This is a genomic window from Nonomuraea sp. K271 (assembly GCF_009908215.1).
In the GTDB taxonomy this organism is placed as follows: Bacteria; Actinomycetota; Actinomycetes; order Streptosporangiales; family Streptosporangiaceae; genus Nonomuraea; species Nonomuraea longispora.
This window is the reverse complement of record NZ_JAAAHR010000015.1, coordinates 1-56,023: the sequence shown is the minus strand read 5'-3', so window position 1 is coordinate 56,023 and position 56,023 is coordinate 1. Positions and strand designations below refer to the sequence as shown.

The window sequence follows — 56,023 nt, the reverse complement described above, 5'->3', positions numbered from 1 at the left end:
CCGCCGGTGAGCGCCGCGTGCAGGGCGTCGACCTTGTGGTCGCCCGACACGGCGCAGATCCGGTGCTTGATCTGCCGGAACTGGTCGAGGTCGGGCCCGCTCGTCCTGGCGTTGAACCTGACGCGGTCGTGCGTCCCGTCCAGCCGGTAGAACGAGGTGGCGATGTCGCCGACGGCGCCGTCCTCCGCCAGCGAGGCGAAGTCGCCCTCGTCGAGGAAATAGCCGCTCAGGTAGGGGCTGCTGGGTATCCCGTCGGTCACGGTGCCCACGCTGAACAGCGCCGCGTCGGCGCTCTGCTGCAGCTCGACGACCCAGCGCACGCTGCGCTCGCGCAGCAGCAGCTCCTTGGTCCGCGGTGAGTCGAAGAACAGCGGTACGGGGAACTGCTGCACGTAAGCGCCGAACGCCGCCCCGAAGGCGGACAACATGGAGCCCGCGTAGTGCATGCCCGTCGTACGGGCGTTGCCGAGGCCGTTGAGCTGCACGATCTGGCAGTTGGTGGTCTCCTTGGGCACCAGGCAGCGGCTGATGGCGTTGACCATCGTGCCCCATGACACGCCGATGATCATGTCGGAGTCGAACACCGAGGTGAGCAGCCGTGCCGTGTAGACGGCGCACCGTTCCAGCCGCTCCACCGTCGAGGCGGTCGTCGGCACCGGCACCACGTGCGCGTGCACGGCGTACCGTCCGGCGAGCTCGGCCTCACTCCGCGTCGACCGGGTGCGGGGCGGCATCACGCGGATCTCGACCAGGCCGACGTCACGCGCGTAGGCGAGCAGCCTGGACACGGTCGAGCGTGAGGCGCCGAGCTCCCTGGCGATCGTGTCCATCGTGACGCCGTGCAGGTAGTACTTCCTCGCCGCCCACAGCGCGTCCTCCACGCGGTGGTCGACGGCCGGGCGTTCACCTTCGACGGACATACGGCCTTCCTACAGCGGCAGGCGGCCGATCAGCAAGCGTCGTCCCAGGTGGGAGCCCGCCAAGAGGAGCCGGGTGAACCCGCCGCTGGACACCAGGCGGCGCCCCCGCCACCCTGGTCTTCGAGCTCTCGCAGGGTCGCCATGAGCGGCACAGTAGCGGCAGGACATCGCGGGGACCAGCCGATGTGCCTGCCTGCGCAGACACCCTCAGGGCGGCGTGGGGAAGCCCTCACTCTCCCGCGCCGCCGAGGCCCAGGCCGCGGCGTGCTTCGCCGCGCACGCGGTAGCGGTGGCGGAGCGGCGATGCCCCACCTCCCGCTTGAACGCGGTGCTGAACGCGCTCTTCGACGCGTAGCCCAGCTCGGCGTCCGCCCGGCCGATCACCGACTGCTCGCGACATGACAGTGAACACCGATACGGGCGCAGCGGTATCGTTGCATCCATGCGGACAAGGGCGGACACCTCGCCGGGCTCCACACCGGAGGGCGGAGGACGCGAGCTGACCCGCCGGCGGGTGGTCGAGGCCGCGGCCGGCCTTCTGGCACGCGAGGGACGCGAGGCGGTCACCACCCGCGCGGTCGCCGCCGCGGCCGGCGTGCAGCCCCCCGCGATCTACCGCCACTTCGACGACATGGACGGCCTGCTCGACGCGGTGGCCGAGCACGGCTACACCCGGTTCATCGAGACCAAGCGCGCCGTCCCCATCCCCGACGACCCGGTCGACGACCTGCGGGCGGGCTGGGACCTCGCCGTCGAGTTCGGGCTCGCCAACCCGGCGCTCTACGCGATGTTGTACGGCGAGCCGAGGCGCGGCACGGACTCACCCGCGCACAGGGCCGGCATGGAGATGCTCCACGGGCGCATCCGCCGCATCGCCGCGGCGGGCAGGCTCCGCGTCGACGAACCGCTCGCCGCCGCCATCATCCACGCCACCGCCCGCGGCGCCGTGCTCACCTGGCTGTCACTCCCCGAGGACGGGCGCGACCCGGCCCTGCTGACCGCCATGCGCGAGTCCATGGTCACCGCCGTCACCACGGATGAACCAGCCGTGCAGGACCCCGGCCCCGCAGGCGCGGCCAGGGCACTGCGCGCCGCGCTGCCGCAGCAGAGCACGCTCAGCGAGGCGGAGCAGCACCTGCTCGGCGAGTGGCTCGACCGCCTGGCCGCCGACGTGTAGTCCTCGGAAGCCGGCGGCCCTCAGACGGTGGCCAGGTCCTTGCGTACGACGGCGCTCAGCGGGGTGGGTGCGTGGCCGAGCAAAGTGGCCAGGGTCGGGTCCACGGTGGCGAACTCGCCGGCGCGGGCGGCGGCGAACATGCCGAGCAGGTGGCCCGCGTACTCGTCTGGCACGCCGTGCTCGGTCAGCTGCCGCCGGAAGGCGTCGTCGGGCGCGACGACCCTGGTGACGGTGCGTCCGGTGACCTCGCCGGCGATGCGGGCGACGTCGTCGAAGGTCAGTGCCTCGGCGGCGGTGAGCGGAGGAGTGGGGCCGTCGAAGCGGCCCTCGCCGGCCAGGACGGCGGCGGCCGCGTCGGCGAGGTCCTCGTGTGAGGTCCAGCTGACCGGCCCGTCCGCGGGGATCACGAGGTGGTCGGACCGCATGGCCTGGGCGAGGAGCCGCACCGCGTTGGCGGCGTAGAAGCCGTTGCGCAGCGAGGTGAACGGCACGCCGCACTTCCGCAGCGCCTCCTCGGTCGCGGCGTGGTCGCGGCAGGCCTGGAAGTGCGAGGAGGCGCCGGCCGCCATGTGGCTGGTGTAGAGGACGCGGCGGGCGCCCGCCGCGACGGCCGCGTCGATCGCGGCGCGGTGTCGCCGTACGGCCTCCTCACCCAGCGCGTCGATCGAGACGATGAGCACCTGCGTGGCGCCCTCGAAGGCGTGGGCCAGGGTGGCGGCCTCGGCGAAGTCGCCGCGCCGCACGCGCACGCCCTGGTCGGCGAAGGCCTGTGCCTTGCCGGGGTCGCGGACGCTGACGCCCACCTGGCCCGCGGGCACGCGGGTGAGCAGCCGCTCGACGATCTGGCGCCCGAGCAGTCCGGTGGCGCCGGTCACGATGATCATGTCGTACTCCCGTGGGTGTGTTCCGATGGAAACACGACCATCGTATCACTGATAATATCAGTGGAAGCAATGATGCGTATCACTGATAACTGCAGGGGGCGTGACGGTGGTGTCGCGGGCCCCATGCCGGCGTCGACGGGAATCGTCTCCGGATGGCCGTTCACCTGGTCTCTGCGGAGGGCGTCGCGGGGGCGGCCAGGCCGCTCAGCAGCCGGATCGCGTCGGCGGTGGCCGAGCCGGGCTCGACGTTGTAGACGCACAACGTCTGGTCGGGGTCGCCGGAGGACTGGAAGGACTCGTACGAGAAGTGCAGCTCCCCGACCGCCGGGTGGTGATAGCACTTCGTGCCGTGGGTGCGGCGCAGCACGCGGTGGTCGTTCCACCAGGTGGTGAACTCGGGGCAGCGCAGGGTGAGCTCGCCGACGAGCTCGGCCAGCGTCGGGAGCGCAGGAAATAGGCGAGTTCGCTCCGTCTGTCCATCAGATCCTCCCGAGGGGACCGTCGTCGCCTGCAGGCGATCAGCGAGAAGCCGCGCCCTTCAGGGAGCGGAGGATTCACAACACCATTGTCGTCCCGTCGGGAAGAGAGCACCGGCGGCCGGGTGGCCCTGTCAGTACCTGCCTTCTCGGTACCTGCCCGCGAAGGGCCTGCTCAGAGCCCTTGCCGAGGGCTGTGGCGTGGTGTCCTGGGTATGGGCCCGGTGCGGACCGGTTCCGCCACAACACAGTCTCCTCCCTAAGGGGTTCACCATGTCCACGCACACTTCCGCCAAGCCGCTGACCGTACGAGCCGCTCAGGTCACCGAACCCGGCGGCGCGTTCGACGTGGTCGAGCGCGAGCTGCCCGAGCCGCGGCGCGGTCACGTCAGGCTGACAGTCGAGGCGTGCGGCGTCTGCCGTTCCGACGCCGCGTTCGTCAACGCCGCCTTTCCCGACGTGCCGTTCCCTCTGGTGACCGGCCACGAGATCGCCGGACGCGTCGAAGCCGCGGGCGAGGACGTCGAGGACTGGAACGTCGGCGACCGGGTGGCCGTCGGCTGGTTCGGCGGCAACTGCGGCACGTGCCCCGCCTGCCGCCGCGGCGACTTCATCCACTGCGCGCGCATGCAGGTGCCCGGCTGGGCCTACCCCGGCGGGTACGCCGAGGCCGTGGTCGTACCCGTGTCCGCGCTGGCCCGCATCCCCGACGAGCTCAGCGCCGCCGAGGCCGCGCCCATGGGATGCGCCGGCGTGACCACGTTCAACGCGCTGCGCCACAGCGCGGCCGGTCCTGGCGACCTCGTCGCCGTGCTCGGCGTCGGCGGGCTCGGCCACCTGGGCGTGCAGTTCGCGAACAAGCTCGGCTTCGAGACCGTGGCCGTCGCGCGGGGCGCCGACAAGGCCGACGCGGCCAAGCGCTTCGGCGCCCACCACTACATCGACAGCACCGCGGGTGACGTGGCCGGTCAGCTGCAGGCCCTGGGTGGGGCGAAGGTCGTCCTCGCCACCGCGGCCAGCTCCGCCGCCATGGGCGCCGCCATCGACGGGCTGGGCGACAACGGCGAGCTCATCGTGCTCGGCGCCACGCCCGAGCCCATCCAGGTCAGCCCCTTCCAGCTCATCTCGTCGAGCAGGACCGTGCACGGCCACCCGTCCGGCACCGCACGCGACGTCGAGGAGACTTTGCGCTTCGCCGCCCTGACCGGCATCCGGCCCATGACCGAGACCCGCCCGCTGGACGACGTCGCGGCGGCCTACGACCGCATGATGTCCGGCGACGCCCGCTACCGCATGGTCCTCACCACCGGCAGGTGACCGGTGGTCGGATCCGCAGGGTGTGACGCAATGCCCGGGAATGAGCAACGCCGCTCCCATCGCCTGGTGGTCGGCGGCGGGAGCGGTTCGAGAATCGTGGCCCTTCGGACTCCTTGGCCACGGAGGGCTGATCAGGACTTGCCGAAATTGATCGAACCCAGGACATCGCCGGTCTCCAGCCGTTGCTGGACGCGGCCGAAGAGGCGGCGGCGGAAGAAGAGCGCGGCGGCGAGCCGCGGTCCGCGGGGCAGGCGGCGATGGAGGAAGCGCTGAAAGAGTCGGGCCGGACGGCCGAGGACCTCACCGCCCCCGACACGGAGGACGGCGACAGCGCCGGTTGACGTCGCGGCGCGTGCCGGAACCCCGGCGACGGCGGCGATTCCCTGGAATGGGCCACCTCCTGCCCGCCGCCGCGGCACAGCTTCACGTCCATGCCGCGCATCCGCTCAGAACGGCCCGCGTTCGACCTGCACTACCCGCACGACCGCGCCGGGATCGAGGAGGACGGGAGCACCCGACTGATCCTGGCTCAACGGGTGTAGGCCTTCTCGCGCGGCAGCGGGGCGCTGCCGGAACGGCGTCCGGGTTCGGCCGCCGCGTGGCGCTGACCGGGCCCTGGGCCGCCGCGCGCGGCGAGGGCGTCGGCGACGGCGCCGGTGACGAAGCCGTAGACCGACTTGTGCAGCACGTCCACGGCCAGTTCCCGCCTCGGCCACGTGGGAGGCGGGGCGCCGACGCCGGTGGCGTTCTCCAGGATCTGGTCGGTGGTCAGCCGGACGGCGGTGAACATCAGCGAGGACCATCCTCCACGCAGCCCCGCCAGCGCCATCGTCGAGCGCAGCACTCCGACGAGTGCGCCCTGGCCGACGTGCATGCCCAGATTCACCACCTGCGACGCCCGTCCCCGGTGCTCCCGCATGCCGGTCAGCCGTTCCAGCACGCGGGCGGGGACGTGGGAGTCGGGGCGGGAGGTGAGGCGCTGCTCGGCCTTCTCGGCGAGGGTCATCGCGACCGCGCCCGCCGTACCGGCGACCAGCCCCTGCCACAGAGCGCGTCTCATCATGACGCCCGACTACCCTGGCCGCCCCCCGGCACACCGCAGGCGCCTGCCCCGGCCTCGACGCATGCCCGCGCCGCGGGCGGGTAGCTGGGCCCGGCTGGGATGACGCCGGGTGGACGTGGGGTGCATTGCGCGCACTGATTGTGGAGACGGGCTTCAGCAGGGGAGCGCTTGCCGCGGTCCGCTCCCTCGCCGGCGCGGGCTGGCAGGTCGGCGTCGGCCATCCGAAGGCCGCCGGGCTGGCGTCGTCGTCGCGCTTCTGCCGCTGGAAGCACCGCGTGCCCGCGGCCCACGAGAGTCACGACGCCTTCATGGCCGCCGTCGGGGTCGCGGTCCGCCGCCACGGGTACGACGTGGTCTTCGGCGCCGGCGAGGCGGAGGTCCTCGCGCTGTCCATGGCCAGGGACGAGGTGCCGTCGATCGTCCCGTACGCCGGCCACCGGCACGTCGTCCGCGCCATCGACAAGCAGGAGTTGTGCGACGTCGCCGAGTCGGTGGGCTTGCGCACGGCCAGGATCCTCGACCCGCGCGTCCTCACCGCCGAGCACCGGCCCGTCGTGGTCAAGGCCCGCCTGCACGCCCGGCCGGAACAACCGGGAGCGCCGCCCAGGATCGACACGCTCGTCGTGCACGGCGCCGACGCCGCGCGCCGCCGGGCCGACGAGGTGCGCGAACTCGGCGGCGAGCCGCGGGTCGAGGAGTTCCACGAGGGCCGGCTGATGGCCTACTCCGCCGTGTCCGCGCTCGGAGGCCGGGTGGTGGCCGACTGCATGCAGGTGGCCTCGCGCATCTGGCCGCCGCAGGCCGGCGCGAGCTGCCGCGCCGAGACCGTGCGCGTGGACGCCGGCATCAGCGGCCCGGCGAGCCGGCTGCTGGCGAGCCTCGGCTGGTTCGGGCTGGCGCAGCTGCAGTTCGTGGTGCCCGAGGATGGAACGCCCCGGCTCATCGACCTGAACGGCCGTTTCTACGGCTCGATGGCCCTGGCCACCGCCGCCGGCGCCAACCTGCCCGCGGCGTGGGCCGACCTCTCGATCGGGCGGGAGGTGCCGTCCGTGCGGGCCCGGCCCGGCGTGCGGTACCAGTGGCTGGAGGGAGACCTGCGGCGGGCCGTCGTGGAACGCCGCTCCGGCCTGGTCGCGGACCTGGTCGGCACCGTGCGCTTCGCCGGGGGAGCCGCGCACAGCACCCTGTCCCTGCACGACCCGCTCCCCGCCTTGGCGGGCGTCTTCAGGCGGGTGCTGCGGTGAGAGGGCCGGCGGCCGCTCCGGCGGCGCCGAACGCCGCGTGGCCGCCACCGGTCAGGACGTCTACGCCGTCAGCGCGCCGCTCGCGGTGGAGGCGGTCGACCCCGGCCTCACCGGCCGGGCCAAGGCGACGGGCGTGGTCTTCGCGGGCGCGGCCTTCGACGCGCCCGACTTCCTCAACGCCCTGTCACCGCACGTCCCGCTCGGCTCACGCGACTGACCGGCGGTGACCAGGAGCCGGCGTTCCCGTCGCCCGCAGGATCCGGGCTGTGTACGGGTTGAGCTGGACCGGCAGGTCCTCGCCCACGACCACCGTGCCGCCGAGGTGCACCATGCGGCGCCCGAAGGCGTAGTTGGGCTCCAGGACGAAGGTCATGCCGGGTTGGAGCACCATGTCGGCGAAGAGGGTGCCGCCCTCCGGCACGGACGGGTAGTCCTCGGCGCCGGGGAGCTCGCCGACGTCGGTGCGGATGGCGCCCAGCGCGAGGCCCGGGTTGAGCGAGTGCACCGCGATGCTGTACACCGAACCGTCGGCCGCCAGGATCGGCTTGTGCACCGCGTCGACGAGCTCGCCGAACGTCCGCCCCGGGCGCAGCGCTTCGAGGCCCGCGTCGTAGGCGGCGCGGGCGACGTCGCCGGCCCGGTGGAAGTCCTCGTGCACGTCGCCGACGGCGATCGTCACCTGGTGCTGGGTGTGGCGTCCGCCGAAGGCGCAGAACACCTCCGCGTAGATCACGTCGCCCTCCCGCAGGACGCGCGGAGCCTTGGGCCGGTAGCCCCACTCCGGCAGGCCGGAGGCGACCTGGTCAGGGCCTGACCAGAAGTGCATGGCCGCGGGGAGCGTGCCCCGCCGGTATCCCTCGTACATGCCGGCCGCGTACACCTCGCTCTCGGAGACGCCGGGAGCGGCGGTCTCGACCATGGCGCGCACCATGGCGTCGCCGATGGCCGCGGAGTGGCGTACGAGGTCGAGCTCCTCCGGGCTCAGCCGGCTGACGAGCTGCGCGAACGCCACGTCGACCGGCGTGAACTCGGCCTCCGGGAAGCGTGACAGGACGGTGTCCCAGAGCCGGAAGGGCAGGATGCCCTCGGGGTGCCACGGCAGGTGGGGGCCGAGTCCCACGACGCCGATCTTCCCCTTCGCCAGCCCCAGCCCGCCGAGCGTCTCGGCGATCGCCGCGGAGTGCCGGAAACCGCGCAGGTTCCCGGGCGGGAACCACATGTCGTCCCGGCGGGACGACTCCAGGTGGTCCGCGATGAACAGCGGGCCGGGGAACAGGCAGAGCGGATCGCCGGTCCGCGGGAAGACCACCGTCGTCCCCGGCCGGCCGTTGGTGAACCACGTGTCGTACGCCACCTGCGCCGGGCCGGCGTCCTCGTGCTCGCCGAAGACGAGCAGCGCGTCGAGCCCCTCGCGCTCCATGAACACGCGTGCCAGCTCCCACCGGCGGTCCCGCTCGGCCGTCGAAAGCGTCGGTACCGTCATGCCGTTCTCCCCGGGATTGCCGTGGACCCGGTCCGGGCGGTCAGGGCCAGGCCGTCGTCCCACAGCGCGTGGGCCGGCGTTGGGCAAGCGGGGTGCCGCTCGCCGAGCTGTTTCGTCGTAGTCATGCCACCAACGGTGCGCGCCGGTGAGCGGCTGGAGAAGGCTCAACCCACCCGGGGACACGGGATCCCTGGTTGACGGCGGGGGAGCGTCATGGCGACCACACGCCGGCGCGCGCGGTGGTTCGTGTCCAGTCGGCGAAGTCGCGTGGCTCCCGGCCGAGGACCCGCCGCACGCCGTCGGAGAGGTAGCCGGAGCGGTGGTTGCGGATCACCGCCAACAGGTCGCGCAGGGCCTCGGCCTCGACCTGCGATGCGCCCTGGCCGACCATTTCGGTGACGTGCTCCTCGGGTTCGAGTGCGACGTAGCGGATCTGCCGGCCGGTCGCGGCGGACAGTTCGGTCGCGACCTCGTCCAGGGTGAGGGCGCGGGGGCCGGACAGCGAGTACGTCTCGCCCGTGTGGCTCTCGTCCAGCAGCGCGGCCACCATCACGTCGGCGACGTCCTCGGTGTCGATCCATGGTTCCGCGCCGTCGCCCGCGGGCAGCCGCAGTTCGCCGGCCAGTACCTGGGCGTGCATGAAGTCCGTGCTGAAGTTCTGCATGAACCAGGAGGGCCGGACGATGGTCCAGGCGGCGTCACTGTCCTTGACCGCGTTCTCCAGTTCGAGCTGGGCGTGGTAGACCTCGAAGTCGCGGCCGGGGCTGCCGACGCCGCGGCCGGACAGCAGCACCACCCGGCGCAGTCCGTTCGCCGCCGCGTGCTGGACGAACCGCCCGGCCAGCGCGAGCCCCGGCGGGTCGTACGGCGGGACCACGTAGGCCGTGTCGATCCCGGCCGTCGCCGGGAGCCAGGTGCTCCCGTCGTACCAGTCGAAGCGCTGCTCACTCGATCGCGAGGCGAGCCTGGTCGGGACGCCGCGCGCCCGCAGCCGCCCGGCGACGTGGCGGCCGGTCTTGCCCGCGCCGCCCAGGATGAGGATCGGTGTTGTCGTCATGTGCTGAGTCCACCGCGAAAGGGTGAGACAGGCCATGGCTGTTCAACGCATTTTCATGTCTGTGAATCTCACCTAGTCTGTGGCTATGGACGTGCTCGACGATTTGCTGGCCGGCACCAGAGCCCGTGGCGGCGTCTTCAACCTGACGATCATGGACCCGCCGTGGGCGCTGCACATCGCCGACGAGGCGCCGCTCTCGCTCGCGTCCCTCATCCGCGGCTCGGCCTGGATCGTACGCGACGGCCTCGCGCCCGTCCGGATGGAGGAACGCGACGTCGCCGTCCTGCGCGGAACGGAGCCGTACGTCGTGGGCGACGACCCCGCGACCGCGCCGCAACTGCGCATCCACCCGGGCGGACGCTGCGAACCTCTGCCGGGAGCCCCCGTCGATTACAGCGCGCGACTCGCGGTCCGTACGCACGGTGGGCGCCCCGAAGGCGCCGCCATGGTGGTCAGCGGCACCTACCAGCTGGAAGGAGACGTCAGCCGCCGCCTGCTCGCCGCCCTGCCGCCGGTGCTGGTGGTGCCGGCCGCCGACGTCGCCGGGCACGTCATGGACATGGTGCTCGGCGAGATCCAGCAGGATCAGCCCGGCCAGCAGAGCGTGCTCGACCGGTGGCTCGACCTGGCGCTGATCACCACGCTGCGCGCCTGGTTCGCCAGGCCGGAGTCGCAGGCGCCCGGCTGGTACCGCGCGCAGGGCGATCCCGTCGTCGGCCTGGCGCTGCGTCTCCTGCACGAGGATCCCGCGCACCCGTGGACCCTCGTCGGGCTGGCCGAACGCACCGGCGTCTCCCGCGCGAGCCTGTCGCGCCGTTTCACCGCCCTGGTCGGGGAGGCGCCGATCGCCTACCTGACGGGCTGGCGCATCACCCTGGCCGCCGACCTGCTGCGCACGACCGACGACACCGTCGAGACGATCGCCCGCCGGGTCGGCTACGCCAACGCCTTCGCCCTGTCCGTCGCCTTCAAACGGCTCCGCGGCATCAGCCCCACGGCCCACCGGCGCTCCCAGGCCGCCTGACGGTCCCTCAGCCGGGATCCGCTTCGGGGCGGGCGCGGCGGGCCAGGGCTTCACCGGCGGGCAGGCCGCCGACGAACGCTCTGAGAAAACCGAGGACCTGCTCGACGTCGCGGCCCTCGGCCGCGGCGTCGATGGACTGATGCAGCCGTTCCTCGATCTCGGCGATCCGCCGTACGAGATCGTCGCCTTCCGCGGTGAGCGACAGGTCGATGTGGCGGCGGTCGTGGGCCGCCACGTCCCGCCTGACCAGGCCGATGCCGACCAGCCGGTCCACGAGCCTGCTCGGGCTGTTGCCGCTCTCGCAGACCAGCAGTTCGCCGAGGCCGCTGAGCGTGAGAGGGCCGCGCTCACCCAGGACCCGGATCACCTCCGCCTGGGAGGGGGTGATGCCGAGCGGCCGAAGGGCCTGGCCGAGCAGCCGGTTGCCTTCCCGCTGCGCGGCCAGGATCAGGTATCTGAGCTCCTCAGCGGGCCGCATGGGCCGTCTCGTGATCGGCGGCCGTCTCGGCCAGGAACGTCTCGACGGCCTGGGCGTACGTCTCGGGGTGCGTGAAACGGAACATGTGCCCGGTCCTGTCCAGCACGACCTCGCGGGAGCCGGCGATTCCCGTACGCATGATCTCGGCTGCCTGCTCGCCGATCAGCTTGTCGTGCGACGGCGTGATGATCAGGGTGGGGACACGTACGCGATCGAGCCGGTCGACGTAGTCGGCGGTGAGCGCCGCGCCGACGCGGGCCCCGAAGGACGCCGCGGGGGTGTGGTCCAGGAACAACCTGCGGCTGTCCGCCTCGCTCCAGGGCACCTGGCCCTCACGGTCGTGCGGTGAGGCCAGCCGGTGGGCGTGCGCGCGCAGCGCCAGCTGGCGGTAGAGGCCGCCGCGCAGCCTGCCCATGAACCGCATGGCGCTCCTCCAGACGGGAGAGGTGACGGGGTTCGCCGCGAAGCCACCGGACATCACCAGGGCACGCAGCCCGGCCGGCCGGCGCACGGCCAGCGCGAGCGCGATGTTCGCCCCGAACGAGTCGCCCACGAGCACGTAGTCGTCCAGGTCGGCGACGTGCGCCGCGGCGGCGTCGGCGTAGGCCTCCATGTCGGCCACACCCTCGGGAAGCCTGAAGGTGCGCTGCGGGCGGTGGGCCAGCGGGGTGAGCCGCGTCAGATCCCACGGAGCGCCGGAGAAGCAGGGGATGAACACCAGCGTCGGTTGGTTCGTCATGTCATTAGATTACACGACATATATGTCGTGTCAACTATTCTGGGAACCCGGCGAGAGCCCGCGCGGCGGCCGGCGGAGCCGATCACCCGGCACCCGGCCAGGACGCGCCCTCAGGCCGGAAACCCGATTGATCGCTCCTGCGGTCGGTGCGACCATCCTGGGATGGAGGCAGAGGAGCTGCGAAAGATCGAGGCGAACGTCAACCTGGCCATCGAGCAACTCGCACCGCTCAGCGACGTGGACTTCGGCCTCAACGCGGAGTCCGTCGAGTGGGTGGATGGCTTCATCGAGCGCCAGCGTGCCCGCCCCGGCTCCGACCCGGAGCAGATCGACGGGCTGGTCGGCGTGCTCGGTTCGTTCCTGGGCGCCTGCCTGGTGGCCGCCACGGGCGGCCGCTGGCACGGGCCGGACGACGAAGCGTGGGGCGTGCTCCTTCCCGACGGCAGCACGGCCTTCCCTTTCACGAAAGTACGCAAGCAGTTCCGCGCCGGGATGGAAGGCGGCGAGTCGATCTCCGGCTTCTACCGGGTCGCGGTCGGCTACTTCGCCACGGGGAAGATGCGGGAAGCCCGTGAGGCAGGAGCCGGCCAGGACACGACGTCCGTTCAGCGCCGCCCAGGCCGTACTGAATGACCTGCTCCAGAGTCGACAACAGCAGCGTCGCCCATCGCTGGGCGCTCGACCACCCCGGGCAGGTCGAGCGGCTCACCGTGCTCGACGTGGTCACCCACGACTACCGCGCCCACGAGCAGGATCTCGCCCTGGACGACGAGGACGCCGCCGCAGGCCGCCGGCTCACGATGCCGGTCCTGGCCCTGTGGGGCTCCGTGGGGCTGCCCGCTCGGATGCCGACCCTGGAGATCTGGCGTGAGTACGCCGACGACGTGACAGGCGCCGAGATCCCCGAATGCGGCCATTTCATCCCCGAAGAGCGACCGGAGGCCCTGCTGGCCCACCTCCTCGACTTCCTCGGCTGAGACTGCCCGCCGCGCTGCTCACCGTCCCGGCTCGGGAGCGAGGGGAGGGCCGTCGGCGAGGTCGGCGGGGTCGCGCCAGGTGGCGAGGAACCCCTCCGCCAGGGCGCACGAGCCCGCGAACGGCCCGCCGGGATGCGCAAGCGCCAGCCCCGTGAACCGGCCGATCCGCTCCTCCACCAGGTCCCGCGCGGAGGCGGCGTCGGGCACCCGGCCGGCGCGTTCGGCCAGGTAGCCGATCGCCGCTCCGGCGCCGCAGACGAAGTCGGCCAGCGTCGTCACGTCGCGCTCCGTGAGGGTGCGCAGCCCGGCCCCGGTGTAGGGCACGTTCGCCGCCGGTGCGATCACGCGGGCACGCACGCCGGCGGCGCGCTCGGCGGTCAGCGTGCCGGTCCGCGCGCCGGGCACCAGCACGTCCGCGGTCACCTCGTACAGCGTCTCGGCGGGCCGTACCGGCAGGCCGAGCAGGTTCACGCAGGCGTCGCCGTGCTCGGCGCGCAGCTCCTCCAGCGCGGCGACGTCCAGCCCGGCCGGGTCGGCCACGCAGCCGTGCAGCGTCGAGAGGGCGACGAGCCGCGCGCCCCGCCGCGCGGCCTCACGTACGACGGCCCCGCCCACCTTGCCGAACCCCTCCACCGCGAACGTGCGCCCCGCCAGCCCGCCGAGCGCGGTCTCCGCGGCGACCACCACGCCGAGGCCCGTCACCATCGTGTCCACCAGCTCGCCGTCGACCTCCTGGTGCATCACCGAGTCGGTACGGTGACCGGGCAGCGAGGCGAAGTCCCGCGTATGCGTGCCCAGGTCCGAGGCCGTGACGAAACCGCCCTTCTCGACCAGCGGGGTGATCTCCTGGCAGTAGCGGTCCAGGACGGCAGCCCGGTCCTCGGGCCCCGCCCGCAGCACCGCCTTGGCCCCGCCGATCCGCTCGCCGAGCAGGGCCAGCTTGTACGTCATCGCCCGCGCCAGCAGCCCTGCCTCGCCACGGGTGGCGTCGGGGGCCAGCCGGGTGCCGCCCGCGCTCGTCGGGCAGTCGAGGTCGAAGGCGATGTATCCGTCCACCGAGGCCAGTTCCACGATCCTCATGCGCGCTCCTCACGTCGTCCGCTGCCGACCAATCTCGACGCGAATCGCACGCATGTCCACCTTCGTCAGCGGAAGCCGTCAGGGCAGAGGAAGGCCCGGATGCGGGCGGCCGGCGCTCGCGAGGAGCGCCTCGCGGTCGTCCATCGCCAGGGGCCGAAGCCGCCGGGGTCGCTCATCGTGGCTCCCGGTCGCCGGATCAACGCAGCAGCAGCGATCTTATTGAGCCGTGCGAACGCGGCCTGCTGTGGCGCCGATCACATCCGCTGTGTGGATTCGTCCACAGTTAATCCCTGCGAGTCTCCGTAGTGTCCCTTTCACCGGATCACACCGACACGGGGGAGGAACCCGAAATGCGTAAGACCTTCGCGATCGCCGCTCTTGCCGGTTCGATGGCCGTCACCGGCCTCGCCCTGAGCCCGGCCGCCGCCCAGGCGACCACGCACTCCACGACGACCTGGGGCAAGTTCTTCTCCAGCGACGGCAAGGCGTACACGTTCGGCAAGACGTGGAAGAGCCACGGCAAGGTCTTCACGAAGTGGTACGGAGTGGACAAGGTCGGCGGCAAGAAGGGGTGGGTCTGGTTCGAGGTGTACCAGAACGGCCACTGGACCAAGTTCAACAAGGCGTGGGACGGCAAGGTCACGGGCGCCTGGAGCGGCCGGGGGATCAAGAAGGTGTACACGTTCACCTGCTGGGCCGGGAAATTCGACAACTGCGGCAAGAAGTACCGCATCCACTGAGGGTGAGTCGCGGGGGAGGAAACCGGGCGCCATAGGAAATGCCTAGGGCGCCCGTTGGCATTTCGTCTTTGCCTCTCTTTCCGGACGTAGCGTGAAACAGCTCGACGAGGTGCGCGCCGCGATTACTTCTGGCAGTCGCGAGTCGTGTGCACCGGCTTTGGGTCAGGAAGATCAGATGCGATGTGCGGCGGTTCGGAATACGGCTGAAACGAGCCGAACGAGCTGACCATCCCTCCTCCTCAACGCTGTTGGCACTTCGGCCACCGGGCGGTTGAATGCCAACGACCGATGTGGCGGGTGCGCACGTCCGTGGAACTGCGTGGGCGGGCGGTCATGATGCGGGACCAGCCGCATGGCGTCGACGAAGGAGCCGGTGTCGCCGGCCAGGTGGTGATGCCGAGCATCCAGTCGCGATTGCCACGCCCGACCCCACACTGCCTTTTCTGGAAACAGAGAGGAAACGGCCGCTGTGGCCGAATAGTACGAACGTCGAATCCGGTGTGCCGCGGGACCTCTGGTCCGGCCAGGTGGCTCTCGTTCCCCGTGGAAGGAATCAACCAATGAATCGTGCGGCTGCGGCCCGTTCGGCCGGTCTCCTTTCAGGAACGTTGCTGATGAGTTCTCTCGTCGTCGCTACGCCCGTCTCGGCGGCCATCGGCGAGGTGGGGGGCGCGGCCAAGGCGCCTGCCATCGAGTGGCAGGAGTGCCCGGAATACTCCGACGAGGACCTGCGCCGGTTGGGCGTGTCGGAGGAGAAACTCGAGGAGTACAGGCAACTGCTCGGCCGTACCGAGTGCGGGACGATCAGCGTTCCCCTGGACTATGACGATCCGGCGGGCAAGCAGATCAGCATCGCCCTGACCAGGTTGAAGGCGGCTGATCAGAAACACCGTCGGGGCAGCCTGGCGTTCAACCCCGGGGGCCCCGGCGGGTCCGGCTATCTGATGCCCCACCGGATCGTCACGAATGGGGCGGAGCTGGACGAGCGCTACGACCTGATCGGAATCGACCCGCGAGGCGTCGGCTCCAGTACGAAAGTCGCGTGCCCCGAAGGTCAATGGAGCGAACGCCCGCCGGGCCCAGTCACCGAGGAACACGCCAGGAAGGCCTACGCCGAGACGGTCAAGATAAACCGGGAGTGCGCCCAGTCGAATCCCGAATTCCTCGAACAGGTCACGGCCGCGAACGTGGCCCGTGACATCGACAGGATCCGCGCCGCGCTGGGCGAGCCGAAGATCAGCTTCCTCGCCGGCTCCTGGGGCGCCTGGCTCGGCGCGGTGCTGGGCAGCCTCTTCCCCGGCAAGGTGGACCGGATGTGGCTGGACAGCGTCGCCCCTCCCGACCACAGGAGGGACACCGGGGTGGAGGCCGGGGCCAAGGCCGCTCACCGCAACTTCCAGCGGATGGCCGCGTGGATCGCGGCGCGCGACGACACCTACGGGTTCGGCACGACCACGAAGGACGTGGTGGCGGCGCTTGAGGACATGCAAAAGGCGTACGACGCCGATCCGCTGACATTCACCGACATCGGGCTCACCGTGGATGGGACGCTGATCGCCGAGGCCGCAGTCCGGCCCAGTACACAGTGGCCAAGGGCCGCCCAGGTGCTCAAGGAACTGGTCGACGCCGAGGGCCCGACCGCGCCGCCGGCGGTCAAGGAGATGTTCGGCCCCCAGCAGGACGGCAGGGAGCTCACGGCGAACCGAGCGTTCCAATGCAACGAGGAATTGGGCGAGCGCACGTTCGAGTCGTGGTGGAACGCCTATCTGAAGCGTGTGCAGCGTTACCCGGTGACCGGACGGACCGTGGCGGCGACCCCCTACGTCGCGCCGTGCGCGGGGTGGCCGTTGCCGGCGCAGAAGACGGACCTGCGGCCCTTCGGCGGCTCGCTGATGCTCTCCGGCCACCTCCACGAGAGCATGTCGCCGTACGAGTCCACGCCCGCCATGCGCGAGGCCATCGGCGGGACCGTGGTGACCATCGACGACGACGTGCACGGCTCCGCCTTCCAGGTGCCCGGCTGCATCGAGAAGCTGGTCGACTACTTCGAGACCGGGAAGCGCACCACCACATGCCCAGGGATGCCGCTGCCGGAGTCGGCCGAAACCCGCAACCGCGTCTGACCCCGCAACCGATCAAGGTACGCCCACAGGTGTCCACCGCGTCAGCTCCCATCGTGACCCCACGTGCCAGTACCCGGCGCGGCCCGGGTGGTGTGGTTGCGGGGTCACCACAGACAGCGCTCGACCACGCCAGGCAGGCGCTGCTGCTGTACGAGAAGGGCGGAGACCGGATGGGCCACGCCCGCGCGCTGAACAACTGCGACGGGCGGCATCCACAGGTTGCCGGTGAAGGCGCGGAGGATCGTACGGGAGCGTTCGCCCAGGCCGAGCAGGGTCAAGGTGGTCGTGCAGGCCACATGCAGCCAGCGGCGCCTGGCCCCGATCCGGGGCGCATTGCGGACAGGAGCAGGTGGACGCTCATCCCCGGGCCCGCTTGCGGCGCCGGTCCCTGCGGGGCGTGGACCCGAGGTCGGCCGTCTTGTACGTGACCAGCGGGATCGTGGTGGCGATGGGCGTGGCCAGGTCATGGTCGACGAGGTCGGCGATGACCTGCTCGATGCGCTTGTAGGCCGTGGGCGCCTCCTCGAAGAGGAGCTGGCGGTCGCCGCACACCACCAGAGACCCCATCGGCGTGCGGCGTAGCTCTTCGACGGTGTGCTTGGCCCGGCCCCGGCGCAGCGCGTCGGCCCGCGACATCTTGCGGCCCGCGCCGTGCGCCACGGAATGGCCGGCGTCCGGCCCGGCGTGGCCGGCCACGAGGTAGGAAGGAGTGCCTCGTGTGCCGGCGATGAGCACGTCGCGGCCGTCACCCGGCGCCGCCCCCTTGCGGTGCAGGTAGGTCCCGTCGCGGACCTCGACCAGGTTGTGGCACTGGTCGACGATCGGCTCGGCGGGCTCGGCCCCCAGCGCACGGGCGACCCGCGCGGCCAGCAGCCGCCGGTTGAGCGACCCCCACCGTACGGCCTCGTCGTGCATCGCGAGGTAGCCGGCGGGATCAGGGGCGGGACCCGCGCCGTGCACCTCGGTGTGCGCCCGCAGGATCCGTTCGCCCAGCCCTCGGGAGCCACTGTGGACGACGAGCACCAGGTCGCCGGCCTCCAGCCCGAGCCGGCTCGCGTGGCCGGGCTCGAAGACGGTCCCGATCCGGGCCAGCTCGACGAAGTGGTTGCCCCGTCCGACCGTCCCGAGGCCCTCGACATGACCGGCGGGAATGTCGCCCTTCAGCACGTCCCAGGCGGGATCGTCGGCATCCCGCTCGGGATGCAGCGCACGATCGAGGTCGGGAAAGCGGGCGGCGAGCTTCTCGGGTACGGCGCGCTTGAGCTTGACGGGGAACACGGCGATGCCGCAACCGATGTCGGAGCCCACCAGGAACGGGTAGACGAGGGACGCGGTCATCGCGGCGCCGATGGGGGCGCCCTTGCCGGGGTGCAGGTCCGGCATGGCGGCGACGTGCAGCATGCCGTCGAGGGCGGCCACCTGGTGGCACTGCGCGACGGCATCGGACTCGATCCAGCTCGTGGCGGAGGCGAACACCGTCACGGTGGCAGGAAGCTGTTCGGACAAAGACGCTCTCTTCGCTGAAAGGAATGGTGCGCGGACGGCAGCACGGCGCGAGTCGGCGCCGTGGCGTCCCGGGGGAGTGGGGTGCGATCTTTCAGAGCATCATGAGGACCACGTTTCCCGAGCCCGGCTGTGCGGGGCAACCGATTTTCGGCGTCGTGCCGTGACGTACAGGGGCCGAGCGGCCGGGACCGCGCTTCGGACGGCCGGCGCATGAGACCTCTTCAGTAGGTAGAACGTTCGGTATTGACAAGGTGGCATTGCGAGGAGCACGCTATGGGAGATAGAACATTCTGTCTTGTAAGCTGAAAAGGATCATCATGAGCTCCATCGCTGCTTCGCCCGGCATCTCCGGCACCGCGTTCACCCTCCGACGGCTGTACTTCGTCCGGTTCGCGTTCGCCGTCGTCTGGGCACTCGTGATGTTCACGACCGCCGCGAACCTGGGCCCGCTCGCGGCCACCCTGCTCGTGCTCTACCCGCTGTTCGACGTGGCCGCCGCCGTCATCGACGCCCGCGCGTCGCGCGCCACCGGATCACCGGTCCTGCTGTACGTGAACATCGCGGCCAGCCTGATCACCGCCGTCGGCGTGGCCATCGCCTGCACGTCCGGCATCCCGGCGGTGCTGCGCGTCTGGGGCGCCTGGGCGGTCGTGGCCGGGGCGGTCCAGCTGATCGTGGGCGTCACCCGCCGCAGGATGGGCGGCCAGTGGCCGATGATCATCAGTGGCGGCATCTCCGTACTCGCCGGCACGTCGTTCATCCTCGGCGCCTCCGCCCCCGACCCGACGCTGATCAACGCGGCCGGCTACGCCATCCCCGGCGGCATCTTCTTCCTCATCTCGGCCATCCGCCTCGGCCGCGCCGCGAAGGAAAACCCCACTGTGTGAGACATCACCGCACATCAGGTGTCCCGTGGCCGGTTGCGCTCGTACGAGGCCGTACCCGTTATGCGCGTCAGCGGCATTCGTGGTCTCATGTCGTGAGCATCAATCGATTGAAGGGACTTCTGTGCATACACGCAAGCTGGCGACCTTCCTGACCGGCGCGGCCGTCGCCGCCTCCGCCACGATGGCGATGGGCGCCGCCCCGGCAGGCGCGGCCGGACCCTGCGGCAGCAGCTACAACCGGGTCGGCGTCTACGCCATCAACCACAAGGTGGACGGGAGCCGCACGGGCACGCTGGAGGTGTACTACAGCTCCAGCACCGGCAAGAACTGCGCCCTGACCTACGGCTACGGCAAGTACGCCAACACCAAGAGCTGGAAGGGGGTCGCCATCTCGCGAGGCGACGGCAGCGGGAACGACTCGGACGCCGGCGAGTTCACGCACTACGCCGGCCCGGTGTACGTGTCCGCACCCAACCAGTGCATCGACGTTCAAGGGACCGTACCGGACTGGAATACGCGCAAGCTCAACAACGTGCACTGCGGCTGATCCCCGTCGCGACGGACGTGCGGGCGGACCTGCCGCGTTCGTACGCGGCAGGCCGCGCCTCCGATCTGCAGCTCTCCAACCGAATGCGTGAGAGAGCCGCTCCGTCCGCCGCCTCAGTACTGTGACTTCGCATGACCGACACCGAGATCGAGATCACCGCAGACCTGGTCCGCGCCCTGCTGCGGGAGCAACATCCGGACCTCGCAGGGCTGGCCATCCGTGAGGTGGCGGGCGGCTGGGGCAACCAGATGTGGCGCCTTGGGGACGAGCTGGCCGTGCGCATGCAGCGCATGGAAACCAGCCCTGAGCCCCAGCTCAGGGAGCGGCGGTGGCTGCCCGTGCTGGCCCCGCGCCTGCCGCTCCCCGTGCCGACCCCGGTGCGGTCCGGCGAACCGTCCGAGCGCTTCCCCAAGCACTGGACCGTGATGACGTGGGTTCCCGGCGAGCCGCTGGAATACGGCTCGATCAGCCGCGGCGTCCACGCGGCCGACACGCTGGCGGGCTTCCTCAGGGCCCTTCATGTGGAGGCGCCCGCCGATGCGCCGATCGCTACGGACCGCGGTGCCCATCCCAGGGACTGCACGGACGGTTTCGAGAGATTCTTCAAGGCCATTGCCCCCGACGACATCGCCGCCGACGTCCGGGCCGTCTGGGACGACGCCGTCGCGGCCGCCGAGTGGGAGGGCCCGCCGGTGTGGGTGCACGGCGATCTCCATCCCGCGAACGTGGTCGTCTCGGACGGAACGCTCTCGGGCATCGTCGACTTCGAAACCATGTTCGCCGGAGATCCGGCGTGGGACCTCGCCGCCGCATGGGTGCTGCTCCCCGCGGGTACGGCCGCACGGTTCTTCGACGCGTACGGGCACACGGACGAGGCGGCGATCCGGCGCGCCCGCGGGCTGGCCGCGATGAAGAGTCTCTTCCTGATGCTCATGGGGCAGAACGGGGACCGGGGCTTTGCCGGTGGCAAGCCGCACTGGGGACCTGCGGGACGGGCGGCACTTGATCGGGTTCTGAAGGGCGTTTGATCCCGGCCCTCCTCCCGGCCGACCCGAGTGCGACGGTTTAGGAATCTTTGACCCGGTTACGGTTCGGGGTTTACGCGACCGGCGGGGCACACCGTCGCGCCGGCCCGACCACAAGAGAGGAGCACACCATGCGTGCCGCGATCTTCGGGAGCGCCTTCGTTCTGGCAGGAGCCCTCGCTGGAGCCGGCGTCATGAACACTGCTCACGCCGATGCGGACGTCGCCCCAGCACGGGCCGCACACTCCGGCCACCCCAAGGCGGACGCCAGGATCCCCTGCTACGACATCCGGAGCAACGACGTCGGCTTCTACCGCAGCGTCACGATCAAGAGCAAGTGCGGGCAGACGAACCAGGTGAGGGCGCGGATCGCCTCGTGGCCCGACGGACCGTGCTGGACCATCAAACCCGGTCAGCACCGGACCCACTACTACAGGTCCCCCGGCACGTTCTACAACCTCAAGGCGTGCTGACCGGGCCCAGGGGTTCGAGCGGTCACCGTCACGGCTCCGTCGCGAACGGAGGCCGGAGGCGAGGCAGGCGGGGTACCAGCGCCCCTGACAGACCCCGCACTGTGCCGCCGCCCGCTCGGCGACCGCGCCGCGAGCTGACACGGGTACGGACATTTCCGACTAGGGCGATGCTCACGTCGCCGCGATAGCCGCCGCTTCCACGCCATCGCCGGATCACATCGCCCCAGCCGGTCGGGCCCTTCTTCCCCGGCTACGAAGCCGCCTGACGCCCGGCGGCCGTCGGCCGGTAGGCGTCGTTGACGTCCACAGGGGCCGCGCCGCCCGCGGTGCCGCCGCCTGGGATGTAGATCGTGCCTCCCACCGCGACGGCGGCGGTCCCGTGCCGGGGCACCGGCATCGGCGCCAGGCGCACCCAGCGGTCGCGCGCCGTGTCGTACGCCTCGGCCTCGGCGAAGACCGTGTTCGGGTTCGTCCCGTCGTGCCGCCCCTCGCCGCCGAACGTGTAGATCTTCCCGCCCACGGCCGCGGCGGCGATCCCGCCCCGGGCCGTCGGCATGGGCGCCCGCTCCGACCAGCGGCGCGAGCGCAGGTCGAGCGCGTACACGGTGTCGCGCACGTTGACCTGTCCCCGGTCGCGGCCGCCGAGCACGTAGAAGGTCCCTCCGACGATCGCGCCGCCGACGTGGTCGCGCGCCTGCGGCAGGCTCGGCAGGCTCTCCCACCGGCCGGTCACGACGTCGTACGACGACACGAGGTCCACCGTGTCCTGCAGGCCGCCGGGGCCGGGCGTCAGCGTGCGCATGCCGCCCGCGAGATAGATCTTCGTCCCGCGTACGCCCATCGCCGCGCTTCCCCGCTCCATGCCGGCGGGCATCGGCGGCAACGGCGTCCACCGGTCGGTACGCGGGTCGTACACGAAGCTGTCACGCACGGCCTGCCACGACGCGCCGCCGGACAGCCCGCCGAGCACGTAGATCCGGCCATTGACCGTCGCCACGTTGGGATGGTTCGTCACGACGGGCAGCGGGGCCGCCTCCGACCAGGTGTCGCGCCGGGTGTCGTAGACCTCCACCCGCCCGGTGGTGACGACACCGCCGGCCGGGTCGGGGACGATGCCGCCGAGGACGTAGACCCGGTGGCCGAGCGCGGCGACGCTGTGCTCCTGGCGGGGCCCGCCGCCGATCGCCGCCCGCGGCTTCCACCCCTTCCCGTAGGTCGGTTCGGCCGCCGCGGGCGTGGCGCCGGGTGTCGTGGGCGTCGGGTGGCTGGGGTGCGCGTGCGCGGGCACGCTGGGGCCGGCCGCCAGGACCGCGCCGAGAAGTAGGGCGATACCGCGTCTCATGATTCTCCTTGCCTTCGTTGGGCCCGTGGAGGTCGGGGTCCCGTTCACGCTCGCCCGGAACCGCCGGCCGGGCCAGGGCTGAGTTCACCCAGGGGTTGTCATCCCCTGGCTACGACCGGCCGCCAGGGTCACGATGGAGAGGTGAACCTCCGCGAACTCTCCGCGTTCCTGAAGACTCGCCGTGCCCGCGTCCGGCCGGCCGACGTCGGGCTGCCCGCAGGCCCCCGGCGCCGTGTGCCAGGGCTGCGCCGGGAGGAGGTCGCGCAGCTCGCGGGCTTGTCGGCGGACTACTACACCGAGCTGGAGCGCGGGCGCGGCGCCCAGCCGTCGGCCCAGACGCTGGCCGCTCTCGCCCGCGCGCTGCGGCTGGAGGGCGATGAGCGCGACCACCTGTTCCATCTCGCGGGCAGGCCTGTCCCGGCGGCGCACGGCCCGACCGCCCACGTCCAGCCGGCCATGCTGGCCATGCTGGACCGGCTGGCCACGACGCCCGCGATGATCATCACTGACCTGCACGAGACCCTCGTACAGAACGACCTGGCCGCCGCGCTGATCGGCCGGCACCCGATGAGGCACGGCTTGAAGGCCAGCTACATCTACCGCTGGTTCACCGACCCCGCCGCCCGCGCGCTCTACCCGCCCGACGAGCACCCGCACCATTCCCGCGTCTTCGTGTCCGACCTGCGGGCGGTCGCTGCCCGGCGCGGCCGCGACCCGCACGTGGTGCGCATGGTGGCCGCGCTGCGGCGGCGCAGCGCCGAGTTCGCCGCCCTGTGGGACGCCCATGGCGTGGCGCTGCGCCGGGCCGACCACAAGAGCCTGGTTCACCCGGCGCTGGGAATCATCGAGGTGGACTGCCACAGCCTGTTCAGCGAGGACGGCCGCCAGCGCCTGCTGTGGTTCACCGCGCCGCCCGGCAGCGAGGGCGCGGCCCAGCTGGAGTTGCTGTCCGTGATAGGCACCCAGGACATGAGTCTCGACGCGACGGAACCAAGCCTCAGCGGTCCCGATGTGGGCGCGGACGCGCCGACCGGATAAGCGGGCGGCCGCGTCCCCGGCGGGCCGTAAGCCCTACAGCGCCTGGTCGCCGACCACCCGTTCGCGAGTCGCTTGCCTTGGGACACGCGCTGGACGAACTGCCGCCACCTACCACTCCGTCGATCTCCCGTGCGAGGCGGGTGCGGTCAGGCATGCTTACCGTGACAACCTTCGCATAGCAGAGAACATCTAACTCGCCATGGAAGCGCTGAGCGCTGGGGATCCCCAGCGCGTCGGGAATTACTGGCTTGCCGGACGGCTCGGTTCGGGCGGGCAGGGCGTCGTGTACGACGCGTACGACGCCGACGGCAACCGGGTCGCGGTCAAGGTGCTGCACGCGGCCGACGATCGCGCGGTTCGCGACAGGTTCGCGAAGGAGACGACGGCCACGCGGCGGGTGTCGTCGTTCTGCACGGCGCGCGTGCTGGCCGCCGACCTGGACGGGCACAGGCCGTATCTCGTCTCCGAGTACGTGCCGGGGCCGAGCCTGGGTGCGGCCGTGCGCGACGGACGCCGGTTCACCGGTGACGACCTTTATCGGCTGGCCACCGCGGTGGCCACCGCGCTGACGGCGATCCATGACGCGGGAGTCGTGCACCGTGACCTCAAACCGGACAACGTGCTGCTCGGGCCCGACGGCCCAAGGGTGATCGACTTCGGCATCGCTCGCACGCCCGACATGTCGCTCACCGCGACCGGCGAGGTGTCGGGCACCCCGGCGTACATGGCGCCCGAGGTGTTCCTCGGGGAGCGGGCGGGTGCGCCGGCCGACGTGTTCGCGTGGGGCTCGATCATGGTGTTCGCCGCCACGGGGCGTGAGCCGTTCGCCGCCGACAACCTGGGCGCCGTCATGCACCGGGTGCTGACGCACCGGGCCGATCTCAGCGCCTTGTCGTCACGCCTGGCCTCGCTGGTCGAGGCGGCCCTGACCAAGGATCCGGCGGCCCGTCCCGATGCCCGTGACCTGCTGCTGGCCCTCGTCAGCGGGAGCGACGCCGATACCGAGAGACTGCTGGCGGCGGGCAGCAGGACCGCGCGGGGCGTGCACGGGCCGGCGGCGCAGGGCGATCCCGCTCTGGGAACGATCGCCGAGGACGCCTACGAGTCGCTGAACCCCGAGGAGCGGGAGGTGGCGGCCGAGGTGTTCCTGAGGCTGGTGGCCGTCGGGGAGGACGGGCACGAGGCCGGACGGTCGGCCGGGTACGACGAGCTGTTCGAGGGGCGTCCCGAGCGGGAGTCGGCCGCGGTCAGGCGGGTGCTGGACGCGTTCTCGTACGTGATCGTCAGCGGCGACGACACGGTGGCCCTGTCGCGGCCAGGACTGCTGCGTGCCTGGCCGAGACTGCGCATGTGGGTGGACGCCGACCGCGACGGGCTGGCCATGCTGAACAGCGTCAACGCCGCCGCCCGCCACTGGGCCGCGAACGGCAGACGCGACGCCGACCTGCTCCAGGGCAGCCGCCTGGAGCAGGCACTGAGCTGGGCCGCGACCGGCCGTCGGCGCGTCACGCTGACCCCGTTCGAACAGGACTTCCTGCGCGCCGGCACTCACCTCACCAGACGGCGGGTCAGGCGCCGGACGCTGACCACGGTCGCGCTGGCCGGGCTGTTGGTGGTGTCGCTCGTGGCCGGCGGGCTGGCTGTCTGGCAGCGCCAGGAGACGGCACGGCAACGCGACATCCTGGCCGCCAAACAGGCGGCCGCCGAGGCGGATCGGCAGCGTACCATCGACCCTTCCCTGGCGATGTTGCTGAGCGTGGCGGCATGGCGGATGTCGCCGGCGCAGCCGGAGGCCCGCTCCAGCCTGACGGCCTCACTCCAGCAGCAACAGACGGCCGTCTTCCACGACCCGCCGGTCAAGGGCGTGGCGCGGCGGCTGCTCAGCCGCGACGGCCGCACGCTGGTCAGCGCCAGCGAAGGCGGGGTCAACGTGTACGACGTGCGCACCGGCAGGCGTACAGCGAGCTGGCCCCGGATGACGCTGAGCGGAACGATCGCGTATCCACCGGCGCTGAGCCGCAGCGGGCGACTGCTGGCCCAGACCACGACAGAAAAGCTCGGCGTCTGGGACGTGAAGACCGGCAGGAAGCTGCTCGAACGACCGCTCCCCGCGCGAAACTGGTTCAGCTACAGCGCCGTGTTCGGCGAGCACGAGACCACGCTCACGCTGCTGTACAGCCTGCATGACGTCCACTACCTGCTCGACGTCTCCACCGGCGAGCAGTTCGGCAAGCCCGTCTTCCGGCAGCGCGGCGGGAAGGCGGTGAGACACCCGCTCGTGGACCGCACGGGGAAGCGCCTGCTGCTGCCGGGCGACCGCCTCGACCGGATCGCGCTGCCGGGGTGGCGGACGGAACGGCCGTTCCCCGCCTGCGCGGAGCGGCCCAAGGCGGTGGCGTTCAGCCACGACGGCAGGACGCTCGCCTGCGCCGGGGCGGATGTCGCCCTTGTCGACGCCTCCTCGGGCCGCGCCCTCGGCGGCACGATCGCCTGCCGCGTCTGCGGGTCCGACGGCCAGTTACGCTTCAGCCAGGACGGTCGGCACCTCGCCGCCTTCCGTGGAAGAGATGTGCAGGTCTGGGATCTGCGCACCCGGAACACCGTGCTCGATCACCGCGCCGAGGGCGATCTGACCGACGTCGCGTTCGACCCCGACGGCAACACGCTCCGATACGTCATGGACGACGCCGTCGTCAGCCTGGACCTGCGGCCTCGCACTCACGCGACGGCTGTGCCAGGGGTGGCCTTCCTCAGCGGGGACGGCAGGCGGGCCGCGATCGTCGCCGGCCGGCAGCTTCGGATCTTGGACATGGGCACGGGCAAGGAAACCGCCCGACTCCCCGTCGCAACGGAGGGCGGGCCGCTGATCGCCGACTTCTCCGGAACGAAGCTGGCCGTCAAGGAGGTCAGCGGCAAGGTCACGCTCTGGGACCTGCGTACCCGGGCCAGGCTCTGGTCGGTGCCGATGCCCGGGAAGGGCGGTATGCCCATCAACACCCGGTTCAGCCCGGACGGGCGGCGGCTCGCGATCACCGTCGCGTACCGGCAGAGCCGGGTGTTCAAGGAAGTGGTGCTCGACGCCGCCGACGGGCACGTGCTGAACTCGTTCGACACGGCATCCCGGGGCGGGCCGTTCCTGCCGGGCGGTACGGCGTACGTGTCGCCGGACAGCGGCAGGTTCATCGACGTCGGCACCGGCAAGCCGGTGGGCGCCGGACTCCTGCCCACGGATGCGCTCGCGATCAGCAGGGGAGGCCTCCTCGCCGCTTACGAGAGCACCACCGGGCGGGTCGGGCTGTGGAACGTCGACGGGCCCGCGGCACTGCGCCCCGCCCTTCCCCGAGCCGCCGGCGAAGTCGATTTCCTGTCCTTCTCACCTGACGGCAAGACGCTCGCCACCGTCTCGTCAGAGGGCCTGCTCCAGCTCTGGGACGTCGAGGCCAGGCGCCGGCTCGGCGGGTCCTACCTGGTGCGGGAGGGCCAGCCGTGGTCGCTCGTCTTCAGCGCCGACGGGGCCGCCGTGCACGTCGGGGTGGAAGGGGCCGTCCGCTCGGTGGCCGTCGACGGAGAACGGGTGGCGCGGGAGGTCTGCGCGCGGGTCGGGCGTTCGCTGTCGCCCGCCGAATGGGAGCGGTACCTGGGCGGAGCGCCGTACCGAAACATCTGCCCTTAGGTCGATCATCGTCCTCCTCGGGCGTGTACTGTTCCGCTGGCGGCGAAGTCCGCCGGTGGTGAACCCCGGCCCGTCCGACCCTCGACGAGCACTACAGTCCGGCTACATGACCACGGTGACGACACGCACGGTCGAATACTCCGCCGACGGCCTGACGATGATCGGGCATCTCGCGCTGCCCTCCGGTGCCGGGCCTCGCCCTGCGGTGCTGCTCGGACCAGAGGGCCCGGGGCTCAGCGATGTCGAGCGCCGCCGAGCCGATGCGCTCGCCGAGCTGGGATACGTGGCGCTGGCCTTCGACATCCACGGCGGGCGCTATTTCGCCGACCCCCAGGAGATGCTGGCCCGTTGCATGCCGCTGCTCGGCGATCCCGACCGGATGCGCGGCATCGGCCACGCGGCACTCGAGGTGTTGCGCGCCGAACCGCGGACCCACCCCGACCGGATCGCCGCCGTCGGCTACGGCACCGGGGGCGCGATCGCGCTGGAGCTGGGGCGCGACGGCGTCGACCTGCACGCGATCGGGACGGTCAACGGACTGATCACGGGCCGGCCGGGCGAGGCGGCGCGCATTCGCTGCCCGGTGTGGGCCGGGGTCGGCTCGGAAGACCCGATCATGCCGCCCGCGCAGCGCGACGCGTTCACCGCCGAGATGCAGGCCGCGGGCGTCGACTGGCGCCTCGTGGTCTACGGCGGCGCCTTGCACGCCTTCCACCACCCGACGGTCGACCAGCCCGTGCTCCCCGGCGTCGGCTACCACCCGCAGCACGCGCAGCGAGCCTGGCGCGACGTCGTCGGCCTGCTCGCCGAGTGCCTGCCCGTCACGGAGTGACCTGACCGGCAACGGCTTGGTGAAGGCGTCCTCACTCGGCGGTGGGACCGGCCGCGCCCGATCCACACGAGACTGATCTGCGAGCTCTGCCATCCGCCGTCACGCGATGTCACACTTTCGCCATGGCGGATGCCTCGCTTGTGACGACCATCATTTCCGCGGCCGGCGCGATCGTGGGCGCTCTCAGCGCTCTGGGCGGCGTCGCACTGACCAACCGGGCCGCCGCCAGAAAGGAGGAACGGGAGGCGCAGCGGCGGCGTGAGGAGCAGCAGGCGCAAGCGCGCGAGCAGGCGTACGGGGACTTGCTGGGTGGGGCGCTCAAGCTGAGGTTGCAGGTTGAGGTCGCGGCCCACCACTCCTGGGAGGACATGAACGTCCGGCTCGCCGCAATCGAGGCGCAGGCCGCGACGGTGGGTGAGCTGGCCTCGCGGGTGGCTGTCCTGTCCCCGGGCGGCGTTGCCCGGGTCGCGAGGGATCTGGCGACGGCGGCGTACGCACTGGCGAGCCAGGTGACCCAGCACACCCGGATGCACTACGACGAGGGCGGCCAGTTCCTGGGCGGGCAGATCCTGGAGCCTCCGTTGTTCGGCCCGATCGAGCAGTGCATCGACGACTTCTGCGACGTGGCGGTTGACGCCGGCCGTCCTCAGGAGGGCGACGGACTGCCGGTCCGCAGGAGCTGAGTCGCCGCCGCACGCTGGTGTGGGGCCAGCGGGGGAGCCGTAGCGGCCAAGGAGAGACGGGCGAGGTCGGCTGCTCCGGTGCGGTCGCTGCCGAGTGCCCTGACGCGGGCGACGTACAGGAGCGCCGGCCCGTTCTGGGAGCCGGCTTCGAGCGCCGCATCCATCTCTTCCTCGGCGTCCCGGTGGTTGCCGGTGCTGACGAGGGCGAGCGCGCGGGCGGCGCGACCCTCGGGACGCAGATGCCGCCGCACCTGGTCGAGATCGTGCAGGGCCTTGGCGCCCTGGCCCAGGTCGGCCAGCATCTCTCCCCGGGTCCGCAGCGCCTCGGGCGTGCCGGAATCGGTGTTCAGCACGTCGGTGAGTACGGTCACCCCGGCCTGGCCCTGGCCCGCCTGCCACAATGTCCGGCCCAGCTCGGTCTGCAGCGCCAGGTCGGCCGGCAGCCGGTCGACCGCGGAGCGCATGGCGTCGACCGCTTCGGCGCCCATTCCCTGAGCCAGCAGCGAGTGGGCGATGGCGGCCAGCAGGTTGGCCACGGCAGGGTTGTCCCGCATCGCCTCGTAGGAGGCGGCGGCTGCCCGGTAGTGGGTCACGGCTTGTCGCGGATCGCCACGGAGGTGTGCGATGTCGCCCAGCCTCGCCTCGACCGCGGCCAGGAGCGTCAGGTCCTCCAGCCCGGTGAGGGCCGCGTTCGCGCTCAGCTCGGCGGCGGCGAGGTCTCCCCTGAACAGCGCGGACTCGGCCGCGGCCAGATGCCGGTGAGGGCTGGTGCCGCTCCCCCGCAGGTCGGCGACGTCCAGTCGGGTGAGCGGCTCGGCCAGGCACTCATGGTGCAACGTGTAGGAGCCGTGGTCGGCGCGCAGGATGTGACGGTCCTGCAGGGCGAGGAGTATGGCCGGCGGGAGGCCCGCGCGGGTGGCGCTCCTCGCGGTGTCGCCGCGGGCCGCGGGGGAAGCGAACGCGTTTTGCAGCCACGACGCCACGCGGAGGGTGGAGACGTCGTGCTCCATGGTCACGTCCGCGACGGCCTGGCCGCAGAACTCGCGCAGCGCCGGCCCGATACCGGGGTACGCGTGCACGTCCTGCAGGGTGATGGCGGTGGTGTCTGCGGGGAGCGAAGTCCACAACCGTGAGCAGATCGCCTGCAGGAGCACCGGGTCGACCGTGCCGTGCCCGGTGGCGACGGCGGAGGCGATGCGCTCGGCCACGCCGTCGGCGTACCACCTCCCGCTGCCCGCCACGGGCCCTTCGATGGCCTGCACTGCCTCGTCGAGCGTGAGCGCGCCCAGGTGGTACGGCTGCGCGGATCCCAGGGCGATCTCGAGGTCGGGCACGTGCTCGTCCCGTATGGACAGGAGGAGCCGCAGGTGCGGTAGTTCGCTGGTGATCTCGCGGAGCTGGGTCAGGAAACCGGCGCGGTGCCGATCGAGACGCGAGTGTCGTTCGAAGACCTTCTCGACCTGGTCGATCACGGCCAGCAGGGGACCGGAGCGGCCGTCGGCCCGGCCGTCGCGGCGCAGGAACTCGTAGAGCGACAGGCCGGCCAGGCGGCCTGGGGGCGTTGCCGGCGACCATGAACAGAGCACGGCGAGCGTGTGCGGGTTGTGCTCCGGCAGCGCGGCGAGCGCCCGGGGAGGCGGTCCGGAGGGTCGCCCTATCGGGAGGATGTCGGCGGCGCGGAGGGCGGGGTGCGTGACGAGCTTCGCGTGGAGCAGCGAGGTCTTGCCGCAGCCGGGCGGCCCGCTGAGCACCGTCAACGGATGCTGCGGCCAACGATCGGCGATGTCGTCCGCCGCTGCGGAGCGCCCGAAGTATTGTCCGGATTCATCCGCGTAAAAGGGGCGAACGCCAACATATGGCTGCCGATCGACATATTGGGCCATCACGCTGACAGTCATCGCAGCGATCCCGTCCGAAAAGGGCGTCCTGTAAGCAGGATCGGCTTCGGATGCGAGGTAGCGGCCAGACCCGCTCGCCGGCCACCGCACTGCGAAGACAGCTTCGCGGTGGACTGCCGACAGGCGATAGCGAGAGGGAGGCGCGTCGGCCGATTGCACGAATGCCCTGAAGGAGATGACGACTGCCGGAAAATGGTGCCGACTCCTCTCAGCGCGAATGCGGTCGCCCCGGTGGAGCCCGGTCCGACGTATGGCGTGAGTTTATGTCCGCGGGCAGTGCACTCGTACCGCGACCCACCGTGACACGCGGTTGTAGAGGCCTGCCCCTCTCACGGAGCCGTATGCCGTGGCGGGCAGGGTGACCGTTGCCTTTCGGGTCAGGTGTAAGGGGTGTCATATGCTCTGACCGAATCCGAGCAGCGGTCCGCTCTGGCCGAGCGCCCTCTTCACCGCCTCGCCGAACACCGACGGGTCTTCCGCTGAGAGCGCCGCGATGTCGCGGAGCGAGGCCGCGGAGAGGTCGAGCAGGCCTCCGTCACGCTCGTCGACACCCTCGGACGAACATTCCTCCTGTCTCGCCAATGGACACTCCAGACGTCGGGGCGGCTGACCGTATGGTCATGCGCCATGCGGACGCCGCTTGTAAGGCATGCCTGCCACAGCATCGCCCATATCGCTGCCCTTGCCTAGAGGGGTGCGCCCCCGCAAATCAGCTGACCAGGCGGAACTGTCAACCGAAGATCGCCCTTACGCTTGAATGTCCAAAATGATCCGCAATAAGGCTTGAAGGCGAGTTTTGTGCCTTTATGGCGACTTGTACGCCCACCTGTGCGTCAGCGGGTCGGCTATGAGGCATGCTACGGTGTTGCTACCATCGGTCTGTGACGGGTTCTCGGGCGGTGGCGCGCGGATTGCCAGAGGTATGGGGCGAGAAGATTCCGCCGCGCAATAAAAATTTCACCGGCCGAGACGGCCTGCTCGAGCAACTTCGCGCCGGAATAGCGGCCGACGTGACGGCGGTCGTCCCGCACGCCCTGCACGGCATGGGCGGGGTCGGTAAAACTCAGGTCGCGGTCGAGTACGCCTGGCGTTATCAAGCCGAATACGACGTGGTGTGGTGGATATCGGCTGACCAGGCGCTGCTGGTGCCCGCGGCGCTGGCGGCGCTCGCTCCCCGGCTCAACCTGCCACCCGCCAAGGCGGTCGGCATCGAGGACACCGCCACCGCCGTCCTGCACGCGCTGCGTCGTGGCGACCCGTACGATCGCTGGCTGCTCATCTTCGACAACGCCGACCGGCCGGAAGACATCAACCAGCTCATCCCGCGTGGTCCCGGGCATGTTCTCATCACCTCGCGCAACCAGGAGTGGCGCAGCGTCGTCGAGACCGTCCCCGTCGACGTGTTCACCCAGGGCGAGAGCGTGCAGTTCCTGCACAAACGCGTCTCCAGCGCACTTCGCGATGTCGACGCGCGGCGGCTCGCCGATGAGCTGGGGCACCTGCCGCTGGCCCTGGAGCAGGCGGGCGCGCTGCAGGCCGAGGCGGGCATGTCGGTGGACGAATACCTCCAGCAGCTCGCCAAGCACATGTCCGACACTCTGCAGATGCCCAAGCCGCTCGACTATCCACGGTCGATGACCGCGGCCTGGCGGCTCTCGGTGAGCCAACTGGAGCAGCAGCTCACCGAAGCGGTCGAGCTGATGAGGTGCTGCGCCTTCTTCGGTCCCGAGCCGATCCCCGTCGACGTGTTCCGCTGGGGCGTCGACGAGCATCTGGCACCGGGTCTGCAGCAACTCCTCGACAACCCCCTGCTGCGCAGCAAGGCCATCCGGTTGATCGGGCGCTACGCGCTGGCCAAGCTCGACCCGGAGACACGCACCCTTCAGGTGCACCGCCTCATCCAGGCACTGCTCCGCGCCGACCTGAGCGAGGACGAACAGGATCGCTACCGCAAAATCGTTCATGTCCTGCTGGCAAGCCCGGCACTCGGCGACCCCGACGACGAGGCCAACTGGCTGCGCTACGCCGAGCTCGTCCAGCACATCGTGCCGTCCGGCATCGCCGGCACCCGCGACCCGAGGGTGCGCGAGTTCGCTCTCAACATGGTCCGCTACCTCTACGCGTCGGGCCAGCACCAGACGAGCCGCGCTTTCGTGGAGAGCTTCCTCCAGCAGTGGACCAAAGACTCCGGCCCCGACGATTCCCACGTGATCGACGCCCAGGCACAGCTCGGCAAGGTGTTGCGTGTCCTCGGCGACTATCCCAAGGCCTTCGAGACCGACAGGGCGGCCCTGGACCGCGCGCGCCGGGTCTTCGGACCCCAGCACGAGAAGTCACTGTTCCTCTCGCAGGGATTCGGCGGAGACCTGCGCGCCATGGGCGACTTCTTCGAAGCCAGAGACCACGACGAGCAGGTCCTGCGGGGGCACGAGGCCACGTACGCCTCCGATCACATCGAGCTGCTGCTCGCCAAGAACAACCTGGCGCTCGACTACGCGCTGGTAAGCCACTACCAGCGGGCTCGGGCCGTCCATGAGAACGTGTTCACGGTCGCCAGCCGGAAGTCCGACGTCAGCAAGGTCTCTCACCTGCTGTTCTGGGGCAACCTCGCGCGGGTGGTCCGGCTGTGCGGCGACTACGAGGATGCCTGCGACCTGGGCGAGGACGCCTACGCGTTCGGCGTCCAGGAGCTCGACGTCGAACACTGGGTCACGCTCCGCACCGGCAAGGACCTCTCGATCGCGCTACGCCGCGCCGGCCGCTACGACGAGGCGATCGAGCTGGCCCGGGACGTCTACGAGCGGTACGCACGCCTGCTCGGCCCCGACCATCCCGACACACTGGCCGCCGCCATGAACCACGCCAACACCCTGCGCACCACCGGGCAGATCAACGAGGCCTTCGACCGGGCCCTTGACACGATGAACCGCTACCCGCAGGTGTACGGCGAGGAGCACCCCTACAACCGCGGATGCGCGGGCAACCTGGCGCTGCTGCACCGAGTGCGAGGAGACGCCGAGAGCGCGCGCAAGCTCAACGAGCAGTGTCTGGCCGCCCTGGACAGCAGGCTCTCCCGCGACCACCACTACGCGCTGGTCACTGCGATCAATCTGGCCAGCGACCTGACCGCGCTCGGCGAGCTGGACGCCGCGCAGAGCCTCAGCGAAGACACGATGAACCGCTCCAGCACGTTGCTCGGAGCAACCCACCCGCTGACCCTGGGCTGCTCCGCCAACCTGTCGGTGGTGCTGCGCCGCACGGGCGCCGAGGAGAAGGCCGAGGAACTGGCGTCGCGGACCGTCAAGCAGTTCGCGGAAGTGCGCGGCCCCCAGCATCCCGACACCGTGGTCGCCGGCGAGGGGCGGCAGCTCGACTTCGACTTCGACCCGCCACCTATCTAAGGACGCTCACGGCCGTGACGTTCCGAACGCGGGGTGACCGTGGGCGCGCCGCCAACGGGCCAGATGACCTTCGGCTTCCGCGCGAGCCCGCGCCTGCGCGCTCGCCGGCACCGGCTCGCCCTGCCAGGCCGCCAGGACGCGGCGCATCCGGGCGACGAACTGCTTGCCGGCGGACGTCAGCAGTCCTGAGGCCATGAGGACGTCCACCGCGCCACCGGCGCCCGCCCGCCAGCGGGCGAACTCGCTGTGCGCGAGGACGCCCCTCTCTCCCCGCTCGTGGTGGCGCTGGTGCCGCCAGAAGGCGGTGACACCCAGATAGGCGTACGCGCCGTGCAGCAGGCCGGCGGCAGGCCTGGGATCCTCCCGCCAGGGCGCGTAGAACCTGCGGCCGTCGTCGGCGTCGAGCAGCCGGACGATGTCCGACAGCGCGCCCAGCTTCGCGTGCTGGACCTCATGCGCCAGCGTCGCGGCGAGTGTGAGCCCGTCGGAGGGCGGGGACATGCCCACGGTGCCGAAGGTCTCCGAGGCCGTGCCGCTCACCTGCCCCCGTGGCGGGCGGCGCAGAGGGGTGAGCACCCGATGCGCCACCTGGATCTCCGCCGCCGTCGACGGATGGTGGGCGGTGAGGATGCCCCACGCCTCCTGCAACGCCGAGCGCCAGCTCCGGAGCTCGGCTTCGGGCAGCCTGCCGGCCACGTCAGCGGGCATCCGGTAGGGATCGACATCGTCGAGGACGAGGTCGAGAGCCTTACCGTCCGCGTACGCCGTGAGCCGGCGCAGACCCCGCCAGCCCGGGACGTCCTGGGAGCGGTCGTCGGGGATCACGACGCGGGCGCTACCGCTGACGACGTCCGCCCCTCCCGCCGTGGACCGCACCGTCGCCGTGCCGTCCGGGACACGAACCTCTCCCAGGGACGGCAGGAACAGCGCACCGCTCGAAGTCCGTACCTCGATGGACAGCTGCGCCCGCGCTCTGATCGCGGCGGCGGCGGTGACGGCGGCCAGCTGATCCGGCCGGGCCTGCTCCGGGTCGCTACGGAGAGCGAGCAGCGTGGACCGCAGCCAAGCCCCCACAGCCGGATAACACACGACGGCCTCGACAGCGTCCGGGGCGTCGTCCTGCAGCGCGGCGAGCCGGTCGTAAGCGTCCGCGGTACGGCCCGCTGCCGGATGCCCGGTCGTTGCGGCTCTCTCCACCAGGCCGCGCAGAAGTAGCAGATGCTTGCTGCGCTCGACGGCGGCCAGCCGGCGTACCGCCGCGGCACCACCTCTCCCTGCCGCCAGGGCGGCGAACACGTCGTCGGAGACGTTGTGTCTGCGCAGTTTCATCCAAGCCTTCCGAGCCGCGTACCCAGATCGGCCGCCACGACCTGCCTGATGTGCCGGATGAGTGCGAGCAGGTCGGGACAGTAGACGGAGGGGTTCGCGAAACCGGTCTCCGCGCGGTAGCGATGCGCGAACTGCCCGCCACCGCACACCGCCCTCACCTTGCACGACCGGCAGCCGGGAGCCAGCGCGGATTCGCCGAGCTGGCGGGCAACGGCCTCGGACAGGAGCAGCGCCTCGTCGAAGGCGTTCCTGGCCACGTGGAGCCCTGTTGAGGGCGAGCCGGGCGCGGAGGATCGGATCGTGTCCGACAACTCGATCGTCCCGTCCGCGTCTATGACGAGAACCGTCACCGGGGACAGCCCCAGCGACTCGCTGTTCGACCGGCCGCCCAGCAGGAGATGGATGATCTCGCTGAAAAGCCGGACGTCGGTCTCCTTGCGCGGCGCGCCGTACCAGCGGTCGAAGACCGCGACCAGCCAGTCGGCGTACGGCGTTTCCGCGGCTCCTGGTATCCGCCCGGGCGGAGGATATGACCAGTTGCCCAGCGGCAGCAGGAAGTCGATTCTGGGCGGCTGGTGCTCGAGTAACGCCTCATAGATCGCCACCGGATCGTCACGGACGTCGATTGTGCAGAGCAGGCCGCTGAACAAGTGCGGATACGAATCGCGCAGCAGCCCGAGCGACTTCGTCACGGCGTCGTAGCTGCCCCTGCCGTTGGCGTATTTCCGATGCCGGTCGTGCGCTTTCTTGTCTCCGTCGAGACTTATCGCCACGGCGATATCGAGGTGGTCGAACATGCGCAGGTATCCGGCGTCGAGACGGATTCCGTTCGTCTGTATCCGCGCCCCCACTCGCGCGCGACCCCTGACCGCTGATCGGGTGGCGGTGACGATGTGGGAGAGTAGTGCGGGCCCGGCCAGCAGTGGCTCGCCACCGTGCAATATCAGCTCGACGGACTGCAGGCCGTGGCCGCGGACGTGCTCGGCGATCCGCTCACCCGTACGCGTGGCGGTGGCGGCGGACATGCGTATCGGCTGTTCCCGCCAGCTCCGGTCCGCCATTTCATAGACGTAGCAGTACGCGCAGGAGAGGTCGCAGCGGCTGTTGACCTTCACCACGAATTCGCGAAACGGGGTGGGCGCCCAGCCCTGGGCCGCCAGGGCGGCCGGATCCAGGGCTTTCGGCCACTCGGAATGGTCGTCGCGCTGGACCGATCCGAGATTCACCGCCACGCCCTGATCAACTCCCGAGGTGAGCGTCCTGGCGCGTCGTTGCGCTATCGGTTGATGGTGCACAACCACTATGAGCGCGCAAAAGGATCTCGTCAAACAAGCATGACGGAGCCCTACAGAAGATTGTGCATCGCCTGCCGGCCTCCATTAGTCAAGGCGCGGCGTCGTTGAGGGCGGCGATCTCGTCCGAATGCGGAATGTCGAGCAGCAGCGCCACTTGGCGGAGCCGGCGGCCGCTCAGCCGACCTGCCCCTGCTCACTCTCTACCACCAGCGCCCCCGGCGCCTGCTCCACAAGCCCGGCCAGGCGCCGCTCGGCGCTCTGGACGACCTTCCGGTGGATCGAGGCTGCCGCGACCACCACCGCGATGACCAGGCCGCTGGTGGCCGCTGACCGAAGGGTGGGCGGCCTTCCACGCCGTGATCACCGGGTCGATCAGGGCCCACCGCTCATCGGGTAAGTCCGTCGCGTAAGGCTTGCGTTCACTCACCCGGCCATCTCAACACGTCCACGCCCAACCATCCGGTCATAACGCTACAGATTCGCTCGATCACACTATGACATGAGGGGGCGTCGGCCCACAGACCGCCCTCTGAGAACGCTCTCACGGTCTTGAACCGCTGTGGCGCTGCTACCTTTTCACCTGACGCAGGAGATCTTCCCCTCCGAGAGGTTCGACAATGGTGAGCAATGGTTTCAAGGCATTCGCCGTGGCATCGGCCGCCGCACTTCTGCTGATGGCCGGGACAGGCCCCGCACATGCGCGATCTGTGAACGTGGCGGCCATGATCAGTTGTGTCGACAAAATAGCCGGGAAGAATGCGGCGATCACCCCCTGGGCCACGGTGCAGAACAACTGCGCCTTCACCTACAAGGTGAAGGTCGTATGGAACAACGGGGCGGACAGTCCATGTCAAACGCTCAGCGTGCGAGAGCAGTACACCGACACCTCCACTCCGGGCGCCACGTACGACGGCGTCAGAATCTGCTGAAGCCGTGGAGTCCAGCAACGAAGTCGTCACTCAGTTCGTACTCCACCCGATCGTGAGCACCCGTGAGCCGCAAGCTCCGTGGCCAGAGCCCGCCCACTCCCCACGCCAAGGGCTGCCACCGCGACGGCATTCGACGGAGTCTTGGACCTGGTGCAGCCGGTCCATCGCCCGGTAGGAGGCGCAGTCCCTTCATGTCGGCAGGCCGTCGATGTGGGCGTTGCGGCCGATGCAGTGTGAGGCGGCGAGCTTGGAGAACGCGTCCAGGGCATGGTGGCGACCAGGGCGAGAGGACACGAGGTGAGTACGATCGTCCGCGTGGATCTCGACGCCGCCGCCGCCCGCCTCGGGGTACCCGTCGAGGAGGTCGACCGCGTGCACCGGCTCGCCGGCGACCGGCCATCCGCTCCGCTGCCCGCCAAGGCCGACGCGCCCGCGATCCTCGACCGGCTCGCGGTGCGGCCGGACGACGCCGCCGAGATCATGGCGGGCTGGCCCGACCCCGGCTCTCCACTGTGGACTCCGGAGCTACGCTGGCTGCTCGACCGCTCGATCGCCCTGGTCCGCGCCGATCTCGGGGGGCACGGCTGGCTGTCGCCCGGTCCGGAGCTGCCGCGCGAACGGGGCCCCGCCTGGCGGCGTCTCTACGTGTACGCGTACCTGGCCCTGGTCGACGTCGTCATGGGCTACAACCGCGACCACGGCATCGCCGATGCCGTGTCGTGGGTGACCCTCGCAGACCTGGGCCGCAACCTCGCGATCGACCGGCGGATGCACCGCGAGGGCTGGCCGGTCATGCAGAGCTGGCTGACGCTGCACGCGCGCGGCGGCCTCTACGAGCTGGGCCGACTGCAGCACCGGCGCGGCGGCACCGCCATCGAGCTGCACATCCCCGAGTCGGGGCCGATGACCCCGGAGGCGGTGGCGGCGTCGCTCGACGCGGCCCGCGCGTTCTTCCCGCGCCACTTTCCCAACGAGCGCTACACGGCGTTCTCCTGCGGCTCGTGGCTGCTCGACCCGCAGCTGCTGGAGTACCTGCCCGCGGACTCCAACATCGTCCGGTTCCAGCGGAGGTTCGAGCTGGAGCCCTACGAGGAGCCGGAAGGGCTGGACGCCGACGTCGAGGTGCTGCGGTTCGTGTTCCGCACCCTGACCACGCCGCTCGACCAGCTGCCGCGCCGCACCGTGCTCCAGCGCGCGATCGTCGACCACCTGAAGGCCGGCCGCCACTGGCACTGGCGCCGCGGCCGCTTCCCGATCTAGCCGGGCCGAGAGTCACGGAACTATCCGATGATCAACGAGACGTGCTTCATCGATTCGTCTCATCGATTCTGAGGCACCGCAGGTGAAGGGGGTTTCATGCCTCGATTCAACGAGACAGGACAGCGGGAGACGGCGTGCGCAACCAGGGAGACGCTGTCGGCCCGGCTGCAGGGGAGCGGCCACTGATTCTCGCGCTGCCAGAAAATAAGGCGGACAGTAGCGGGCACACCGCCGCCGACCACTCGCTCAGCGCGAACCCAGGAGCGGATCACCGACGGTGTGCTGCCGACACCTGCCGCGCCTACGCCCGGCAGCGGCCGCCTTCACCGCCTGGAGTGCCGATCGCGGCCGAGCACCAGATCACGCTGGCCGGAGCGCGAGCTCGACGAGCTGCGCACCGCCGTGGTCAGCGCCACCCACGCCGCTGAACGGCTGCAGCAGGCGACGGGTGAGGTCCTTGACAACGCCGAGTTCGAGCGGGTCGATCTTCATCTGGTTCAGCGTGCGGTAGACGGCGCCGGCCGCGATCGGCACGCCGCCGACTCCCCAGACGGTGAGCGGGGCGTACCGCAACCAGTCGGTCCAGCTCGCCAACGATGCCGTCGCGATCTGCCCAGCTCTCCGCGTGACCCGCCGCGCGCTGTCGACGATCTGGCACGCGCCCGGCGGCGTCCGCCTTGGTGATGCAGTCCAGCCTGGCCGCTGGGGCCGCCTTGTCCGCCGGTGTCGATCCCGAGCGTGGTAAGGCCGAAGAGGCGATGAAGAGGGTTTGCGGTCAGGTCGACGAGGCCGGTGAGGAGCAGGGACGTTTCCCCGAGCGGCGGGTCCACGTCCGCCTCCACCCTCGTGCCGCCGACATCGCCGTCGGCCTGACGAGCGAGGGAGTCCACGACAGCCTGGTCAGAGGCGCCGGCTGGTCCCTGACGACTCCCAGGCCTGGCTTGAGGTCCAAACGGAAAGATCAGCGGACGAGGCGTCGCCAGCAGATGATCGAGGCTGCGAGCATCATGAAGGCTTCGTGGATGTCGTCGCGGATCTCCCAGCGGATGCGCAGGCGACGGAACCAGTGCAGGAGCGCGATCGTCCTCTCGACCACCCACCGGTGAACGCCCAGGCCAGAGCCGTGCGGAGTCCCGCGCCGGGCGATGATAAGCTTGATGCCGGTGCGCCAGACCAGGCGGCGATACTTGTTGTGGTCATAACCTCGGTCGGCGTACAGGCAGCCGGGCCGCCGACGCGGTCGGCCGACGCGTCCGCGTACCGGCGGGATGGCCTTGATCAAGGCATGAGCTGCGTGACGTCGTTGCGGTGGCCGCCGGTCAGGGAGACGGCGAGGGGGATGCCTCCGCCCTCGGTGATGACATGGTGTCTCGAGCCCGGGGGCGGGTGCTAGGTTGCGATGGCATGGCGACATCCTCCCGGCAGAAGCCGCCGTTCCTTTACGTGATCGATGATGAGTTCGTTCCCCCCGATCGGGGTGACGAGCAGCAAGGGCCTGAGTCTGCGGTTCCCGCGGGTGATCCGGACGAGGCGGTGCGGCTCTTCCACCACTACCGGCGGCGGATGGCGCAGATCATCGGGTACGAGGAGGATCTCCCCGAGCCCGCGAGCGAGGAGGATCTCGCCGAGTTGGAGGAGAGAATCGGCGTCATGCTGCCTGCGGATCTCCGCGCGCTGTATGGCATCGCCGACGGTGACGGTGACCGTGTCAACCCGCTGTTCGACCGGCAGGAGTGGCTCCCTGTTGCTGAGATCGATGACCTGGATGACGAGTGGCTCGAGATCGCGCAGGAGTGGCGGCACGAACCCTGGCGCCGGACGGTGTTCGATGCCCAGCCCCCGAATGCCATCCGGAGGTCGCCGCTGCGTCCGGGCTGGATCCGGTTCGCGTTCGACAGCGGCGGCAACTGGCTCGCCGTGGACATGGATCCCGGGCCGAACGGGCGTCCCGGGCAGGTCATCGCGGTCGGAGTTGACTACTCGCAAGGGCCGGCGTACGTCGCTGACTCGGTGACCACGTTCCTGCGCCGTCTGGTGGAGGCGCTGGAACGCGGTGACTACCGCCATCACGACAGAAGCCTGTGGATCGAGGCGGACCTGCCGGATCTGCCGAGCGAGCACTCCAGGTACAGCGACGGCCGGCCCTCCCTCGCGCGGGCCATGCAGGCCGGTCCACGTGTGCAGGAGGTCCGGGTGGTCGACGTAGAGGATTGCGCGTTCCTCGCCGTGGTGCCCGAGGTGTGTTCGCTGGCGCTGTCGAGCAAGGGTTCGCCCGACCTGACCCCACTCGGTGGCCTTCCGGTGGAGTATTTGGAGCTCGATGTGGAGTGGGTTGACCTGACAGTGCTGGCCCGAAACCGGGAGCTGCGTTCGCTGTCGGTCACCTGCGCGCGGCCCGTCGAGCTGGCTCCGCTCCGTACGGTGCCGAACCTGTGGGCGCTGGACATCGCGGCGGCATCCGTCGCCGACATCGCCACAGTGACCGAGCTGAAGGGATTGCGGTACCTGGAGGCGACCCAGGACCAATGGCGGGAGCTGTCGGAACTCGGCGACCTGCCGTCGCTGGCCGTCGTCGGCGTCCACCCCCACCGCCCCGAACGCGACTGGCCGGTTTCGACGGCCTGGGTCACCACCTATGGCGAGCCGCCTGCGCCAACAGCCTGAACCGGCGCCTGGGTGAGGGACTCGCCCGGCTCGCCCGACAGGAGATCGTCACCTTCACGGACGGCTCGACACCGACCGCGTACTCTCGAGCGCTCACGATTCTCGGCGAGCAACGCAACCAGAGCGGACGTAACCGGCCCACGCGTGATCGCCACTCCGCCAGCAGCTTTCGAAACCACCGGTCACACCGAGCCCGATCTATGGGCGCTGCCTGGCGGGATCTCCGTTGCGCTGCTACGCCACCCCGGCCCCTGCACGTTTGTCCGTACCTCGTTCTGCACTCCAACGGGTACGCCGACAACCCCATGAGGGCTGTCCCTGCTCGGTCCGGCCTGCGCCGAGGTCTACCGGGGCGACACGTAGCAACTCGTCCGGGCCGGGTTGGTCGGCGGCAAGGGCGTGCCGGAGACGGTCAGCGCTCGCCCGTGCCTGTTCGTGACTCTCACGGCTCCCTCGTTTGGAGCGGTCCACGCGCGGCGGGAGAAGGACGGCAAGGTTCTGCCCTGCCACGCTCGCCGCGACGCCCGGACCTGCCCGCACGGGCGGGTCATGTCCTGCACCGACCGGCACGGCGCCGACGATCAACGGCTCGGCGAGCCGCTGTGCCCCGACTGCTACGACTACGAGGGGGCGGTGCTGTTCAACGCCATCAGCCCTGAGCTGTGGCGGCGCTTCACGCTGGCGCTGCGCCGTCGCTTCGCGCGGCTCAACGGGCTGACGGTCAAGGCGCTGCGCGAGCAGGCGACGATCTCCTTCGCCAAGGTCGCCGAGTACCAGCGCCGGGGCGTCGTCCACTTCCACGCCGTCATCCGCCTCGACGGTCCTGACGGCCCGTCCTCGCCGCCGCCTGCCTGGGCGACCGCCGACGCTCTGACATTGGCTGCTCGGCATGCGGCGGCGGTCGTCACGGCGGAGGTCAAGCCGCTGAGCCGCAGCTTCCGCTGGGGCACCCAGCTCGACGTACGCCGCATCACGATGGGCGGTGATCTCACCGAGCAGACTGTCGCCGCGTACATCGCCAAATACGCCACCAAGGCCGCCGAGTGCGTCGGCACGCTGGACCGGCGTATCCAGCCTCTCGACGACCTCGACGCCTTGCCCGTTCGCGAGCACGCCCGCCGGCTGATCGCCGCCTGCATGAGTCTGGGGGCTCACCCGGAGCTGGCCGACCTGAGGCTCGTCCACTGGGCTCACATGCTCGGCTTCCAACCCCGAAGGCGCCGAACGCGACGCCGCCATCCGCCGGCGTCTGATCGCCCAACTGGGGGAAGCGATCGCCGGCACCGACGCGCTCAGCGCCACCGAACGCGCCGAACTGCGCGGCGTCATCTCCACCAAGCCCGGCCTGAACCGATATCTGCGCACCATTCCGAACGGGCTGCTGCGCATCGACGCCGCGAAGGTCAAGGCCGAGACGAACCTGGACGGCAAGTACCTGCTGCGCTGCTCCGACCCCAAGCTGGCGGCCGAGGACATCGCCGTCGGCTACAAGCAACTGCCCGAGGTCGAGCGGGGCCGGCGCGACATGAAGCAGGTCATCGACCTGCGCCCGGTCTATCACCGGCTGGAGGAACCCGTCCGTGCACACGTCATCTCGTGCCGGCTGGCGCTGCTGCTGATCCGCATCATCGAGACCGCCACCGGCTCCACCTGGAACCGCATCCGCGACGAGTTCGACCTGCTGACCGTCGCCACCTCCCCCTCCCGACCTCCCCCTCCCGACCGGCACCTTGGCCGGCGCGCCGAGCTGACCAAGCCCCAGCGCGACATCCTGGCCAAACTCGACATCCCGACCCGAAGAAGATCGTCGAAGCCATCCCAGCCGCGGACGCCTGACCAGGCACAACGCTCACGCCTAGTGACACGCCGCATCAGCGTGCCCGCGCGTGTTTCCGCAGCTCAGAGCCCAGATCTGTGTGCTTTTCCCGCTACACATCTGCGGAACGCGGGTGTCGCGCCGCCTGCTGCAAGGGATGCAGTTCACCGTCCTGGACGAGCCTTCGATGGTGGTGACCTCGGTGCCCTCCAGGCGTTGGCACAGGCCGGCGTTCGTGTGAACGTGTTGAGCATCGAAGCGAGCTCTGCGGGGCGGCTGAGGGCGGGGCAGTGGCCGCTTACGATCTCGTTGGGGGTGATGCCGAGACGCTCACGTACGTGCAGGCGCTGGAATGCCGCGGGGAACAGCCGATCCTCAGTGCAGAGGATGTATCGCGCCGGCGTGGTCGGAAGGATGTCGAGGGGCCAGGGCGCGTAGTAGGAGGAGTTGGAGGGTGGAGGCGGTTCCCTGCGCGACACCTGGTCGGCCAGCTGCTTGGGCACATCGTGGAAGTAGCCGACGTACGGGTCGGAGGAGCCGGTAAGGCCACCGTCTTTGGCGGCCTGGCTTCGAACAGCCTCCGAGTGCCCGGTGTTGCTCCACCAGTCGGCCGGCGATTCGCCGGGCCGGGGGATCATGGCGGTGACGTAGATGAGTCCGGCGGTGTGGACACGTTCGGCGACCAGGGGTGCGGTGAACCCGCCGAACGAATGCGCGACAACGAAGAGCTCATCCTGTGTGTCGATCGTGTTGACGACGGTGTCGGCGTAGTCGTCCAAAGTCGCCGTATCGTCGCCGGTCCACAGTGTGGGGGCGACAGTGGTGTGTCCGAGGGATCGGAGCTCGGCCTCTACGAGGTGCCAGTACCAGCCCCCTCCGACGCCGGCGCCGTGAATGAGCGCGAATGTACTCATGGTTCGTTGCCTCTCTTGCTGCGGTGAGGGTGAGACCTCGTCACGTCGCCTGCAATCGGGCTTCAGCCTTTTTCCGTGTGCTCGACGATTGCCGCGATAGCCAGGTCCCAGAGTTCTCGTGGCGGCTGTTGATGCCCGGCGCCGGGGAGGGGACCAACTGCGTGCCGGGGATCTCGGCGGCGAGGGCTTGGCCATGCTCAAGGGGAAACATCGGGTTGGTGGTGCCGTGCAGGACCAGGGTGGGGGCGGTGATCTGGTCGACCGGCCGGTGTCGCGGTGGTCGTAACGCACGACCCGGCGACCCGCCTCGGCGAGCCGGGTACAGAACCCTCTTCCCACCAGATCATCGACTGCGCTCCGCCAGCGATCGACAACACCGTGGCATCGGCCGGGACGCCGAACGCCTCGTAGCACAGGTCTATCTTGTCGATGGTGACCGTTCGCTCGGTCATGGTGCGATCCTCTTGGTCGCGGCGGGTCGGGCGCTGGCGGGTTGGCCGCTGCCGGTGCGGCGAGCGGCTTTTGGCGTTGGATCCGGTGCACCGCCAGCGGGATCTCGATTGACATCACCGCGGCCAGGGCGAGCAGGCCATTGAAGCTCCAGAACGCCATGAGCGGCCCCGCTGCCGCCGCCATGATGGTCATGGCGGTGTCGGCGGCGCCTTGCACGCGGGTGTCGCCCATCGAACCTGCGGCGATGTGCGATGAAGCCGCCACGGTGCACACCGACCAGCCGAGGCCGGCAGGGAAGAGGTCGAGTCCATGCGTGAACGGGCTCTGCACGAACCAGCCGGCCAGCACCACGAGTGAGACCAACAGCACCGCCTCTCCCGTGACCAATGCCGTTGCCAATCCGGCTCTGTCGGACAGAAAGCCGGACAGGGGGCGAACGCGTACATTCCGAGAGAGTGGGGTGAGAGGGCAGCGGCGATGGCGGTATGGGCTGCGCCTAGGTGGTGCATCCCCAGCGGCGCTATGACCATGACCGCCACCATGGTGGCGTTGGCGAGCATCAGTGCCGCGATACCCGGGCCGAGCGGGGAGACGTGGCGCCGAGGTCTTACGCGGTGGCGTTCGGTTCGGCCGGCCGGCCCACGGCTCTGGCGACCAACAGCGGGTCAGGTCGAAGCAGGCTGAAGATCGCCAGTGCCGCGATGAATGCGCCGGTCATGTCGACCAGCAGCGGCCCCGCCAGCGGGTGCAGGCGAGCCGCGTGGACACGGCCTGGGCCGGGCCGGCCATCAGGGGCCCCAGCACCGCACCCACCGTGGCGACCCACACCACCATCGACAGCGTGATGGCGCGGCGGCCCTCCGAGGCGAGGTCGGTGAGCCGCGTATCGGCCGCTGTTCATTGACGCCGATGATGCACCGAGCGCGCCTTGCCGGCCAGACCGTCAGGCAGCGGGTTCCTCCTGGAAGGCACGTACCTCGACCCTGCTTCGCAGCGCCCGCGAGGCCTGCTTGGTCCATTCGATCGCGACGTCGTCGTTTTCCGCCTCGATGATCCAGAAGCCGCCGAGGTACTCCTTGGCCTCGACGAAGGGGCCTGTTGTGAGTACGGGGCTGTCGCCGGAGTAGTCCACCGTGGTGGCGCTCGACGGCGGCTGCAGGCCTCCAGCGGACACGAACGCGCCCGCCTCATGAAGGGCGGTGTTGAACGCATCGATCGCGGCTATCACCTCCGCCAGCTCCGCGGGATCCATGCCCTCCATCGTCGGCTCCTCGGCGGAGTCGTGGGGGAGGCTCAGAAAGTACTTGCTCATGGTTGTCTCCTCGTCATGCTTTTGATGGTGGTGCCCGATGAATTCGAGCGTTGCGGCCGACGACCGCTGTCTGAACACTAGGAGGGGGCTCCTCAGTGACGCATCGGTCATCGTTACCGGCGTCCGGGTAACCGATGACTGGCATCGGCCACTACGTAGCTGAATCCCCGGGGTAGGTGTTTCCGACCTCCAGCCGGCGGCGGTCTTTTCGTGTCCCGCCGGACGGGCGGATACCGCATCCGGCCACCGTGATGAAGCTGTTCCGGCCAGCGGCCGCGGTGATCCGCAATGCCCGGATCTACCACCTCCGACGAGGGTTCGGACTGCGCCGCACCCCGCCTGTGCCATCACGCAGGCGCACTGACCTGGGCCGGACTCGGGATCTTCGATTACAACTCCAGCGGATGACTGTCATCAGCGGGTGACCACAGGACGCTGGTTCTGCTCGTGAGAGTTGACCGCAGTTGCTCGCCGGGTGTGACCGCGGCCTTGTTTCGGTGAAGTCGTTGTTCGTGAGTTTTGACCGCACGATGTGTCTTATGGTGACTTCTGCCTGCGGCTGTCGTTCTCCGGCAAAGCGGTGCACCGGATCTCCCCGTCGGGCGGGCAGGAGGCGTTCTTCGAGGGCCACGAGCACGCGTTCCGCGTCCTGGGAGGGGTGCCGACCGGGAAGATCCGCTACGACAACCTCAAGTCCGCGGTCGCGCAGGTGATCGGGTTCAGCCGGTCGAGGGTGGAGACTGACCGGTGGACCGCGTTCCGCTCCCGCTGGGGCCTGGACGCCTTCTACTGCCGGCCCGGCATCGAGGGCGCGCACGAGAAGGGCGGGGTGGAAGGGCAGATCGGCTGGTTCCGCCGCAACCATCTTGTCCCCGTCCCGGACGTGCCGTCAGTTCAGGCTCTCAACGCGATGAGCGACGAGTGGGACGCCGCGGACGAGGCCCGCCGGATCGGCAGCCGGGCGCGGACCGTCGGGGAGTTCCTGGCGATCGAGAGGCCGCTGCTGCGCCCCCTGCCGGAGGAGCCGTTCGAGACCGGACGCTGGATCACCCCGCGTGTCGACCGGTTCTCCTAGGTCACCGTCCGCACCAACAAATACTCCGTGCCGGTCCGGCTGATCGGCCGCAGGGTCCGCGTCCTGCTCCACGCCTCAGACCTCGTCATCTACGACGGGCGCGCCGAGGTCGCCAGACACGAGCGGCTCCCCGGCAAGTCCAGAACGCGCCTCGACCTGGACCACTACCTGGAGGCGCTGCTCCGCAAGCCCGCCGCGCTGCCCGGGTCGACCGCGCTGGAGCAGGCCCGCGCCGCGGGGAAGTTCACCCCCGTCCACGACGTCTGGTGGGCCGCCGCCCGCAAAGCCCACGGCGACGCCGCCAGCACCCGAGCCCTGGTCGAAGTTTGCTGCTCCACCGGCACATGGACAGCGAGCACGTCGTCGGCGGGCTCGCCGCCGCCCTGCGGGTAGGGGCGCTGACCGCCGACGCGGTCGCGCTGGAGGCCCGCAAGGCAGCCGACGAGACCGCCGGCCAGCCCGCCCAGGGCGCGGACCCGGCTACCCCGCCCGCAGTGGCGTCCCTGACCGCCCACCGCCTGGACAAGCTGCCACCTGACACTCGCCCGCTGCCGTCGGTCGCCGCCTATGACCAGCTGCTCCGCCGAACCCGAATCGCGCAGGAAGGAAACGCCAGGCCATGACCTCCAAGCCCCGCCGCGGACTGACCGAGCAGGCCGCCGACGCCGCCGTCGACCAGGCATGCCGGATGCTCCGGCCGCCCACCGTCCGCGCCCAGTTCCCCGACCTGGCCGAGGCCGCCGCCGCGAACAGATGTCCTACCGTGGCTCCTCGCCGAGCTGCTCATGGCCGAGTGCGACGACCGCGCCCGCCGCCGCTCCGAACGGCGCATCAAGGCCGCCGGGGTTCCCCCGCGAGAAATCCCTGCGCGCCTTCGACTTCGACGCCAACCCGAACGTCGACCCCGCCGTCGTCAACACCCTCGCCACCTGCGACTGGGTCAAGAAGGCCTGCCGCTCTGCCTGATCGGGGACTCCGGCACCGGCACGTCCCACCTGCTCATCGCCCTGGGCACCGAGGCGGCCATGGCCGGCACCGCGTCCGCTACACCCCGGCCACCAAGCTCGTCAACGAGCTCGTCGAGGCCGCCGACGACAAGCAGCTGACCAAGACCATCGCCCGCTACGGCCGCGTCGACCTCCTCTGCGTCGACGAGCTGGGCTGTGCGCCACGAGGCGCTGAGGAATCGTGCGGAAGGAGGAGCCCGCCGCCGGTCATCGCAGTGACCGGTTGAAGCTGGAGGCAGGCCGGACCCCGAGTCGGGGGCGAGGCCGGGAGCAGCCTTGACAACGTAGGGACGGATCGGGACCACCAGACGGTTCGTGCCCGCAAGCGAAGACGGAAAGGGTGCAAGGAAACTGAACCAGTGGTCGACGCCTCGTGAGTCGTCAGTGGCCTCTCGAACCTGGTGGATGGGCCGCGCCGTGGTGCTGGACAGACCGTATCCGGTGGTCTGTCCGCTTTCCTCGTCCCTATCCCATGGGCGAGGGGAGGCTCTGGCCAAGACTGCGATGGGCGGCCAGAACGATGCCACCGGGGTAAAGCTGGGCACCGAAGCCGTCGCAGAGATCCTCAGTGAACGTGGGAAGCGACCGGTGGTCGCCCTCCCGCCGGGCCGCCAGCCCGGTGGTGGGCAGGCGCGACGTCCGCTGATGACTCCGGTCGTGGCGGAGTCGCCGTAGTACTCCGAGGGCGGGAAAGCCGTCCGCATGGGGAAGGGCGACAGCGTGATGGCAGCAGGACTGCTGTCGGGAAGGACCGTTGTTGAATAACGACGCGCCGCCGCAGGAGTGGCCGCAGGTAGTGCCGCCACAACGGTGGCCGGGATTGCTCACGGCCCAGCGGCGGGCACTCGATCATCAGCTCAAGCTGCACCGATGGGCGCGGGCCGAACCGGCACGCCGGTTCGACGACGTGTTCAACTTGGTTCATGACCGGGCCACTCTTCTGGTGGCCTGGGAACGGGTGGCAGGCAACCGGGGTGCGAGGACAGCGAGCGTGGACGCGGTGACCCGCTATCACGTCACCGAGCGTCTGGGGGTGATCCCGGTTCTGGAGGAGCTGCGCTTTCAAGGACGGGACATTCCGCGCGCTGCCGGTTTAAGAAGACGTTCTCCTATCTAGGCTGGTATGCCTGGTGGAGGATGCTCCACTGGATCCGCCGCAAGCACCCGCACCTGACCTGGAAGCAACTGCGGCGGCGCTACTACGGGGCCGACCGCATCGCGGCGGACGACATCGTCCTCAACAACCCGGCGAAGATGAAGGTCGAACGCTACCGCTATCGCGGAGCACAGATCAGCACGCCTACAACATCGACGAGGTGGACCCCAAGGGAGCTCGCTTCCGCAAGACTCACCACGATGATGTGGGCTTCGCCTTCACTGACCCCGCCTCTGCGCCGCCATCGTCGACCGGCTCACCTTCGGCGGCAACATCATCGAGACCGGCACCGACTCCTACCGCCTCGCCCAGACCCGCGCAGCCCAGCAGAACTGACTACCGGCCCAAGCTCCGCTGACAGCGGTCAGGCCTCGCCGAGGTCGGTGCAGTGTGTGATCGTCGCATCGTCCGCCGCCACTGCATGGCGCGCTTCCGCCTGCCGGACACGACGGATGATTTCGGCAGGTCCGCTCGACGCCAAAACGGCCATGACCTGTGGCCAATCGGCGAGCTGGAACCGGTCCACGATGCGGCTGGCTCCATTGCTGAGCAGAACGGCACCGGTTAGTCCGGAGATCGGGCAGCTTCCCATGATCGCCTCGTCTGCCGCCCGCGGGTCGTCCTTGGCCAGCCAGAAGCCGCCCGGCTGGTTGCGGTTGGCGCGCAGGTCTCGCAGGAGTCGGTGGTGCTCGTCGCTACCCTGGGCGGCGGCCTCGATCGCGGGTTGGTACGACCGGCTGATGATCACCTCCCGGGGATCGGATACGACGACCGGCGCATCATCTGCTCTGTCGAGCACGAGGACCGAGTCACCGAGCACCAGGTACTCGAGGAGGCCGTCGGACAGGCGCAGGATGGCTACGGTCGCCGATGGGCTAATGGGGTTGGCCACGTCGCAGGTGTCACGATGATCGTTGGTCACCTGCTCGATGGCCTCGGCGAGCAGCGCCGAAACACTGCGGTCCTGCACGAGTGACAAAAGGCTGAGGAGGCTGCCTCCCAGGCGATTGGCATACCAGGCCACACCGTGCCGACAGATCGATTCGGTGCCGGGGATGCCAGCGCCGTCAATCAGCACCGCTGCCGTCGGTCCGGCGCAGGTGAAGTCCTCATTCGCGCGGTCAGTCCGTTTTGGAGCGCTCGTCATCGTCACCCGCATGTCCTGCCGCCCCTCCCTCCGATCAAGGCGGAGATGGGGCGTCCGCGGCGCCGCAACGACTCCGACACGCGGACCGCAGCCGCCAAAGTGCGGTCGGTTCCCACGAACAAAACCAGGACGCGGACCCCTTGGGCCATGGTCGTATCTACGTTTCCCCTGACATGCGCATCCGGTAGATCAGGGCTCGCCGGCAGCGGGCTCGACGAGGTCGTTCAGCTCGGCGCGGCCGGTTACGCCGAGTTTCGGATACGCCTTGTAGAGGTGGTGGCCGACAGTCCGTGGGCTGAGGAACAGCTGTGCGGCGATCTCCTTGTTCGTGTGACCGGTGGCGGCCAGCCGTACGACCTGCAGTTCCTGCGGGGTCAACAGGGTGAGCGGACCGCCGCGCCGGGGCTCGTCGCCCCGCTCGCCGAAGGCGGCCAGCTCGCCGCACGCACGCTCGGCCCAGAGCACCGCGCCGAGGCGCTCGAACACGGTCACCGCCGCCGCGAGATGGGCGCGGGCCTCGGTACGGCGGCGTCGGCGGCGCAGCCACTCGCCGTAGACCAGCTGGGTACGGGCGCGCTCATAGGGGCCGCCCTGCCGCTCATGGAGCCGCAGCGCCTCGGTGTACAGCGCATCGGCGTCGCCGTCGTCGGCCAGCAAGGCCCGGCAGCGTAGTGCGAGCGCGGTGGCGACCGGGCGGTCGACGCACTCGGCCCAGTGGCAGAACGCCGCCAGTGGTTCGTGGGCGCGGTCCGGCATGCCGCCGCGCACGGCTGCTTCCACCAGATCCGGCACCGCCCTGATCAGGAGGTCGCGGCCTGCAGGTCCCCGGGACACTCTTTCGAGCCGGTCGAGTGCCTCCCCGAACCGCCGGGCGGAGAGGTCGAGCATGCCCAGACCCCAGGCCGCGATCTCGGCATTGACCCGGTGCCGGGCCAGGGCTCGCGGGAGCACCTCCTCGGCAAGAGCCCGGCAGCGTGCCTCGTCACCCGACACGGCGTGCAACCACACCTCCACCGACCGGTGCGCCAGGCTCTCGGTCGTGTTCCCCAGTTCGTCGCTCACGGATGCGCCTTCCGCCACACACGCGCGGGCGTCCGCGAACTCGCCGCGCAACAGCCGCGCCACCGCGAGCACGTTCAGGGTGTACGGGACCCACCCCAACGCCCCGCCGGCCCGCACCTCGGCCAGCATGTCCTCGGTCCCGGCGATGACACTGTCGTCGTCCGCGATCATGAGCCCGCCGAACCCGGCCGTGATGCGATGAGTCAGGTCGTTCCCGCCGCCGCGGGTGGCGGTGTGAAGATCGCGCATCGGGCCGACGGCCGACTCCGGGCGTCCGGCGAAGAGCTCCGCCCACCCGAGAAGGGCGGCGACAACGGGCGCCCAATCCTCCGGCGGGGTGAACCCGCGCATCAGATCCGCCGCACGCTGCAGGAGATCGTGCGCCGCTCCGTGCCGGGCGGCGTGCGCAGCCTCGTACAGTGTGAGCGCGGCGCGCTCCGGATCGGTGTCGCACACCAACGCGGCGGCTTCAATCGTCAGCTCCGCATCGGCCCGTGGCGAGGTGCGTTCGTACTCCACGGCGCCACGGGTATAGATGGCCGCGGCCCGGATGCCGGGGTCGGTGGTGAGCGAGAGCGCTTCGGCCGCCAACCGGGCGGCGCGGTCGGCCTTGCCGGCATCGAACGCGGCCTGGCTGGCCCGGGCGATACGCCGGGCCTTCAGCTCCCGGTCAGCACTGAGCCGACCGGCTCGGTCGTAGGCGGCGGACATCGCCATCGCGCCGCCTCGGTGCCAGGCCCGCTCCGCCGCCCCTTCCAGTTCGGCGGCCACAGCCTCGTCGGGGGCAGTGGTGGCAGCAGCGAGGTGCCAGGCCCGACGGTCGGCGTCAGCGTCCGCGCGCAGCGCCTCGGCGTACGCGCGATGTACCTCGATCCGCCGGTGCAGCGGCGCGTCCTGGTAGGCGGCTGCCCTTACCAAAGGGTGACGGAACGTGATCCGATTGTCGATCCAGACCAGGCGGTCGCGTTCGGCGGGAGCCAGGTCACCGACGGTGCCACCGAGAGATTCGATCACGTGCAGGATCGTCGTAAGCGGCGCCGCCATGTCGGCCGCCGCCACCAAAAGCGCGCGTTGGGTGGAGTCGGGAAGCCCCACGATCTGGTGGCGGAATGTCTCCTGTACGCGGCGGGTCACCGGCAGCGGGCCGACCTGCTCGGCCGGGCCGGACCCGTCGGCGTCGTTCGCCGCGAGCCGCGACGACCCGAGCTCAATGATCGCCAGGGGATTGCCGCCGGACTCTGCGAGGACCCGGGCCCGCACCGGTCCGATGAGTTCCGGTGCGTGGTCGCCGAGCAGCCGGGCGGCATCCGGCGCGGCGAGGCCGGGCAGGTCCATGACCTCGACGCCTGCGATTTCGAACGGCATCGATGTCTCGCGCACCGCAAAAAGCATCGCGATCGGATCGGCCACGAAGCGGCGGGCCGCGAACAGCAGCGCCTCCACAGAACCCTGGTCGAGCCATTGCAGGTCATCGACCACGCATAGCAGCGGGCCACCATCGGCCAGATCAGCGAGCAACGACAGGGTACCGGCGGAGATCAGGAATCGGTTGGCTTCGTCTCCCCCGGACAGGCCGAAGGCGCAACGCAGCGCCCTGGCCTGGGGAGCGGGGAGCGCGTCCAACCGATCCACGTGAGGGAACAAGAGTTGGTGCAGGCCGCCGTACGCCAGCTCGGAGTCGGACTCGACCCCGGCTCCGCGGACCACGCGCATGCCGCCCTCGGCTTCGGCGATCGACACAGCGTGGTCGAGGAGAACCGATTTCCCGATGCCCGCCGCGCCCCGTAGCGCCAGCGCGCCGCTGCGTTCGTGGCGCGCATTCGTCAGCAGGCGTTGGATCCGCGCTTGCTCGGCCTCCCTGCCGACCAGTGACATGCGTTGCTCCTACGTCAAGCCGCTGCCGCGAGTGTGGCCCAGGAAGGTGGCCAGCTGTGTGCGCTCGTCCCAGGTGGGAGGCGTATCGGTTCGTTGCGTCATCGCGAGGAGTTTCCCGCAGCTCGGGAGGGGTGTCGAATGGTTAAGGAGCGGGACCGGGGGCACAGGTTCACAGTATCGTCATCAGCGGGATCAGGCTGGATCGGGTGTGCGTGCTCGGTGATGTCTCGCTACGCGATGGTGGATGGCCTGCGCGCCTCCAGCGTCCCGGTGGCCGCCGACTGGCTCAATGGATGGCAGCCTGGAACTCGACCGGGGCTTTGGTCTGGCCTCAGGCGCGGGGCGCTTCCACAGAGGTTACCTATGCGGCGGCGGTTGCGACTTGTACGCGTTGAATGCCGACAACGCCGTCATCGAGGGCCGCCTCATCGACGACCGATTGCGAGCCGATGGCGGCTGCCGGCGCTCGGCTGGATCCGAACCTGCGCCTGACGGGCGCGGACCTGCGTAACGAGGATGGTCCTTGCCTGACGCTCGACCGCACGTCCATCGGCTCCCGTGATGCTCCGATCGTGACTGTGGCGCCAGCCGGATCGGTCTCGTCGGTACCACGGTGAGCGGCGGCTTCCCTGGTGCTTCCACCAGCTGGAGCATCCCGAGGGCTGTTGTCGCGGCTCGCGGCCCTGGTGGACGGCGGCGCCCTCATGCTCCGCACGCATACTGCGCCCCCGGGCGCCAACTGGCTGGTCGCCAATATGGGCCGCGACCGCGCCTACGACATCAGCGCCTCTCGTACGGACCTCGGTTACCGACCGGCGCGTCTGTGTCGATGCCGGCCTGCGGGAGATGGCGCCCGCAGCCCGTCGGGCGTGATGCCGATTCGGCGTGGTGGGTCACTTGGGCTGTGCTGCGGCTGCAACGGTAATGCGGAGCGGCAGCGGCCACGTGCCTGGTGGGCGGCCTCGGCCGGGCTGGTGGCGCCGCACGCGCTTCCTCGCCCCTTGATCAAGAGGTGTCGTGGTGGTTTATGATCCGGCGTATTTGGCTGGGTGTGCGGATTTCGATGGCGTGAGGAGGGATCTCAACCTCTTTGTAGGTATGCGCGGTCGAGGTCCAGTTGGGGCGACGGCCACGGCGCTCCCTCTCGGCGCTGTTCATGTGCCACACGCTCGCTTGCAGAGTGAACGTGTCCGTCAACCACAGGTGGTAGTCGTCACGGTGTTCGGCCAGGTGGTCAATGTAGCGAGGAAGTACGGCCTGGGCGACCGTCTCGGCTGTTTCTGCCCGGTCGAGGTTCAGCCGCAGTGCATGTTGTTGAGGTTTGGTGTTCCCCTGCTCCGTGACGACGCCCCCCGCATCGATGCACTGAACCTTTTTCAGGCTCCGTGGCGGCTGCCCTGGTCACAGCATGATCGCGATACCGGTGTTCGGCCGGTACGTTAAGAAGCTCCTGGTAGAGGGGTTGATCACCACAATCAGTACCGTCATCACCAGGAGCTTCAGGTGCTGTTCCATCAGTGAGACTGGTGCCATTGGGAACGACTGTTACTGCGGTTGAGGTTGCAGGAGCAGGAGCAGGAGCAGGAGCAGGAGCAGAAAGCGTTGTCCCTTGTTCTATCTGGCCCGGGTCTTCTGGTGCCATCGGCACGATCTGTCGCCTCTTCTGGGGGAGCGCTCCCGAGGGTGCGTGTCGGCTGGCCGTGTGTGGCTTGATAGAAGCCTCGGCGAGATAGCCCGTCTCGTCACTGGTCTGCCTGCTTGACCGGCCGTCACGCACCGCCGTCGGATATCCCCCGAGCCGGTGAGGGTGCACATGACGAGGTTCAAAAAGCCCAAGGCGCGACGGATCGTGGGCGGGGTCGACACCCACCATGCCGCGGTGGTGTTGATGAACGGGCGCCGGGTCGCCGATCGCGAGTTCCCGGCGACCCGGGTGGGATGCGCAGACCTGCTGGAGTGGATGCGGTCCTTCGGCCAGCTGCAGGCAGTGGGGGTCGAAGGTACCGGCTCCTATGGTGCCGCCCTGGCTCGTCACCTGAGCAGCGCGAAGGTCAAGGTGGTCGAGGTCAATCGCCCTGCTGGCAGCAGCGCAGGGCCAAGGGCAAGTCTGATCCACTGGATTCCTACTCTGCGGCCGAGGCTGTCCTGGCCGATAGGGCTCGGGCCGTCCCGAAGAGCGGAAACTGGGTGGCCGAGTCGATCCGTGTGCTGCATCTGGTCCGCGCCGGCGCGGTGAAGGCTCGCACCGCCTGCCTCAACGAGTTGCAGGCGCTGCTCGTCACTGCCCCGACCGAGCTCCGCGAGCAGCTGGCCGGCCTCAAAGACCCGGCTCGCCGACGCCTGCTCCCGGTTGAGGCCTTCCGCGGATCTGACCGACCCCGCTCAGAGCGTCAAGGTGCGCTGCGGCACCTCGCTGCTCGATACCGCACCCTCAGTGCCGAGATCGACGCCGCCTATAACCAGTTAAAGGGGCTGATCGAGCAGGCCCGGCCCGGGATGCTGGCCGTCCAAGGCGTGAATCGCCCCGGCTTCGGTGGAGACTTGATCTCTTGAGAGGATCGAGTCCATGCCAGGTAAGTCTCCCTACCCCGCCGAGCTGCGCCGTCGAGCGGTGCGGATGGTCGCCGAAGTGCGGCCTGATT

Annotated in this window: 51 protein-coding genes and 4 pseudogenes (1 of these 55 cut by a window edge); 31 read left to right on the top strand and 24 right to left on the bottom strand. The window is 70.2% G+C overall.

The window, feature by feature from the left end:
* Together GUY59_RS07695 and GUY59_RS07690 are read right to left on the bottom strand one after the other, a co-directional pair.
* Positions 1–920, bottom strand: partial view of a sugar-binding transcriptional regulator gene (locus GUY59_RS07695; RefSeq protein WP_138199722.1) — the 5' portion only. The gene continues 64 nt to the left of window position 1, outside the view; the window shows 920 of its 984 coding nt (coding positions 1–920); its start codon is at positions 918–920; the stop codon falls past the left edge of the window.
* A 207-nt stretch (positions 921–1,127) separates the two neighbouring features.
* Positions 1,128–1,304 (bottom strand): hypothetical protein, encoded by a 177-nt coding sequence (locus tag GUY59_RS07690; protein WP_161714446.1) that lies wholly within the window; start codon positions 1,302–1,304, stop codon positions 1,128–1,130.
* A gap of 58 nt (positions 1,305–1,362) precedes the next feature.
* Between GUY59_RS07690 and GUY59_RS07685 the strand changes: the two genes are divergently transcribed.
* Positions 1,363–2,097 (top strand): TetR/AcrR family transcriptional regulator, encoded by a 735-nt coding sequence (locus GUY59_RS07685; RefSeq protein WP_138199723.1) that lies wholly within the window; start codon positions 1,363–1,365, stop codon positions 2,095–2,097.
* A 20-nt stretch (positions 2,098–2,117) separates the two neighbouring features.
* On the opposite strand, the gene GUY59_RS07680 is transcribed toward GUY59_RS07685, so the two are convergent.
* Both GUY59_RS07680 and GUY59_RS07675 read right to left on the bottom strand, forming a co-directional pair.
* Positions 2,118–2,981: an NmrA family NAD(P)-binding protein gene (locus GUY59_RS07680; RefSeq protein ID WP_138199724.1), complete on the bottom strand. Its 864-nt coding sequence runs from the start codon at positions 2,979–2,981 to the stop codon at positions 2,118–2,120.
* Between the two features lie 160 nt (positions 2,982–3,141).
* Positions 3,142–3,495: an MmyB family transcriptional regulator gene (locus GUY59_RS07675; protein ID WP_201760609.1), complete on the bottom strand. Its 354-nt coding sequence runs from the start codon at positions 3,493–3,495 to the stop codon at positions 3,142–3,144.
* Positions 3,496–3,730: 235 nt separating this feature from the next.
* On the opposite strand from GUY59_RS07675, the gene GUY59_RS07670 reads away from it, so the two are divergent.
* Both GUY59_RS07670 and GUY59_RS07665 read left to right on the top strand, forming a co-directional pair.
* Positions 3,731–4,774: an alcohol dehydrogenase gene (locus tag GUY59_RS07670; RefSeq protein WP_138199725.1), complete on the top strand. Its 1,044-nt coding sequence runs from the start codon at positions 3,731–3,733 to the stop codon at positions 4,772–4,774.
* Positions 4,775–4,956: 182 nt separating this feature from the next.
* Positions 4,957–5,115, top strand: coding sequence for a hypothetical protein (locus GUY59_RS07665; RefSeq protein ID WP_161714445.1), 159 nt, complete (start codon positions 4,957–4,959; stop codon positions 5,113–5,115).
* A gap of 188 nt (positions 5,116–5,303) precedes the next feature.
* Here GUY59_RS07665 and GUY59_RS07660 read toward each other — a convergent pair whose 3' ends face one another.
* Positions 5,304–5,837 carry a hypothetical protein gene (locus GUY59_RS07660; RefSeq protein WP_138199726.1) on the bottom strand — a complete coding sequence of 178 codons (534 nt, stop codon included), beginning with the start codon at positions 5,835–5,837 and terminating at the stop codon, positions 5,304–5,306.
* A 125-nt stretch (positions 5,838–5,962) separates the two neighbouring features.
* On the opposite strand from GUY59_RS07660, the gene GUY59_RS07655 reads away from it, so the two are divergent.
* Both GUY59_RS07655 and GUY59_RS07650 read left to right on the top strand, forming a co-directional pair.
* On the top strand, positions 5,963–7,081 hold the full coding sequence (locus GUY59_RS07655; protein ID WP_138199727.1) for an ATP-grasp domain-containing protein: 1,119 nt from the start codon (positions 5,963–5,965) through the stop codon (positions 7,079–7,081).
* A gap of 37 nt (positions 7,082–7,118) precedes the next feature.
* Positions 7,119–7,298 carry a hypothetical protein gene (locus tag GUY59_RS07650; protein ID WP_201760604.1) on the top strand — a complete coding sequence of 60 codons (180 nt, stop codon included), beginning with the start codon at positions 7,119–7,121 and terminating at the stop codon, positions 7,296–7,298.
* On the opposite strand, the gene GUY59_RS07645 is transcribed toward GUY59_RS07650, so the two are convergent.
* The gene (locus GUY59_RS07645) at positions 7,287–8,564 is read right to left on the bottom strand and encodes a M24 family metallopeptidase (protein WP_138199728.1); all 1,278 of its coding nucleotides are present in this window, start codon (positions 8,562–8,564) and stop codon (positions 7,287–7,289) included. The genes GUY59_RS07650 and GUY59_RS07645 overlap by 12 nt on opposite strands.
* A gap of 211 nt (positions 8,565–8,775) precedes the next feature.
* Complete coding sequence (locus tag GUY59_RS07640; RefSeq protein WP_138199729.1) at positions 8,776–9,621, bottom strand: NAD(P)H-binding protein; 846 nt, start codon at positions 9,619–9,621, stop codon at positions 8,776–8,778.
* A gap of 85 nt (positions 9,622–9,706) precedes the next feature.
* Between GUY59_RS07640 and GUY59_RS07635 the strand changes: the two genes are divergently transcribed.
* A complete protein-coding gene (locus tag GUY59_RS07635) occupies positions 9,707–10,645 on the top strand; it encodes an AraC family transcriptional regulator (RefSeq protein WP_138199730.1) in 939 nt (312 codons plus the stop codon).
* Positions 10,646–10,652: 7 nt separating this feature from the next.
* Here the strand turns inward: GUY59_RS07635 and GUY59_RS07630 are convergent, their stop codons facing one another.
* Both GUY59_RS07630 and GUY59_RS07625 read right to left on the bottom strand, forming a co-directional pair.
* Entirely contained in the window at positions 10,653–11,123 is a 471-nt protein-coding gene (locus GUY59_RS07630) for a MarR family winged helix-turn-helix transcriptional regulator (protein ID WP_138199731.1), read from the bottom strand.
* Positions 11,110–11,862: an alpha/beta fold hydrolase gene (locus GUY59_RS07625; protein WP_138199732.1), complete on the bottom strand. Its 753-nt coding sequence runs from the start codon at positions 11,860–11,862 to the stop codon at positions 11,110–11,112. The genes GUY59_RS07630 and GUY59_RS07625 overlap by 14 nt, the downstream gene beginning before the upstream one ends.
* A gap of 162 nt (positions 11,863–12,024) precedes the next feature.
* Between GUY59_RS07625 and GUY59_RS07620 the strand changes: the two genes are divergently transcribed.
* Both GUY59_RS07620 and GUY59_RS07615 read left to right on the top strand, forming a co-directional pair.
* Complete coding sequence (locus GUY59_RS07620) at positions 12,025–12,495, top strand: hypothetical protein (RefSeq protein ID WP_138199733.1); 471 nt, start codon at positions 12,025–12,027, stop codon at positions 12,493–12,495.
* Positions 12,492–12,839 carry an alpha/beta fold hydrolase gene (locus GUY59_RS07615; protein WP_201760603.1) on the top strand — a complete coding sequence of 116 codons (348 nt, stop codon included), beginning with the start codon at positions 12,492–12,494 and terminating at the stop codon, positions 12,837–12,839. Before GUY59_RS07620 ends, GUY59_RS07615 begins: the two co-directional genes overlap by 4 nt.
* A gap of 18 nt (positions 12,840–12,857) precedes the next feature.
* On the opposite strand, the gene GUY59_RS07610 is transcribed toward GUY59_RS07615, so the two are convergent.
* Positions 12,858–13,919 (bottom strand): Glu/Leu/Phe/Val dehydrogenase dimerization domain-containing protein, encoded by a 1,062-nt coding sequence (locus GUY59_RS07610; protein WP_138199734.1) that lies wholly within the window; start codon positions 13,917–13,919, stop codon positions 12,858–12,860.
* A 350-nt stretch (positions 13,920–14,269) separates the two neighbouring features.
* Here GUY59_RS07610 and GUY59_RS07605 point away from each other — a divergent pair, with 350 nt between their 5' ends.
* Both GUY59_RS07605 and GUY59_RS07600 read left to right on the top strand, forming a co-directional pair.
* Positions 14,270–14,659: a hypothetical protein gene (locus GUY59_RS07605; protein ID WP_138199735.1), complete on the top strand. Its 390-nt coding sequence runs from the start codon at positions 14,270–14,272 to the stop codon at positions 14,657–14,659.
* A gap of 614 nt (positions 14,660–15,273) precedes the next feature.
* Entirely contained in the window at positions 15,274–16,782 is a 1,509-nt protein-coding gene (locus GUY59_RS07600) for an alpha/beta fold hydrolase (protein WP_236666932.1), read from the top strand.
* Positions 16,783–16,886: 104 nt separating this feature from the next.
* Here the strand turns inward: GUY59_RS07600 and GUY59_RS07595 are convergent, their stop codons facing one another.
* Both GUY59_RS07595 and GUY59_RS07590 read right to left on the bottom strand, forming a co-directional pair.
* Positions 16,887–17,078 (bottom strand): hypothetical protein, encoded by a 192-nt coding sequence (locus GUY59_RS07595; RefSeq protein WP_161714444.1) that lies wholly within the window; start codon positions 17,076–17,078, stop codon positions 16,887–16,889.
* 61 nt (positions 17,079–17,139) lie between these two features.
* Positions 17,140–18,288, bottom strand: coding sequence for an RNA ligase RtcB family protein (locus GUY59_RS07590; RefSeq protein ID WP_138199737.1), 1,149 nt, complete (start codon positions 18,286–18,288; stop codon positions 17,140–17,142).
* Positions 18,289–18,605: 317 nt separating this feature from the next.
* Here GUY59_RS07590 and GUY59_RS07585 point away from each other — a divergent pair, with 317 nt between their 5' ends.
* The 4 genes from GUY59_RS07585 (at position 18,606) to GUY59_RS07570 (ending at position 21,220) form a co-directional block, all read left to right on the top strand.
* Positions 18,606–19,175, top strand: coding sequence for a hypothetical protein (locus tag GUY59_RS07585; protein ID WP_138199738.1), 570 nt, complete (start codon positions 18,606–18,608; stop codon positions 19,173–19,175).
* Between the two features lie 121 nt (positions 19,176–19,296).
* On the top strand, positions 19,297–19,722 hold the full coding sequence (locus tag GUY59_RS07580) for a hypothetical protein (RefSeq protein ID WP_138199739.1): 426 nt from the start codon (positions 19,297–19,299) through the stop codon (positions 19,720–19,722).
* A gap of 131 nt (positions 19,723–19,853) precedes the next feature.
* Entirely contained in the window at positions 19,854–20,750 is an 897-nt protein-coding gene (locus tag GUY59_RS07575) for an aminoglycoside phosphotransferase family protein (protein WP_138199740.1), read from the top strand.
* A gap of 191 nt (positions 20,751–20,941) precedes the next feature.
* On the top strand, positions 20,942–21,220 hold the full coding sequence (locus GUY59_RS07570) for a hypothetical protein (RefSeq protein WP_161714443.1): 279 nt from the start codon (positions 20,942–20,944) through the stop codon (positions 21,218–21,220).
* Positions 21,221–21,470: 250 nt separating this feature from the next.
* On the opposite strand, the gene GUY59_RS07565 is transcribed toward GUY59_RS07570, so the two are convergent.
* Positions 21,471–22,562 (bottom strand): Kelch repeat-containing protein, encoded by a 1,092-nt coding sequence (locus tag GUY59_RS07565; protein ID WP_138199742.1) that lies wholly within the window; start codon positions 22,560–22,562, stop codon positions 21,471–21,473.
* Positions 22,563–22,703: 141 nt separating this feature from the next.
* On the opposite strand from GUY59_RS07565, the gene GUY59_RS07560 reads away from it, so the two are divergent.
* The 4 genes from GUY59_RS07560 (at position 22,704) to GUY59_RS07545 (ending at position 28,788) form a co-directional block, all read left to right on the top strand.
* The gene (locus tag GUY59_RS07560; protein WP_138199743.1) at positions 22,704–23,600 is read left to right on the top strand and encodes a helix-turn-helix transcriptional regulator; all 897 of its coding nucleotides are present in this window, start codon (positions 22,704–22,706) and stop codon (positions 23,598–23,600) included.
* Positions 23,601–23,799: 199 nt separating this feature from the next.
* Entirely contained in the window at positions 23,800–27,273 is a 3,474-nt protein-coding gene (locus GUY59_RS07555; RefSeq protein WP_138199744.1) for a WD40 repeat domain-containing serine/threonine protein kinase, read from the top strand.
* Positions 27,274–27,379: 106 nt separating this feature from the next.
* The gene (locus tag GUY59_RS07550) at positions 27,380–28,105 is read left to right on the top strand and encodes a dienelactone hydrolase family protein (protein ID WP_138199745.1); all 726 of its coding nucleotides are present in this window, start codon (positions 27,380–27,382) and stop codon (positions 28,103–28,105) included.
* Positions 28,106–28,245: 140 nt separating this feature from the next.
* On the top strand, positions 28,246–28,788 hold the full coding sequence (locus tag GUY59_RS07545) for a hypothetical protein (RefSeq protein ID WP_138199746.1): 543 nt from the start codon (positions 28,246–28,248) through the stop codon (positions 28,786–28,788).
* Here the strand turns inward: GUY59_RS07545 and GUY59_RS07540 are convergent.
* Positions 28,752–30,671 (bottom strand): nSTAND1 domain-containing NTPase, encoded by a 1,920-nt coding sequence (locus GUY59_RS07540; protein ID WP_330849146.1) that lies wholly within the window; start codon positions 30,669–30,671, stop codon positions 28,752–28,754. The two genes, GUY59_RS07545 and GUY59_RS07540, sit on opposite strands and share 37 nt — an antisense overlap.
* A 408-nt stretch (positions 30,672–31,079) precedes the next feature.
* Complete coding sequence (locus GUY59_RS07535) at positions 31,080–31,268, bottom strand: hypothetical protein (protein ID WP_138199748.1); 189 nt, start codon at positions 31,266–31,268, stop codon at positions 31,080–31,082.
* A gap of 299 nt (positions 31,269–31,567) precedes the next feature.
* Between GUY59_RS07535 and fxsT the strand changes: the two genes are divergently transcribed.
* Positions 31,568–34,087, top strand: a complete 2,520-nt coding sequence (fxsT, locus tag GUY59_RS07530) for an FxSxx-COOH system tetratricopeptide repeat protein (RefSeq protein WP_252374846.1) — start codon at positions 31,568–31,570, stop codon at positions 34,085–34,087.
* 6 nt (positions 34,088–34,093) lie between these two features.
* On the opposite strand, the gene GUY59_RS07525 is transcribed toward fxsT, so the two are convergent.
* The 3 genes from GUY59_RS07525 to GUY59_RS49880 form a co-directional block, all read right to left on the bottom strand.
* Positions 34,094–35,416, bottom strand: a complete 1,323-nt coding sequence (locus GUY59_RS07525; protein ID WP_138199750.1) for an HEXXH motif domain-containing protein — start codon at positions 35,414–35,416, stop codon at positions 34,094–34,096.
* A complete protein-coding gene (locus GUY59_RS07520; protein ID WP_138199751.1) occupies positions 35,413–36,642 on the bottom strand; it encodes an FxsB family cyclophane-forming radical SAM/SPASM peptide maturase in 1,230 nt (409 codons plus the stop codon). The genes GUY59_RS07525 and GUY59_RS07520 overlap by 4 nt, the downstream gene beginning before the upstream one ends.
* A gap of 243 nt (positions 36,643–36,885) precedes the next feature.
* Positions 36,886–37,011: a hypothetical protein gene (locus GUY59_RS49880; RefSeq protein WP_269128732.1), complete on the bottom strand. Its 126-nt coding sequence runs from the start codon at positions 37,009–37,011 to the stop codon at positions 36,886–36,888.
* Positions 37,012–37,328: 317 nt separating this feature from the next.
* Between GUY59_RS49880 and GUY59_RS07510 the strand changes: the two genes are divergently transcribed.
* Complete coding sequence (locus GUY59_RS07510; RefSeq protein ID WP_138199752.1) at positions 37,329–37,640, top strand: hypothetical protein; 312 nt, start codon at positions 37,329–37,331, stop codon at positions 37,638–37,640.
* Between the two features lie 297 nt (positions 37,641–37,937).
* On the top strand, positions 37,938–38,900 hold the full coding sequence (locus GUY59_RS07505) for an acyltransferase domain-containing protein (RefSeq protein ID WP_201760602.1): 963 nt from the start codon (positions 37,938–37,940) through the stop codon (positions 38,898–38,900).
* Between the two features lie 360 nt (positions 38,901–39,260).
* Here the strand turns inward: GUY59_RS07505 and GUY59_RS07500 are convergent, their stop codons facing one another.
* On the bottom strand, positions 39,261–39,494 hold the full coding sequence (locus GUY59_RS07500; RefSeq protein WP_138199753.1) for a hypothetical protein: 234 nt from the start codon (positions 39,492–39,494) through the stop codon (positions 39,261–39,263).
* 367 nt (positions 39,495–39,861) lie between these two features.
* Positions 39,862–40,280 (bottom strand): annotated as a pseudogene (locus GUY59_RS07495) (transposase); the annotation flags it as partial.
* Between the two features lie 24 nt (positions 40,281–40,304).
* On the opposite strand from GUY59_RS07495, the gene GUY59_RS07490 reads away from it, so the two are divergent.
* From GUY59_RS07490 to GUY59_RS51285, 3 genes and pseudogenes are all read left to right on the top strand, one after another.
* Complete coding sequence (locus tag GUY59_RS07490; protein WP_161714441.1) at positions 40,305–41,564, top strand: SMI1/KNR4 family protein; 1,260 nt, start codon at positions 40,305–40,307, stop codon at positions 41,562–41,564.
* 399 nt (positions 41,565–41,963) lie between these two features.
* Positions 41,964–42,833: pseudogene (locus tag GUY59_RS51290) on the top strand (replication initiator); the annotation flags it as partial.
* Positions 42,772–43,400 (top strand): annotated as a pseudogene (locus GUY59_RS51285) (IS1634 family transposase); the annotation flags it as partial. The pseudogenes GUY59_RS51290 and GUY59_RS51285, both read left to right, overlap by 62 nt.
* Positions 43,401–43,544: 144 nt before the next feature.
* On the opposite strand, the gene GUY59_RS07480 reads toward GUY59_RS51285, so the two are convergent.
* On the bottom strand, positions 43,545–44,294 hold the full coding sequence (locus GUY59_RS07480; protein WP_161714439.1) for an alpha/beta hydrolase: 750 nt from the start codon (positions 44,292–44,294) through the stop codon (positions 43,545–43,547).
* 1,396 nt (positions 44,295–45,690) lie between these two features.
* Positions 45,691–46,059: a YciI family protein gene (locus tag GUY59_RS07475; protein WP_138207709.1), complete on the bottom strand. Its 369-nt coding sequence runs from the start codon at positions 46,057–46,059 to the stop codon at positions 45,691–45,693.
* A gap of 532 nt (positions 46,060–46,591) precedes the next feature.
* Between GUY59_RS07475 and GUY59_RS47350 the strand changes: the two genes are divergently transcribed.
* The 5 genes and pseudogenes from GUY59_RS47350 to GUY59_RS07460 all read left to right on the top strand — a co-directional run bounded on the left by GUY59_RS47350 (position 46,592) and on the right by GUY59_RS07460 (position 49,258).
* Positions 46,592–47,134, top strand: a complete 543-nt coding sequence (locus tag GUY59_RS47350) for a transposase (RefSeq protein WP_201760601.1) — start codon at positions 46,592–46,594, stop codon at positions 47,132–47,134.
* Between the two features lie 12 nt (positions 47,135–47,146).
* A pseudogene (locus GUY59_RS47345) lies at positions 47,147–47,527 on the top strand (Mu transposase domain-containing protein); the annotation flags it as partial.
* Positions 47,479–47,757, top strand: coding sequence for a hypothetical protein (locus GUY59_RS47340; RefSeq protein ID WP_201760599.1), 279 nt, complete (start codon positions 47,479–47,481; stop codon positions 47,755–47,757). The pseudogene GUY59_RS47345 and the gene GUY59_RS47340, both read left to right, overlap by 49 nt.
* Positions 47,758–47,919: 162 nt before the next feature.
* Positions 47,920–48,240, top strand: a complete 321-nt coding sequence (locus tag GUY59_RS51280; protein WP_354534178.1) for an ATP-binding protein — start codon at positions 47,920–47,922, stop codon at positions 48,238–48,240.
* 658 nt (positions 48,241–48,898) lie between these two features.
* Positions 48,899–49,258, top strand: a complete 360-nt coding sequence (locus GUY59_RS07460) for a hypothetical protein (RefSeq protein ID WP_201760598.1) — start codon at positions 48,899–48,901, stop codon at positions 49,256–49,258.
* Positions 49,259–49,661: 403 nt separating this feature from the next.
* Here the strand turns inward: GUY59_RS07460 and GUY59_RS07450 are convergent, their stop codons facing one another.
* Together GUY59_RS07450 and GUY59_RS07445 are read right to left on the bottom strand one after the other, a co-directional pair.
* Positions 49,662–50,456, bottom strand: a complete 795-nt coding sequence (locus GUY59_RS07450; RefSeq protein ID WP_171055594.1) for a hypothetical protein — start codon at positions 50,454–50,456, stop codon at positions 49,662–49,664.
* A gap of 177 nt (positions 50,457–50,633) precedes the next feature.
* Positions 50,634–53,381 carry a helix-turn-helix transcriptional regulator gene (locus GUY59_RS07445; RefSeq protein WP_138207711.1) on the bottom strand — a complete coding sequence of 916 codons (2,748 nt, stop codon included), beginning with the start codon at positions 53,379–53,381 and terminating at the stop codon, positions 50,634–50,636.
* 1,813 nt (positions 53,382–55,194) lie between these two features.
* On the opposite strand from GUY59_RS07445, the gene GUY59_RS51275 reads away from it, so the two are divergent.
* A complete protein-coding gene (locus GUY59_RS51275; protein ID WP_138207713.1) occupies positions 55,195–55,617 on the top strand; it encodes an IS110 family transposase in 423 nt (140 codons plus the stop codon).
* A complete protein-coding gene (locus GUY59_RS07430) occupies positions 55,569–55,934 on the top strand; it encodes a hypothetical protein (RefSeq protein WP_138207715.1) in 366 nt (121 codons plus the stop codon). Before GUY59_RS51275 ends, GUY59_RS07430 begins: the two co-directional genes overlap by 49 nt.
* Positions 55,935–56,023 lie beyond the last annotated feature (89 nt).

What these genes read in the sequence shown, in the direction of transcription:
- GUY59_RS07540 (WP_330849146.1), bottom strand. Translation starts at nt 30,671, where the DNA reads ATGGCCCAATATGTCGATCGGCAGCCATATGTTGGCGTTCGCCCCTTT.
- GUY59_RS47340 (WP_201760599.1), top strand. Translation starts at nt 47,479, where the DNA reads ATGGACAGCGAGCACGTCGTCGGCGGGCTCGCCGCCGCCCTGCGGGTA.
- GUY59_RS07620 (WP_138199733.1), top strand. Translation starts at nt 12,025, where the DNA reads ATGGAGGCAGAGGAGCTGCGAAAGATCGAGGCGAACGTCAACCTGGCC.
- GUY59_RS07600 (WP_236666932.1), top strand. Translation starts at nt 15,274, where the DNA reads ATGAGTTCTCTCGTCGTCGCTACGCCCGTCTCGGCGGCCATCGGCGAG.
- GUY59_RS07570 (WP_161714443.1), top strand. Translation starts at nt 20,942, where the DNA reads ATGAACACTGCTCACGCCGATGCGGACGTCGCCCCAGCACGGGCCGCA.
- GUY59_RS07525 (WP_138199750.1), bottom strand. Translation starts at nt 35,416, where the DNA reads ATGAAACTGCGCAGACACAACGTCTCCGACGACGTGTTCGCCGCCCTG.
- GUY59_RS07640 (WP_138199729.1), bottom strand. Translation starts at nt 9,621, where the DNA reads ATGACGACAACACCGATCCTCATCCTGGGCGGCGCGGGCAAGACCGGC.
- GUY59_RS07450 (WP_171055594.1), bottom strand. Translation starts at nt 50,456, where the DNA reads ATGCGGGTGACGATGACGAGCGCTCCAAAACGGACTGACCGCGCGAAT.
- GUY59_RS07490 (WP_161714441.1), top strand. Translation starts at nt 40,305, where the DNA reads ATGGCGACATCCTCCCGGCAGAAGCCGCCGTTCCTTTACGTGATCGAT.
- GUY59_RS07680 (WP_138199724.1), bottom strand. Translation starts at nt 2,981, where the DNA reads ATGATCATCGTGACCGGCGCCACCGGACTGCTCGGGCGCCAGATCGTC.
- GUY59_RS07610 (WP_138199734.1), bottom strand. Translation starts at nt 13,919, where the DNA reads ATGAGGATCGTGGAACTGGCCTCGGTGGACGGATACATCGCCTTCGAC.
- GUY59_RS07605 (WP_138199735.1), top strand. Translation starts at nt 14,270, where the DNA reads ATGCGTAAGACCTTCGCGATCGCCGCTCTTGCCGGTTCGATGGCCGTC.
- GUY59_RS07510 (WP_138199752.1), top strand. Translation starts at nt 37,329, where the DNA reads ATGGTGAGCAATGGTTTCAAGGCATTCGCCGTGGCATCGGCCGCCGCA.
- GUY59_RS07645 (WP_138199728.1), bottom strand. Translation starts at nt 8,564, where the DNA reads ATGACGGTACCGACGCTTTCGACGGCCGAGCGGGACCGCCGGTGGGAG.
- GUY59_RS07660 (WP_138199726.1), bottom strand. Translation starts at nt 5,837, where the DNA reads ATGATGAGACGCGCTCTGTGGCAGGGGCTGGTCGCCGGTACGGCGGGC.
- GUY59_RS07445 (WP_138207711.1), bottom strand. Translation starts at nt 53,381, where the DNA reads ATGTCACTGGTCGGCAGGGAGGCCGAGCAAGCGCGGATCCAACGCCTG.
- GUY59_RS51280 (WP_354534178.1), top strand. Translation starts at nt 47,920, where the DNA reads ATGGCCGAGTGCGACGACCGCGCCCGCCGCCGCTCCGAACGGCGCATC.
- GUY59_RS51275 (WP_138207713.1), top strand. Translation starts at nt 55,195, where the DNA reads ATGACGAGGTTCAAAAAGCCCAAGGCGCGACGGATCGTGGGCGGGGTC.
- GUY59_RS07565 (WP_138199742.1), bottom strand. Translation starts at nt 22,562, where the DNA reads ATGAGACGCGGTATCGCCCTACTTCTCGGCGCGGTCCTGGCGGCCGGC.
- GUY59_RS07550 (WP_138199745.1), top strand. Translation starts at nt 27,380, where the DNA reads ATGACCACGGTGACGACACGCACGGTCGAATACTCCGCCGACGGCCTG.
- GUY59_RS07480 (WP_161714439.1), bottom strand. Translation starts at nt 44,294, where the DNA reads ATGAGTACATTCGCGCTCATTCACGGCGCCGGCGTCGGAGGGGGCTGG.
- GUY59_RS07685 (WP_138199723.1), top strand. Translation starts at nt 1,363, where the DNA reads ATGCGGACAAGGGCGGACACCTCGCCGGGCTCCACACCGGAGGGCGGA.
- GUY59_RS07555 (WP_138199744.1), top strand. Translation starts at nt 23,800, where the DNA reads ATGGAAGCGCTGAGCGCTGGGGATCCCCAGCGCGTCGGGAATTACTGG.
- GUY59_RS07475 (WP_138207709.1), bottom strand. Translation starts at nt 46,059, where the DNA reads ATGAGCAAGTACTTTCTGAGCCTCCCCCACGACTCCGCCGAGGAGCCG.
- GUY59_RS07625 (WP_138199732.1), bottom strand. Translation starts at nt 11,862, where the DNA reads ATGACGAACCAACCGACGCTGGTGTTCATCCCCTGCTTCTCCGGCGCT.
- GUY59_RS07585 (WP_138199738.1), top strand. Translation starts at nt 18,606, where the DNA reads ATGAGCTCCATCGCTGCTTCGCCCGGCATCTCCGGCACCGCGTTCACC.
- GUY59_RS07635 (WP_138199730.1), top strand. Translation starts at nt 9,707, where the DNA reads ATGGACGTGCTCGACGATTTGCTGGCCGGCACCAGAGCCCGTGGCGGC.
- GUY59_RS07615 (WP_201760603.1), top strand. Translation starts at nt 12,492, where the DNA reads ATGACCTGCTCCAGAGTCGACAACAGCAGCGTCGCCCATCGCTGGGCG.
- GUY59_RS07575 (WP_138199740.1), top strand. Translation starts at nt 19,854, where the DNA reads ATGACCGACACCGAGATCGAGATCACCGCAGACCTGGTCCGCGCCCTG.
- GUY59_RS07630 (WP_138199731.1), bottom strand. Translation starts at nt 11,123, where the DNA reads ATGCGGCCCGCTGAGGAGCTCAGATACCTGATCCTGGCCGCGCAGCGG.
- GUY59_RS07670 (WP_138199725.1), top strand. Translation starts at nt 3,731, where the DNA reads ATGTCCACGCACACTTCCGCCAAGCCGCTGACCGTACGAGCCGCTCAG.